Annotated in this window: 39 protein-coding genes (2 of these 39 cut by a window edge); 23 read left to right on the plus strand and 16 right to left on the minus strand. The window is 35.4% G+C overall.

The genetic code is table 11. The annotated features are described in order from the left end of the window. The 3 genes from UABHE_RS24865 to UABHE_RS24875 all read left to right on the plus strand — a co-directional run. Positions 1–27 carry the end of a hypothetical protein gene (locus tag UABHE_RS24865; RefSeq protein ID WP_372366009.1) on the plus strand. The gene continues 300 nt to the left of window position 1, outside the view, so 27 of the gene's 327 nt are visible here — the last part of the coding sequence; the start codon falls outside the window, past its left edge; its stop codon occupies positions 25–27. A 1,550-nt stretch (positions 28–1,577) separates the two neighbouring features. Continuing rightward, positions 1,578–3,839 carry a protein kinase gene (locus UABHE_RS24870; RefSeq protein WP_372366010.1) on the plus strand — a complete coding sequence of 754 codons (2,262 nt, stop codon included), beginning with the start codon at positions 1,578–1,580 and terminating at the stop codon, positions 3,837–3,839. A 4-nt stretch (positions 3,840–3,843) separates the two neighbouring features. Further along, positions 3,844–5,202, plus strand: coding sequence for a protein kinase (locus tag UABHE_RS24875; RefSeq protein ID WP_372366011.1), 1,359 nt, complete (start codon positions 3,844–3,846; stop codon positions 5,200–5,202). Between the two features lie 776 nt (positions 5,203–5,978). Here the strand turns inward: UABHE_RS24875 and UABHE_RS24880 are convergent. The 4 genes from UABHE_RS24880 to ltrA form a co-directional block, all read right to left on the minus strand. Then, positions 5,979–6,437 carry a hypothetical protein gene (locus UABHE_RS24880; protein ID WP_372366012.1) on the minus strand — a complete coding sequence of 153 codons (459 nt, stop codon included), beginning with the start codon at positions 6,435–6,437 and terminating at the stop codon, positions 5,979–5,981. A 1,104-nt stretch (positions 6,438–7,541) separates the two neighbouring features. After that, a complete protein-coding gene (locus UABHE_RS24885; RefSeq protein WP_372366013.1) occupies positions 7,542–8,078 on the minus strand; it encodes a hypothetical protein in 537 nt (178 codons plus the stop codon). 483 nt (positions 8,079–8,561) lie between these two features. Continuing rightward, a complete protein-coding gene (locus UABHE_RS24890) occupies positions 8,562–8,816 on the minus strand; it encodes a hypothetical protein (protein WP_372366014.1) in 255 nt (84 codons plus the stop codon). A 622-nt stretch (positions 8,817–9,438) separates the two neighbouring features. Further along, the gene (ltrA, locus tag UABHE_RS24895; protein WP_372366015.1) at positions 9,439–10,716 is read right to left on the minus strand and encodes a group II intron reverse transcriptase/maturase; all 1,278 of its coding nucleotides are present in this window, start codon (positions 10,714–10,716) and stop codon (positions 9,439–9,441) included. A gap of 615 nt (positions 10,717–11,331) precedes the next feature. Here ltrA and UABHE_RS24900 point away from each other — a divergent pair. The 6 genes from UABHE_RS24900 to UABHE_RS24925 all read left to right on the plus strand — a co-directional run bounded on the left by UABHE_RS24900 (position 11,332) and on the right by UABHE_RS24925 (position 16,757). Next, positions 11,332–11,502 (plus strand): hypothetical protein, encoded by a 171-nt coding sequence (locus UABHE_RS24900; RefSeq protein ID WP_372366016.1) that lies wholly within the window; start codon positions 11,332–11,334, stop codon positions 11,500–11,502. A gap of 588 nt (positions 11,503–12,090) precedes the next feature. Then, positions 12,091–13,227 (plus strand): hypothetical protein, encoded by a 1,137-nt coding sequence (locus tag UABHE_RS24905; RefSeq protein WP_372366017.1) that lies wholly within the window; start codon positions 12,091–12,093, stop codon positions 13,225–13,227. Next, entirely contained in the window at positions 13,172–14,737 is a 1,566-nt protein-coding gene (locus UABHE_RS24910; protein ID WP_372366018.1) for a hypothetical protein, read from the plus strand. The genes UABHE_RS24905 and UABHE_RS24910 overlap by 56 nt, the downstream gene beginning before the upstream one ends. A 21-nt stretch (positions 14,738–14,758) precedes the next feature. After that, positions 14,759–14,953, plus strand: a complete 195-nt coding sequence (locus UABHE_RS24915; RefSeq protein WP_372366019.1) for a hypothetical protein — start codon at positions 14,759–14,761, stop codon at positions 14,951–14,953. After that, on the plus strand, positions 14,925–15,977 hold the full coding sequence (locus tag UABHE_RS24920) for a hypothetical protein (RefSeq protein ID WP_372366020.1): 1,053 nt from the start codon (positions 14,925–14,927) through the stop codon (positions 15,975–15,977). Before UABHE_RS24915 ends, UABHE_RS24920 begins: the two co-directional genes overlap by 29 nt. A gap of 9 nt (positions 15,978–15,986) precedes the next feature. After that, complete coding sequence (locus tag UABHE_RS24925) at positions 15,987–16,757, plus strand: hypothetical protein (protein ID WP_372366021.1); 771 nt, start codon at positions 15,987–15,989, stop codon at positions 16,755–16,757. A 388-nt stretch (positions 16,758–17,145) separates the two neighbouring features. Here the strand turns inward: UABHE_RS24925 and UABHE_RS24930 are convergent, their stop codons facing one another. From UABHE_RS24930 to UABHE_RS24945, 4 genes are all read right to left on the minus strand, one after another. Further along, positions 17,146–18,219 carry an IS3 family transposase gene (locus UABHE_RS24930; protein ID WP_372371676.1) on the minus strand — a complete coding sequence of 358 codons (1,074 nt, stop codon included), beginning with the start codon at positions 18,217–18,219 and terminating at the stop codon, positions 17,146–17,148. Further along, positions 18,132–18,521, minus strand: coding sequence for a hypothetical protein (locus tag UABHE_RS24935; RefSeq protein WP_372366022.1), 390 nt, complete (start codon positions 18,519–18,521; stop codon positions 18,132–18,134). Before UABHE_RS24935 ends, UABHE_RS24930 begins: the two co-directional genes overlap by 88 nt. Positions 18,522–18,854: 333 nt before the next feature. Beyond that, on the minus strand, positions 18,855–19,478 hold the full coding sequence (locus UABHE_RS24940; RefSeq protein WP_372366023.1) for a hypothetical protein: 624 nt from the start codon (positions 19,476–19,478) through the stop codon (positions 18,855–18,857). Between the two features lie 133 nt (positions 19,479–19,611). Next, positions 19,612–20,034 (minus strand): transposase, encoded by a 423-nt coding sequence (locus UABHE_RS24945; protein ID WP_372366024.1) that lies wholly within the window; start codon positions 20,032–20,034, stop codon positions 19,612–19,614. A 126-nt stretch (positions 20,035–20,160) separates the two neighbouring features. Between UABHE_RS24945 and UABHE_RS24950 the strand changes: the two genes are divergently transcribed. Further along, the gene (locus UABHE_RS24950) at positions 20,161–20,433 is read left to right on the plus strand and encodes a helix-turn-helix domain-containing protein (RefSeq protein ID WP_372366025.1); all 273 of its coding nucleotides are present in this window, start codon (positions 20,161–20,163) and stop codon (positions 20,431–20,433) included. A gap of 125 nt (positions 20,434–20,558) precedes the next feature. Beyond that, positions 20,559–21,293: a transposase gene (locus tag UABHE_RS24955; protein ID WP_372366026.1), complete on the plus strand. Its 735-nt coding sequence runs from the start codon at positions 20,559–20,561 to the stop codon at positions 21,291–21,293. Between the two features lie 729 nt (positions 21,294–22,022). On the opposite strand, the gene UABHE_RS24960 is transcribed toward UABHE_RS24955, so the two are convergent. Beyond that, positions 22,023–22,361, minus strand: a complete 339-nt coding sequence (locus UABHE_RS24960; RefSeq protein ID WP_372366027.1) for a hypothetical protein — start codon at positions 22,359–22,361, stop codon at positions 22,023–22,025. An 897-nt stretch (positions 22,362–23,258) separates the two neighbouring features. Between UABHE_RS24960 and UABHE_RS24965 the strand changes: the two genes are divergently transcribed. After that, a complete protein-coding gene (locus UABHE_RS24965; RefSeq protein WP_372366028.1) occupies positions 23,259–23,489 on the plus strand; it encodes a transposase in 231 nt (76 codons plus the stop codon). A gap of 203 nt (positions 23,490–23,692) precedes the next feature. Here the strand turns inward: UABHE_RS24965 and UABHE_RS24970 are convergent, their stop codons facing one another. The 4 genes from UABHE_RS24970 to UABHE_RS24985 all read right to left on the minus strand — a co-directional run bounded on the left by UABHE_RS24970 (position 23,693) and on the right by UABHE_RS24985 (position 36,160). Further along, complete coding sequence (locus UABHE_RS24970; protein ID WP_372366029.1) at positions 23,693–31,453, minus strand: RHS repeat-associated core domain-containing protein; 7,761 nt, start codon at positions 31,451–31,453, stop codon at positions 23,693–23,695. Between the two features lie 729 nt (positions 31,454–32,182). Beyond that, the gene (locus tag UABHE_RS24975) at positions 32,183–34,483 is read right to left on the minus strand and encodes a glycogen-debranching protein (RefSeq protein WP_372366030.1); all 2,301 of its coding nucleotides are present in this window, start codon (positions 34,481–34,483) and stop codon (positions 32,183–32,185) included. Positions 34,484–34,485: 2 nt separating this feature from the next. Further along, the gene (locus tag UABHE_RS24980; RefSeq protein ID WP_372366031.1) at positions 34,486–35,289 is read right to left on the minus strand and encodes a cysteine peptidase family C39 domain-containing protein; all 804 of its coding nucleotides are present in this window, start codon (positions 35,287–35,289) and stop codon (positions 34,486–34,488) included. 7 nt (positions 35,290–35,296) lie between these two features. Then, entirely contained in the window at positions 35,297–36,160 is an 864-nt protein-coding gene (locus UABHE_RS24985; RefSeq protein WP_372366032.1) for a DUF4438 domain-containing protein, read from the minus strand. Between the two features lie 251 nt (positions 36,161–36,411). Between UABHE_RS24985 and UABHE_RS24990 the strand changes: the two genes are divergently transcribed. The 10 genes from UABHE_RS24990 to UABHE_RS25035 all read left to right on the plus strand — a co-directional run bounded on the left by UABHE_RS24990 (position 36,412) and on the right by UABHE_RS25035 (position 52,563). Next, entirely contained in the window at positions 36,412–38,337 is a 1,926-nt protein-coding gene (locus UABHE_RS24990; protein WP_372366033.1) for an SUMF1/EgtB/PvdO family nonheme iron enzyme, read from the plus strand. Positions 38,338–38,702: 365 nt separating this feature from the next. Continuing rightward, a complete protein-coding gene (locus tag UABHE_RS24995; RefSeq protein ID WP_372366034.1) occupies positions 38,703–39,779 on the plus strand; it encodes a hypothetical protein in 1,077 nt (358 codons plus the stop codon). Positions 39,780–39,952: 173 nt separating this feature from the next. After that, a complete protein-coding gene (hisC, locus tag UABHE_RS25000; protein ID WP_372366035.1) occupies positions 39,953–40,987 on the plus strand; it encodes a histidinol-phosphate transaminase in 1,035 nt (344 codons plus the stop codon). Then, positions 40,975–42,603 carry a thiamine pyrophosphate-dependent enzyme gene (locus UABHE_RS25005; protein WP_372366036.1) on the plus strand — a complete coding sequence of 543 codons (1,629 nt, stop codon included), beginning with the start codon at positions 40,975–40,977 and terminating at the stop codon, positions 42,601–42,603. The genes hisC and UABHE_RS25005 overlap by 13 nt, the downstream gene beginning before the upstream one ends. Before the next feature lie 7 nt (positions 42,604–42,610). Further along, a complete protein-coding gene (locus UABHE_RS25010) occupies positions 42,611–43,471 on the plus strand; it encodes a hypothetical protein (protein ID WP_372366037.1) in 861 nt (286 codons plus the stop codon). Between the two features lie 527 nt (positions 43,472–43,998). Beyond that, positions 43,999–46,209: a TAXI family TRAP transporter solute-binding subunit gene (locus UABHE_RS25015; RefSeq protein WP_372366038.1), complete on the plus strand. Its 2,211-nt coding sequence runs from the start codon at positions 43,999–44,001 to the stop codon at positions 46,207–46,209. A 152-nt stretch (positions 46,210–46,361) separates the two neighbouring features. Continuing rightward, positions 46,362–48,521: a S8 family serine peptidase gene (locus UABHE_RS25020; RefSeq protein ID WP_372366039.1), complete on the plus strand. Its 2,160-nt coding sequence runs from the start codon at positions 46,362–46,364 to the stop codon at positions 48,519–48,521. Between the two features lie 130 nt (positions 48,522–48,651). After that, positions 48,652–49,116: a hypothetical protein gene (locus UABHE_RS25025; RefSeq protein ID WP_372366040.1), complete on the plus strand. Its 465-nt coding sequence runs from the start codon at positions 48,652–48,654 to the stop codon at positions 49,114–49,116. 21 nt (positions 49,117–49,137) lie between these two features. Then, on the plus strand, positions 49,138–50,241 hold the full coding sequence (locus UABHE_RS25030; protein ID WP_372371678.1) for a hypothetical protein: 1,104 nt from the start codon (positions 49,138–49,140) through the stop codon (positions 50,239–50,241). A 75-nt stretch (positions 50,242–50,316) separates the two neighbouring features. Continuing rightward, positions 50,317–52,563, plus strand: a complete 2,247-nt coding sequence (locus UABHE_RS25035; RefSeq protein WP_372366041.1) for a tetratricopeptide repeat protein — start codon at positions 50,317–50,319, stop codon at positions 52,561–52,563. A 103-nt stretch (positions 52,564–52,666) separates the two neighbouring features. On the opposite strand, the gene UABHE_RS25040 is transcribed toward UABHE_RS25035, so the two are convergent. Then, positions 52,667–53,011 carry a recombinase family protein gene (locus tag UABHE_RS25040; protein WP_372366042.1) on the minus strand — a complete coding sequence of 115 codons (345 nt, stop codon included), beginning with the start codon at positions 53,009–53,011 and terminating at the stop codon, positions 52,667–52,669. A 62-nt stretch (positions 53,012–53,073) separates the two neighbouring features. Next, complete coding sequence (locus UABHE_RS25045) at positions 53,074–53,325, minus strand: recombinase family protein (RefSeq protein WP_372366043.1); 252 nt, start codon at positions 53,323–53,325, stop codon at positions 53,074–53,076. A gap of 269 nt (positions 53,326–53,594) precedes the next feature. Here UABHE_RS25045 and UABHE_RS25050 point away from each other — a divergent pair, with 269 nt between their 5' ends. Then, on the plus strand, positions 53,595–55,193 hold the full coding sequence (locus UABHE_RS25050) for an endonuclease/exonuclease/phosphatase family protein (RefSeq protein WP_372366044.1): 1,599 nt from the start codon (positions 53,595–53,597) through the stop codon (positions 55,191–55,193). Between the two features lie 248 nt (positions 55,194–55,441). Here the strand turns inward: UABHE_RS25050 and UABHE_RS25055 are convergent, their stop codons facing one another. Further along, positions 55,442–57,671 carry the 3' portion of a family 10 glycosylhydrolase gene (locus UABHE_RS25055; RefSeq protein ID WP_372366045.1) on the minus strand. 617 nt of this gene lie beyond the right edge of the window, so only the last 2,230 of its 2,847 coding nucleotides appear in the window; its start codon lies beyond the right edge, outside the window — the gene reads right to left on this strand; its stop codon occupies positions 55,442–55,444.

Below are 57,671 nucleotides of genomic sequence, written 5' to 3' on the forward strand. Positions count from 1 at the left end.
CTGTTATCAAAAAAGAACAAAAAGTAGTCGTTGAAAAAGCAGCGATCAAAAGAAAGCAAAGAGCAAAAAAAGAAGTAGTTGTCGAAGAAGAGCAAGCGGTTGTAGAATTTAAAAATAACAAATTTAAAGTAATAGTAAAAAATTTTCGCAGCAAGTGGGTAACAGACACAAGGTACAATAGAAAGATAATAGTAGTAGTAATGCTAAGGTACATAGAAGATAAGAAAGGGCAAAACTTATTTTCACTAGAAGAATTACAACTTTTGTCTTATCTTGGATGATTATTACGTTTTAAGTTATTACGAGTCTGGCATTGAATTAATTCGAAAAAGAAAGAAATAGTAGACGTAAAACTCTTAATAAAGTCATGGAAGTTTTTAAATATACTATAAACGAAATCAATATTTAGAGAAAAGTGAACAATTTAATACATTATTTTCTAGATGCTGAATATAGGGCGTGTCATCATTCAAAATATTGTGTGTTTTTTCGAGCCCGAGCCCGTTTGCGAGCTCGTTTCCGAAACTTTCACTAACAATTTATCAAAGAAGCAAAGTTTCTTTTTCCATCGCAAAAAACTAGTATTGAACCAATAAATCACTTTCTGTCGCTCTCAAAAAGTTTTCGGGCGCGGGCTCGCAAACGGGCGCGGGCTCAATACTACTGGCGTATCATTAAATGAATCCGTTATATTTTTATCTGTATTGAATGATGACACGCCCTAGTGAAGATGAGGATAATAGTTTTATTAAAGGATATGTAAGTTTTAGAAGTAAAAAAACACAGAAAAGTCTTAAATACTATAACAAAGTCATTACTCTTAATCTAAATGCTTACAACAACCGTGCTTTACGCAAATTTAAAAGAATATCATAAAGCTCTTGCTGGCTACAACAAAGTCATTTACTCTTAATCCTAAATCCCTGAACGCTTACAACAATCTGCTGCGATCTTGATGCTGCGCAAATTATGAAGATCCTTGATTCTCGAGAACGGAAAAACTTTATTAGTTCATTTCTATGCTTTGTAAAATGCTATAATTACTTCGACTACGATCGCAGATACGGTCAAATTTACGGACTTTCTAATCGATGACACCCTAATTTGAAATGTTAAAATATTGAATCATTTTTTTTTGATAAGGCGAGTTATTATTCGGAATTTATTACTAGGGTGTGGACACGCCCTAGATAATAGTAAAACGTTTTGAAGGTTGTAGTGTAAATATCAGAGTGAATTAGTGTCAAGAGTATCATGTCGTTGGAAAGGTGAATGACATGCCTAAGCGTGTTATCAATTAGTTTAAAAGTTATATAAAAACTAAAGTTAAGTTATTATAAAATTGGTGCTGTAATCATCGCCAGAATTTAGAGTTTTTGTAAGTATGGTGTACAAAAGATGAAATTTTTCGCTTTCTGTATTAAAAACACTTTACTTTTTTTTGCTACGACTACGGTTAGAGTTAGGCGCAGAGCTGCGGTCAGTTGCGAATTTTTCAGCATAATGTTTTAATTGATAACGCGCTCTAGTATAAAAAATATATTTGGGTATCAATCAAATGACATTTGGGGCTTGATATGGAAAATAGTGGAGAAAATTCAGTAGTTACTTCTAAATCAAAGAGAAAAATTAAGCAATACGAAATAATAGAAGTAATCGGCCAAGGAGGTATGGGAAAGGTTTATAAGGCTCTAGATACTAATATGCAACGGATAGTTGCTTTGAAGGTAATGTTAGAAAAGAAAACCGAAGTTAGTTTACAGCGTTTTAAACGTGAAGCTTTGACAATGGCTAAGTTAAATCATCCCAATATATTAGAAATATACGAATCGGGAAATGACGGAGATATCGCCTTTATTAGTATGCCTTTCATCGAAGGGGAATCGCTCAAAGCTTTGATGAAAAAAGAAAAACTGCCTTTACGACAAATTGTAAGAATGATAGCTAAAATTGCTGAAGCAGTTGACCACGCCCACAAAAATGGAGTTATCCATCGTGATTTAAAACCAGACAATATCTTACTTGACGATGGCGAACCAAAAGTGATGGATTTTGGTTTGGCAAAACTATCAAAATCTTCGCAAAAACTATCTAAAACAGAACAATTTATCGGCACATTACATTACATGTCACCGGAACAAGTTTCAGGGGAGAGACTAAACAACCAATCCGATATCTATTCACTGGGTGTTATTTTGTACGAGTTACTAACTGGGGCAGTTCCAATTCGCGGTAAGAACTTTGCTAATCTAATGGTTGAAATGATGCGCAAGGAAATTGTTCCACCATCACAACTTAATAAGAGAGTTTCAAAAGATTTAGAAAATGTATGCTTGAAAGCTTTAGAAAAAAAACCGCAAGATCGTTATGGAAATGCACGCGCTTTTTCTCGCGATTTAAAAAGATCTCTTATTGGAAAATCATCAGTAGCTATGTCGCCAAAGAATGCCCTTTTTCGCCGTAGTAAACGTATCTTATCGCAGCATAAACATTTAATTATTGCAGCATCTATCTTACTATTATCATGGGCAACAAAAAATATAATGAGTGAGACTGTTGATCGTTACCAAGTGCTAATAGACGACAGTGAATTTATAGAAGATCGAGAACAAGTAAGTGATCCAATAAAGCAAAAGAAAAAAGAGAGAGAAGAACAAAAAGCACTTGAACAAAAAGCACTTGAGCAAAAAGCACTTGAACAAAAAGCACTTGAGCAAAAAGCACTTGAACAAAAAGCACTTGAACAAAAAGAGAGAATTCTTAAGGAAAAAAAGCAAGAAGACCAAAGAAAAAAAGAGCAAGTGCTTAGAGAAAAAAATAACCAAAAGAAACTTACACAAAAACAAGAAGCGCTTAAGAAAAAACAAGAAGCACTTAAGAAGAAACAAGAAGCACTTCAAGAAGAGCAAAGACAAAAAAAATACAAATTCAAAAAAATTAAAGCGAGGAAAAGGAATAAAAAGAAATATAAAAAAAGTGATATATACAAAATTTTAAAAAAGCGAAACATCGAATATGAAAAGATTAGAGTGTTTTCTAAACACGAATACCTTGTGATGAATACAAGACAAAGTTATTTAGCAGCAAAAGAACTTTGCGCTGCTATTGGAGGCTATCCTTTAACAGTAACAACGACCAAGGAAAGTGATTTTATTACCTCTTTATTGCAAAATAAAAAAGCTTATTGGCTTGCTCTGGAAAGAAATAAAAAAAATGATTTTGAGTGGATTACTGGAGAGTCTATTTCAAATACTAATTGGAATTTTATTCATAATCCTTTTGGAAAGGGTGAAGACAAAAGTACTGCCGTGGTAACGGCGAAAATAGATGACCAAAAGACAATGTGGAGTAAGAGACAAAACAAGGATAAATACTTTGTTATTTGCGAATGGGGTTCTCGTCGAAGACCAGAATTGCCATCACAAAATCGTACAGTTCTTGCGAGTATGTATATACAAAAATCTCTAGTGAATTCTTACAATTCAGCAACATCTTATAATTTTTTTAATCAAAGATACCAGAGCCTTATGCTTAATAATCCTATCGAGCCGATGGTTTTAGACATTAATATAAAAGAACCTGTGACAAAAAAAGTATTTTTGGCTTTACAGCATTTTGCTGGTAGCTCAGAAGGAAAATCTAATACTAGAATTAATGTCCAGTTGAATAACAAACTGGTAACTCAGAACTTTCAAATTCTTAATTTAGGTCCAGTAGTCCATTTTTTTGATATTTCACAGTATGTAAAACAAGGAGCAAATAAACTTACGATTGGCTTATCCCGAACAAGTAATACTCTTTGTTTTTTTAATGGATTTTATATATATAATCTTAGGTAGAGCAATGAATAATAATGAATCGAAAAACACAACGAAATTTGATCGTTATGAAGTAGGTAAAATCATTGGAGAAGGTGGCATGGGGCGCGTATATAGTGCTGTTGATCTCCAATTAAAACGTAAAGTCGCGTTGAAAGTAATGCAACAAGATGATGAAAAAGGTAAATTACGCTTTTTGCGTGAAATAAAAACAACTGCAAAACTAAAACATCCTAATATTGTGAATATTTATGGTTCTGGCTACAAAGATAATTATCCATATTTTGCAATGGAATTTATAGATGGTGATGATTTACATGAATTTGTTCAAAATGAACATCCTTCTATGCGTAGCATTGCTGAGATTATAGCTAAAGTTGCTCAAGCAATTTCTTATGCACACAAAAATGGCGTTATTCACCGTGATCTAAAGCCAGAAAATATAATGATGAAAGGCACTGAACCGAAAGTTGTGGACTTTGGTTTAGCGCGAGTTAGTCAACACTCGCAACAGCTTTCTAAAAGCGGTGCTATGATGGGAACAGTTCAGTACATGTCGCCAGAGCAAACACAAGGTACTAGAGTAAATAAATATTCGGATATATATTCTATTGGGGTTATTTTATATGAATTATTGTGCGAACGTTTACCATTTACAGGGAGTACTTCGCCAAAAATAGTTCAACAAATTTTAAATAAAGCTCCTGTTCCTCCTTCGAGAATAAAAAAAAGAGTACCTGTTGAATTAGAACTTATTTCCCTTAAATGCTTAGAAAAAAAACCGCAAGATCGTTATCAGGATGCTAAGGAATTAGCAGCAGAATTGCAGCGGTTTATTAATGGAGAACCAATCAAAACAAAACGTAAATCACAACTGAAGAGTTTACAACAAAAAACTTCTCTTTCCACAATAATGATTTATATAATAACTTTGATTCTTTTACTTATTATTCTTTCTCCACAAAGTGACCAAAGGCTAGCAATTAGTGACGTATATAATATACTCGAAGATAAACATATTGCTTTTACTAACATAAAAAGTTTTGAAGGACATCAGTACTTAGTTAGTGAAAAGAAACTAACTTATACCAATGCATTGAAAGTTTGTAAATTACTTAAAGGTCATCTAGTAACAATTAGCAACGCGAAAGAAAAAGAATTTGTTACGTCTATTGCTAAACAAAATAACGGTTATTGGACTGGTTTAATCGAAGATCAAGAGTCAGAAGGTTTTAAGTGGTATACAGGAGAATTAATAGAAAATTTTTATCCATTAAAGAGTGAAAACATAATTCTCTCAAATAAAAACGGGAAATTATCATGGATTACACGTCAAGAAAAAGAATATGCCTTTATTTGCGAGTGGGGTCCATTGAATGAATAATTAAAAAGCTAAAATGTAGACCTGATCAAATGTCAGGGAGCGTCCAGTTCCAAGATAAGACAAATATTGTAGTGGTATAATTAAATGTCAGGATGGTATTTACGAGAATAAGGAAACAAACGCGCAAATACAAAGCAAAATTCGCGGTAAAATGGCATTTATGCCAAACTCGTAATAACTTAAAAATGGCATTCAAAATGGCATTCATGTCAGACAGAACTTATAATGTACCTCTTTGTGTAGAAAAAATTTTAGAATTTTGTCACATTTGTATATATCGGCAGGGATTACTATAAAAATTGATAGGTGTGTTATCAATTAAAGTTCGTTCAATTGACACCCGGAGTCAAACCTCAGAAACAAGAAGTTGAATTTTTTACGAAGCTGGGGCTATGATATTATGGTAAATTTCAATAGACGTAATCCCTTACAAATCTCAGAATTTAGCGCTAAAAATCCTGACTCAAAAATGAATTACACGAGTGCAAATAATGAAATTCCCTCTAAATCGTGCGCAGAAAAAATAACCCAAAGTCTTTACTAAAAGTTGTAGAAGAGTCTTGGATCATGATGTAGCAGTTAGTTTTGTGGCGTTTACTTCACTAAGTATTTAAATATGAGATTGGAGTTTTATAAAAGCATTGATATCTAAAGCACTATAAAATCTATCTTTTAGCGGGTTTAGGAAAAATATGACCCGATAAAGTTGCGTCATTCATGGAATATAAACAATTTCTTTTTCTTTTGAATGAAAACCACAGGAGCGATATTCAAGTTTAAAATGAAATAGGATGATTGTATTTATTGCTAGCCTCTATAAGCTCCAAAAGCTGCTGTAAAAAATTATCCATTCGTTCTTTGTCTTGTTCTTGAAAAGAAAGCTTTTGCAAAAATATTACTTCTTTGTGTAAATCACTTATTCTAGACACGTTCATATGAGAACCGCAATGTGTTCCAGAATATATTATTTCATTCCAGATAATGGGAATATTTTCTTGATATTTATTCACTTGGTTTCGAAGATTTGATATTAGAGTTATATTTCCAAGATAATGTTCGCATGCCACGCCATATTTATGGTTGCACATTTCATCATCAAGCCATGGTATAAAAAAAGGATTATCGCAATTCAAAGAACCATCATTTAATACTTCAATAACCCAATCCTTGGGTGGAAGAACATTCATTCGCTTCGTTTGAAAACAATTACAATAAACAGTTGCATCTAATCCCATGTTTTCACTCCTTGAAAAAATTGCGCTTTTATAAAATCACGTATAAAACGTTTTATTCTTAGTAGGTGGTTTGCCACAGTCATCCCAATAAATTTATATCAAATTTATATGATTAAAACAAAATATTTGATAACGCGCTGTAGAATTTTATGTTGATCAGAGCTTTGACAGAGTTGATGATCAAAACTTATTAATGAAAAGAGGTTTTTTGTTTTTGGGGGATAGAAAGAGTTCTTTTATTGTTGGAATTGATAATTTTCTCTTCTTACCTTTTTCGTTTTTTGGAATTTCTATTTTCCTATATTTCGTCGTTTTATATGTCTCTTCGCGCAATTCTTTTTGAATTAACAGTAGAAATTCTTTTCTCCCTGTCAACTCTATTTCTGCAAATGTTATCTTCTCAATTCCTGCACTTCCGTTGTTGCTTTTCGCTTGTATATACGATTCTTCTAACGTTTCATACTTACATACATGGGCATACAGTCCCCAAAATCTCTTTTCTTTTTCAGCTTTCGCCTTGATATATCTTTCTTCTCAGATCTTGCAAATTTATGGATGCTTTTCTCATTTCATCCTTGCCTCTCTTTTTTTTGAAAGATTTTCTAAAAGTCTGGTCGCTTCGCTCCACAGACGTTACTCTGCTTCTACACTACTATCAACCTGTCCGACTGCTTCTCATCTTTCAATCCATTTCCTGCTTTTACAGTTATAGGATCTACCTTACTCCAGAAGTTTCTTTCTGGGATGAGGAAGCTCTCTCCAGTTCCGTAATTATCTTTCTTGCATACCGCCGCTGCTTACCCCGTTAGAATACATTCTCGTTTCAACTAGTTTTCGATTTTGTATACTACCTTCATCTTGACAGAACAGACTCGGCTTCTAAATTTAATCATTTCGAGGTTACTTGTACGTTCACTTTCGTTGCGGTCTACTAATTTACTCGCCATTCCTTGAATGACTTTTTCAACAGGCTTCGAATATTTGATTTCTCGCATATTCGCTGTTAAGCTACATAGCTCTAGTTTTTACTATGGAAGGACTTTCACCTTCTAGGTAATTACAGCAGAGTTTTTCTACAACTACAACTAGCATAAGATGTATCTTTTAGTTAAATTCGCGTTCTAAAGTGTGAAAATCAATTTCAAATTCCTTTTTATGCCCTCGTTTTGTATTTACAAAAGATTTTTTCTCTTGTATTTGAAGAGTATTTAAATCTAAAATTTTTTCTCTTGAACGAAAAAGCGATACAACATGTGGTAAAAATTTTAATACCTGTTTACATTTCGGACAATAATCTATCCAACCAGAAAAACAGTGTTCATTATTGAGCCATGTATATGCTGCAGTTAAAAAGTAAAATGTATGTGATTTATCACAGGAGCACAGCTTTTTCATGTTAACTATTTCATTTAATAAAATAATATTTTTTTGGTCTTTCTTTAAATCTAAAAAAAAGTCTTTCATTTCTAATTTATAATTATATGCATTTAGTTTAACAGTATCCGATTTACTAGAGATTGTTTCGTAAATATAAACCTCACCTTGAAAATTTTTTGGATCTTCACAAAAATTAACTATTGATTTAATGTACATTTTAAAATTTTCGATTTCTTTAAAATTTGGCTTTATATTTTCAAACATTTTTTGTATTTTTTTTGACTTTTTACAAAAAACTATATAATCCAAATTTTTTTTGTTTCTTAAATCACAATAAGAAATAATTTTTTGATTAGCAAAATACAAAAAAATAAGAATAAGTAGCAATGAACAAAAGGAAAGAAATAACAAACCAAATACATTAATAAATTTTAAATAAGATATTATAACGAGAAATATGTTTAACAATAAACTTAACAATATAATCAAAGTCAACATTATGTTGTAATAATTTTTGTTTTTTTCTTCAATTATATCAATAGCTTTACACCAAATTTTTTCCGTAGACATGCTTACTCCTCTTAAAAATACCATTTCATTCGGTGAGAAACATCTCGTTTCTCACCAAATTTCTAATCACATGATAAGAGAGGTATAGCTGTACCAATTGCGGTACTTACAGTTCCCACGGCAGCTAAAGAGTATGCTGCGACATTGGCTCTCAAACCCGTATTTCTTTTAATATATTCAAATATATAGGCTTCCAAATTCTAAATCTCCAGTTTTTAACAATTTTTTTATTGCCCAAATATCAGCATAATTTTCTTTGCTTACTATTGATCTAAATCTTCTATGTAGATTTGGGTCTGCAGCATGACCAAATTCGTGAAATAAAGTCTCTTTTAATCTGGTTATGTTAGTGAGTTCTCCTGGGTCTGCTTCAAGTTTTGTTACATAATTAATATTATCAACTGAAAATGAACTTAAAGTTACTCTTTTCATTGAGAAGTATCTTTTTCGTTGAGTTTGTCATCAAGTTTTTTCTAAGTCTATCACCCATTTAACTGAGTCTGACACTAATGCCATTCAGTTAAGAGAAAAGATAATTCCATAATGTATTGATTTACTTATACTTACATTATTTTCTTGTTTCGGATTTAATGTATATTTAGAGCGAAGTATAAATTTAAAATATACATGAGAACTTTCATAAGAGTAAGAAATTCCTCTGCTGTATCAGTGTACTGAATTTAGGGTCAAGTGGAAAACGACAATAAAGATGTTCGCTGATCAACATAAGATTTTTATATTAAACGACTTATCGTTAACTGAATGACATTCGAGTCTGACACAAGAATTGAAAAATTTGGTTCGCATCCACTACATCTTGCGTAAAAAAGGTCTGACACCCTTATAAAATGAGGTAGGGTCGAAGGCTGGCGCATTACCTTTAGGTAGAAGGTTTTTCCATTATGCTCTTTCGATTGCAAAAAGGGTTCACATATTCTACCGTTGATATGTTTCCAGCAGCCGCCCGTTCAAACGCAGCGGATGGATTTCCCATACTACGCTTTCCTAATAGATTTCGTATCAAGGTTTATGGAACTTATCAACTGTACAGCTTTCAGGATATACAAACTTTGTAGTTGGAAAATAATCCAAGTTTTTGTATAAAGTCCTTACTCCACCTTTTCCAGCCGATTCCTCTTCTTTTACTTGCGCGCTGCATATGTTTTCGAACTTTGGTATTGATCCAGTCTTTTACATATGAGAAGCATTTAGTAGAGTTTCCAAAGCGAAAATAGTTTACCCATCCTTGAATAATAGGATTTATCTGATCAATAACATCCAGTATATGTCGCGAGCAGTTTATTTTGAAAACGTTCTTCATTTTCCTAATCACTTTTGTTCTTGCACTCATTTTCGGCGTTGTTAGAGGAAACCATTTTCCTTTCTTCGATTTTATTCTCTTTATATCGAAGCCTAGAAAAGTTATTTTATCACCTTTTCTCAGGTCTGTTATATTGGTTTTATCTTCGTTCACCTCTACTTCGATTTTGTGCAATTCTTCTTTTAGTCTTTTTGTTATTGCGTTGATTATCCACCTTTGACTCGGATGAGAACTGATCAATATCTTTATATCGTCGGCGAATCTCGCGTATTCGATATTCGAATATTGGCCATTTGTTGTTACCGTTTTCGCTTTTTCCAGCATTTTGTCTACTTCATTTAAGTACAGGTTTGACAATAACGGAGCCAGAGAAGAACCCTGTCCTACTCCTTTTCTTCCGCAACTTTTCAGGATTAGCTTTATTAGTCGCATTATTTGCTTATCATCAACTCTTATCGCTATTTTCTTCAGTAATATATGGTGTCTTATCGTATCGAAATAATTTTTCAAATCGACATCTAACACTATTGTTTTTCCTTTTAAAATTGCCACTTGTACTTTTCTTAATGCTTGGTGTTGAGATCTTTTTGGTCTATATCCATACGAACCTTCTTGAAAATCTGCTTCAAATATTGGTTCTAGTATTAACTTTAGAGCTCCTTGTACTACGCGATCTTTTATTGTTGGAATTGATAATTTTCTCTTCTTGCCTTTTTCAGCTTTCGGAATTTCTATTTTCCTATATTTCGTCGTTGTGTATATCTCTTCACGCAATTCTTTTTGAATTGACAGTAGAAATTCTTTTCTCCCTCTCAACTCTATTTCTGCAAATGTTACCTTATCAATTCCTTCACTTCCGTTGTTGCTTTTCGCTTGTATATACGATTCTTCTAACGTTTCATACTTACATACATGGACATACAGTCCCCAAAATCTCTTTTCTTTTTCAGCTTTCGCCTTGATATATATCTTTCTTCTCAGATCTTGCAAATTTATGGACGCTTTTTTCATTTCATCCTTGCCTCTCTTTTTGTTGAAAGATTTTCTAATAGTCTGGCCGCTTCGCTCCACAGATGTTACTCTGCTTCTACACTACTACCAACCCGTCCGACTGCTTCTCATCTTTCAATCCATTTCCTGCTTTTACAGTTATAGGATCTACCTTGCTCCAGAAGTTTCTTTCTGGGATGAGGAAGCTCTCTCCAGTTCCATAATTATCTTTCTTGCATACCGCCGCTGCTTACCCCGTTAGAATACTTTCTCGTTTCAACTAGTTTTCGATTTTGTATACTGCCTTCATCTTGACAGAACAGACTCGGCTTCTAAATTTAATCATTTCGAGGTTACGTACACGTTCACTTTCGTTGCGGTCTACTAATTTGCTCGCCATTCCTTGAATGACTTTTTCAACAGGCTTCGAATACTTGATTTCTCGTATATCCGCTGTTAAGCTACATAGCTCTAGTTTTTACTATGGAAGGACTTTCACCTTCTAGGTAATTACAGCTTGCTGGACGCTCTCTGTCACTGAATAGCTCCACGCTCCGCAAAGCATATAAATCTAATGATGAACTACTACTTCAAGAAGCTGAAAAACTAATTTCCAATGGATTAGGAGGCTCCAATATGGATCCTTGGGTAAAACCTGCTCGAGAATATAATGTAAACTTTCCTGTAGAACTTGGAGAACAAGAGAGAATGCCTTTTTATATTGACATGGGGGCAAGCGCTGTATTTCGTCAAAATTCTTCAAATACTGGGTCAGCGGATCAAAATACAACTTTGCTTGACGATTAGCTTCGAGGAAATTGATAGCTTAATATTTGCTATTTTTGATAAAAAATTTGAATTAAAAATAGCAAATATTAATAAATTACGTTCTCTGGATACTTCCATATGTAACTATAGAAAAGAGTCCCAGAGAACAACGTCTATCCATTTGAGTCTAATTACTAATAGTCCCTACGGTGCTAAAATGATTTAACAATATTATTTTGAGCTATTTGATTATTTCAAATTTTCTATTTCTGGCGGCATAATGCCGCCACCTGAGAATAAAATTACTTTTTATAAAAGAGCTTATTGTTTGTACTACCTACATTCCCGACTTTTTTTAGCAGCTTTTTTTATTTTTGAAATCCTTTTAAATAAAGACATTCATAATTTTTGAGTATTAAACCGTAAGTCGCATTTTGGAATAACAAAAGTGCCAATTCAAGGATTTTTTGTGTAAATTTCGCGAGCAAATCAAATTTTTAATATATTTTATATTTTTTTACTGCAGAATGTAGGTACTATATTGAGCATTTCAAATTAAAAATCCTGGCTATTCGTGAGACAAGTGCTCATTCGTTGGATGAACTAATAAATAATATCGGAGGTTTTATGAGTAATATAAAAGTCATCTTTATTTTTATCATGGGCTGTTGTGTTTTTGCTAATAGCGAACTTGATATTCAAATAAAAACTACCTCAAAGGCATATGTTAATGATCAAGTAGATTGTGTAATCAGCGTGTCTAATAACACCAATCATGTAATAAAAAATATTATTGTCAAACATCAAGTTCCTGCAGGATTTACATATCGAGGGCAAAAAACAGGTCAATTTGCATTAAAGTGGCGTATTACTTCTTTACAACCAAAAGCATCAAAACAATTCATTTTTTCTCTTCATACGCTTTCTGAAGGAATATTTGCGATGCTTACTCAAGTATTTGTTGTCGATAAACTTTATGAGATTCGTTCTACGATAAATGTAGTAGTTCCCAAACTAATAGTTGAAGTCACTGCTAGTTCAAAATATATTTTTGTAGGCCAACAAGTCGTACTAAAAATCAAGATAAACAATATAGGTAGTGGTTCTGCTTATAATGTTAATGTATTAGGTGTGCTAGATGAAGCTCTTAAATGCATAAATTCCAAACCTAAATCAGTAAAAAGCCAACAAGACTTGTTAGATAATCTACAGTGGAAGATACCAGAAATCGCTAGTGATCAGGAAATAGTTTTAGAGGTGATTGCTCGTGGTGTAGGTATTGACCAAAGCTTTCCATTTTCAGATAAAGTTTACAATGGACGAAACGCTTATAGAGTTGTTGTGAAAGCGTCAGATAAAGAATATAGTGATACATGTCATGTTCAAGTTGATGGGCAAAAAATGTACATGCACATTTCAACATACGATATGGCAGATCCAGTAAGATTAAACCAGGAAACAGTTTATGTTACCATGGTAAGAAACGAAGGTACGACCATAACAACCAATATTATAGTTAATAGTAATCTTCCCAAACAAATGGAATTTGTAAGTGTTAAGGGGAGTCATTATATCTATAACAAAAATATCCACCAAGTTAAGTTCGCTAAAATCGAAAGTTTACAGCCTGGAGAGAAAGTTATATACAAGATAATTTGCCGCGTTATAAAGGAAGAAGGCACTGCCAAATATTCTGCATACTTACGTCATGACCAGTTTAATCGCTATATTCTTGATGAAGAAGGAACATCGATATACAAGTAATATTACTGAGATAGTCAATGCAATTCAAAATACTACCTATTTTTATTTTGATAAACTTAATAGAAATAAAGGAATCATTGATCCTCTGGGACACGAGACATATTTCGAATTTGATGCTGTTGGAAATCGAACAACTGTTGTTGATGCTCTACAACAACCAACATATTTTTATTTCGATGATCTCAATAGAAACAAAGGTATTATTGATGCTTTAGACAACGAAGTATACTTTGAATTTGATGCTGTAGGTAATAGGACAACTTTTGTTGATCCATTAGGGCTTACAACCTATTTTGCTTACGATGATATCAATCGTCTTACAAGCACTAAAACTCCGATAGATGCTTTGAATTATTTTACTTATGATAAAGTTGGAAATGTCATTGAGACTGTCGATCCACTTAATAATCCAACTACTTATGAGTTTGACGATGTAAATCGCATAACTTCAATGACCGATGCTCTGAGTCGTAGTGAATACTACGCTTACGATGGTGTATCAAATCTAATATCATGCCAAGACAACGATCAAAATACTACTTATTATTCTTATGATAACTTAAATCGACAGATAAAGATAGATTATCCTGATTTAAAATTTAGTTATTATGAATTTGATGCAGTATCAAACATGGTGAATATAACCAGTGAAAACGGTGTTTCTTATTTTGTTCATGATGACCTTAATCGTCTCACTGAAGAAAAGCAACCTTCTGGTGATACTGTGGTGTGTAGTTTTGATGCGATAGGAAGAAAAGAACTTATCACATCTGGCTGGACAACCTACTACGAGTACGATAATGCTAATCGCATGACTCTCAGTAAAATAGATGTTGGTGGTGGCGGATGGGGAGAAGCCGCATGGGGAACTTCTCCGTATGGTGGATCTGTTGATGAAACTAAAACAAATTACTATGAGTATAATGATGTTAACAATTGTGCGAAGAAGGTTTATGCAAATGATACGTTTTGCGATTATAATTATGACAGTGCCAATAGATTAACGCAACTGCTTCATGCAAAAGAAGATGGAACGCCATTAGTGTATTTTGAGTACCAATATGATAAGGACAGTCGTATCACTCATGTATTGCGTGAAACTGGTGACCATATCTACCTAGAATACGACGATGACTCACGTTTAACCAGTGAAACCTGGAAAGACAGCTCCTTTGCAAAAATCTATGCTTTCGAGTGGGATTACGACCTTGCTGGTAATCGAGTATACGAGAATAATCGCGGAACAGAAACTTATTTTACTTTTGATGCTGACAATGCCGTTACTGTGTCGCATAATTTAAGTGATGGGCATTCATATTTTACTTATGATAGTCGTGGCAATTGTACAATTATCGAGGAACCTTCGGGGAGTACTTATTTTGAATTCAACAATGCCAACCTCGTGACCTCGATAAAATACCCCTCTGGAGTAAGTAATTACTTCCACTACGACAGTTTACTCCGCCGCTACGCCATGGAAGATTCTGATGGTTTAAGATATTTTTCTTAGGACTACAGTGGGCTCAAACTCTTGACCGAAAGAGACGATCAAGGCGAAGTAACGGCTCTTTACTCTCACGGATACTCTGCTGTACCTGGAATTGGAAGCGTTACCAACGTTCAGAAGTTTGAAAACGATACTGTTTTTGATCAGACTACCGCTTGTGACCATCGTGGATCTGTGTATCGATTGACCAATGATGATGGTGATGTGGTTCTCTGCTGAGTACAATGCTTTTGGGGAAGTACTTGATGAAAGTAACACAGGTGCTACAAACCGCTTAGGTTATCAATCGAATTGGTTGACTCTCAAAGACTCTGGTAATGAGTTAGTTATTTCTCCTGCGAGAGTTTATTCTGCTAAACTTGGAAGATTCTTGCAAAAAGATTTCTTGTTTCAAATGACTTTGCTCCGTCAGCAAGGCAGCTATAGGAATAGCATTTTTCGAGGAAGACAACGCAGTCTTTTTAGTGTTGATAATTTTGGACTTTATGAGGCTTTTAGTGGGAATTCTTATAGTTATTCAGACGCAATGGGGCTAACAACATGGATTCTTAATGGAATTAAAGTTGAATTAGAAAACCCATCAGAACAATTTGTAAATCAAGTAAAAATTAACTCTTCGCTTCATCCAGATCTGCATAACTTTGCTGTAAGAGCTCGCATTATATGGGCTACAAAAAAAGCGTTTGAGGCTATAGAAGGTATGTCTGACTTTTTAGATAACCAATTACCCAACTTATCTGTATCAGGAATATCTAGCGCAATGAAAGAACCAACCATAAGGAATCAATTTAAACAAAGATACCAAGATTTATGGCAAAAAATTAAAAAAAGCGAAATAAAAATAAAATTTGGAGGAATTGTATGTGATGACGACCCGGACTGCAACTTTTATACTCTAGGAGAACCAAACAAACCTTTGGATCGTACAATTGGAATTTGCTCTAGAGCTGTAAATAATGAGATAGATAAATTGGCTGCTGCTATAGTTCATGAGCTACTCCACATATTTTTTGGTTTAGAAGATCCTAGAGAGTATGCCTCAGATGGAAGTAATGGTCAGTCTGTGATTTTTGAACCATCTAAAAATACTATTTATGGAATTGATGCAGATGGAAACAGGTTTTTATTAGAACAAGCAGGTAGTTATCGCTTCGATCAAAATGGTGTGCCGTTTGCAAGTCCGCTAGATGATCCTGAAGCTTATGAAATATATACGTATCAATATTTACACAATAATAAGTAAGGAATACTAATGTATTGCAAATTTTTTTGCATTTTTTTTATTTTTATTTCAGGTTGTAACTGTTTAAATGATAAAAAAGCAAATTGTAAGTATATATTTGAAATCGGCTACGTAAGTAAAATAATTACCGAGCTGAAACATACTTCAGACCATAAAAAGATAGCAAGCATATTAGCTATTTTGGAACTTGTACCAGGTGAAAAAAAAATATACTCTTTAATTCGCTCGAAAGTGAATTTTGATGCTAAAGATATTAATCTAAGTTTACTATTTTCTTTTATTTCATGTCTTGCTTTCGAAAAAGATAATGCTTCATTTAACTTTTTGAAAAAGTTATCGAAAAACCATAATTATTATGGTTATTCAGTGAGGTCTAATGTTCATAGAGTCATCTATTTAAGAGAATATCAAAAAGGTGTGTATCAAAAAAACCTATATGGTCTTGGCCAAATAAAATTAAATGTGAATCCTCCTGTTATAGGTATAAAAAAATTAATTTTAGAAGAATTGTTATCTTCTCGTTACCCATATATAAGCTCTTCTAAAAAATTCTACATTAAAGAAAAAAATAAAATTTATATTTTAGCTTCGAATATTTGGACAAAAAAAAATGAAATGAGAGGCTCTTTTAATTTTATTGATTTTGATAGCTGTTGTTTTTCAAAAGACAAAAAATATGTTTACATTCGAGGATTGCAAACAGGAGGGATTATACGGAAAATGACATATGTTCTACAAGATTTTCAAAAAACTTGGAAAGTTATTCAAATAATTAAATAAAATAGTACTTTTTATGTTTCCCTTTGCTATAACAAAGGGAAGCATAACTTTTTGGGGCAACATATGTTTTATAAAACAGAGCTATATTTTTTTAAAGTAGCTCTGGTATTTTCTACTCTTTCCTGTGGAAATTTTTTAGTAATACGGAATGTGTCAAGAAAAATGAGACACTAAAAAACAAATTCGTTAAAAAATTCTCCATCATAAGTGATAAGTATTGCGGCCATAAAGCATCTCCGCAACTTTTCGCTGAGTCAAAAATCTCGCCAGAAAATCTGTCAAGATTTTTGCTTTCATCGAAAAGCAGCTACGAACCTTTATTCTCAAAACAAGTAAATAATATTCGTTATTTTTTTCCTTCCCAATAAAAGCAAGGGAAGAAAAAAAACTATATAGAGTTTTGTTTGGGAGGATTAATCCAAACAGCATCAGGTACTAATTTAGGTATAGATATACCTTTTCTAAAACGTCCAGGATTTTGTAAGTATGCCTGAGAGAGAGTATCTTTTCTGATGTTATAAAAATGCTGAACTTGTCCATAGTGCACCATTTCAGGAGTAAAAAGAGCTATTCCAGTATGCCGATGTTCTTTGTTATACCACAGAAAAAATGTCCGACAAAAACTTCGCGCATCTTGTATAGAACCAAATCTCTCAGGAAAATCTGGTCGATACTTCAAAGTCTTAAATTGACTTTCACTAAAGGGGTTATCATTTGAAACGTAAGGTCTCGAATGTGTTTTTGTTATTCCTAAATCAGAGAGTAAAAGTGCAACATTTTTCGACCTCATTGAGGCTCCGCGATCAGCATGTATTGTAAGTTGTCCTTTAGGGATTTTTTGCTTTACCGTCGTTTCTTCAATTAAATCACTAGCTATTTTTTTACATTCTTTTTCGGCAATTGTCCAACCGACAACACAGCGACTATATACATCCAAAATTACATATAAATAAAAGTAGTTCCACTTTCTTGGACCTTTTAATTTACTGATGTCCCATGACCATAAGCAATTCGGAGCCGTAGCCAGTAGTTCTGGTTTTTCGTAATTACGATGCTGCCTTTGTTTTCTCCTTTCTTGCGAGCTCTCTTGATCGTGCAATAAACGATACATTGTTCTGTAAGAACATAGATATTTTCCTTCATCTAGCAATATCGCATAAACCTCTCGCGGCGACATGTCAACAAAACGCTCTGAGTTTAAAATTTCTAAAACATTTTCCTTTTCTTTTTTTGTTAGCGCATGGGGATAGCAACCCTTTTTCCTTATCTTTTTTCCTCCGTTTTTCCAACGATACCAACTTGCTCTTGCTATGCCAAAACTTTTACAAGCTTCTACTACTCCTATATCGTTCGCTAAAATAGCTACTGCTTTCATTATTTCGTATCGTTCTCTTCCTCTGACAGCTCTAGTATTTGGGATATTTTTTTTTGAGCTTCTATTATTAGCTCTGCTCGTTTTAATTTTCTTTCTAAAGCTTCTTTTTCTTTTTTCAATTTGGTTATTTCTGCTGAAGTGTCTATTTTTCTATCTGTTTTTTTCAACTTTGTTTGCTCCCATTTCCCCGATTCGTAATTGCCTCTCCACTTTTTTACTGCGGCATAATACAAGCCTTCTTTTCTCAAGAATGCTCCTATTTTACCTGTTCCGGCTAATGCATCCACTTTTTTTATTATCTCTTTTTTGTACTCTATTGTTCGCTTTCGTCTTGTAAGCTTTTTTTCTTGGAATTCGGGGTTTGGGATTTCTTCATTTTTTTGCGACACCTGTATTTTCCTTTTTCACCCTACTATTCTAAATTGATATTTTAAGGTGTCTCACTTATTATGGCACAGAGGGTATCTTGCCGTGTGAATTTGGTGACAGGCTCGCGCAAACCGAGAAAATATAAAAATACATCCATTGTTGTTTTTGGTAATGGAATAAAAAACTGCCAGACTCATTGTGATCTAAAACGCAATGATGTTTCGATATAGGTGAAATTTTGCAATTGTGGAATAAAAAACTGCCAGACTCCTGCCAGACCAATAGCAGAAAGTCATACTCTTTGTCTTCTACAAAAGTACAAAGAGTAAATTTCTCGAAAAAAAGACATATATTTATGGGAAAGCCATAACTTCAAGGCGAAACAAAAATTCATCTAAATCTGTTTTGATAGAGTGAACAATAGATTTTTTTTGACGTTGAAACAAAGAGTGCTTGAGTTTAGTAAGTTCAGAATAGGAAGAAACATAAAAAGAAGAAGAAGGCAAAGTAGCATGGTCAAAAGAAAGAGCAAAAGCAAGAGGTACGCCTGCTGAAAGTAAAAACAAATGCGAATTCTTTCGTCCTGTAGTTTTGCGATACAACTTCTTAAGTTTGAGATTAAAAGACTCTAAATCATTGTTAGTATTAGGTAAAAAAGAGTGCGACACATATGTAAAAAGTTTGGGTAACCATCTGTGGATATTTCTTTTAACATAAGAAATCCAAGTAACAACTAACTCGCGCTTATCAGTCAAAGAGAAAACATAGTCAGAAAGAGTTTTTTGAGCATTTTGCTCATTAAAATATTTTCGATTGAGAAGAGATGCTATTTTTCGAATAATAGAAAAAATTGTTTCGAGGCTTTCAACTTCTTCATTAAAAACAATTAGTTGAGATAAAGATTTCCAAAAGAAAGTAAGATTTTCCGAGCTATGAACCTGTAGAGTATTATGTAATGATTGCGATATTTTTTCCAACTTGCGATAGATATTAACACCAGCTGTTTTAAGTGGATAGCGAGCCTTTGATCTGAGAATAGTTGAAATTGCTAAAAAATATTGCTTCTCCAGTAAAGTATTATTTTTATTTGTACTCTCTAGTTTAAAATCGTTAGCTCTTTTTCTTAACTCTACTAGTGTTGATAGAATTTTTTTTTAACTTACCATCTTCTTTTTTTATTTTTTTCCCGAGCTGCTTTAAAAAATGAAATTGGCAAAGTTGATGAGGAACTTCTGGTAATGATTCTTCTATTGCTCTTCTCAAACAAGAATCATTGTCACTCACAACTCCTAGAATACGGAAGTTTTCATTTTTAACTTCTTCTATTAACTTTTTTATTTCTTCTACGTTTATGTAGTCTAACATTTTAGAAGCTAGAACATACCCTGTTTGAACTTCTCGAATAATAAAAAGTATATCACTGCCTATATCTGGTTTTATACCGTCTATCGCAAGTACTAAACCTTTTAGCTTCTTTAGCGACCGCCATTCTTTACTTTGTAAGTCTATCACCCATTTAACTGAGTCTGACACTAATGCAATTTCAAGTTTTTTCTAAGTCTATCACCCATTTAACTGAGTCTGACACAAGAATTGAAAAATTTGGTTCGCATCCACTACATCTTGCGTAAAAAAGGTCTGACACCCTTATAAAAAAAAATGGAAAAAGTAGATATAGGAAAAATAATCAGACAAGGTCGAGTAAGTAAAGGGATTTCGCAACGAGAATTAGCAGAGGAATTTAATATTACTGTTGCTGCGATATCCTCATGGGAAAGAAATATAACAACACCACAGGCACAGATGTTGATTTATTTGGCAGAAAAACTTGAAATTGTAGATGAATTATTTGGAAGAACTTCGAAAAAAGAGGATAAGATACAACAAATTTTAGATATTGTTTCTAAAATTGATAAGAAAATAGATGTCTAATCTCTAAACATAAAAATCCAAAAGCATACAACTTTACATGTGATTTTTTATGTTATTTCCTAAGTTGTCGAACAAGGCGATACAATAAGAAATAAAACTTTCGATAACTAAAAAAAGGAGAAAAGATGCGTGCTCCGAGATTAATTTATGTTGGTGGAGTGTATCATATTGTCGCACGATGCAATAATCGCCAATATTTTTTCAATGACAACGAGGACTTTGATCTCTATCTAACAATGCTAAATAAAGCGCGAGATAAGTACGGTGTAAGTATTCATGGATTTTGTATGACAAATAACCATATCCATTTGATTTTAGGCACGCCAGACAATAAAAACCTATCTCTTTTTATGCAGTACAGCCAAGGTCATTTTGCAAAAGCATACAACAAAAAGTACAAAAAAACGGGACACTTTTGGACAGGAAGATACCATTCAACTATCATAGAATCAGAAGAGTATTACATGAATTGCCTTTTTTACGTCGAACTAAATATGACGCGCAATGGTGTAACTAAACATCCTAAAGAGTGGCGATACTCTAGCTACGGACAGCATGCTTATGGAAAAGGTATTTTCAAAATAGATTACCACGATCAATATTTACAGTTAGGTTCTTCACCAAAGCAAAGGCAAAAAAAATACCGCCAAATAATGCAATCAGCAATGAAAGAAAAAGGCTTACTGAAAAAACAACAGCCACTCACTTATGGCATTATATACGGTTCAAAGCAATTTGTACAAAATATTATTCAGAAGCATGCCAATCATAAGTACTATGAAAAACGCAAAAATTACAAAACGCAAGAAAAAGAAATATACACTCTGAGAAAAGCCAAAGCCAATATCGATAGTAGTTAGGGAGTCATTCTACTGCAACCTAAAGTAAAATAGCTATGAAAATTTATAATGCTCAAAGTCTGTTTACAACTCTTCAATGTGCCATTTTGTGCACACAATTCTCTTTATAATTGAATTTTTATTCAATTACTATTTTCTCTGTTATTCTCTTTTTCTTGAATTCCATAAATTATCAAACAACAAAACCTTCATTTTTTTTGTATAAGTTTATCTCTGCGATAAAGGTCTGTCCCTCTTTTCAATTTTTTAATTTTTTCAATTTAAGGTCTGTCCCTCTTTTCAATTTTTCAATTTGAAGGTCTGTCCCTCTTTTCAATTTGTTTTGGACCTTCAGAAGCCAACAAGAATTTCAAAGAAACTATTGTGTAAGTCCTCCTATATCTCAAGGTCTGTCCCTCTTTTCAATACAATTATTCTTTATCTCAAGGTCTGTCCCTCTTTTCAATACAATTATTCTTTATTTGTTTTTTTATATAACATTTTCTATTTTGACTTTTACTCTTTTTGAGTGCAAATTTTCTGATTCTATATCCCAATTTTTATCCCACTGAAGTCTGTTTTTATAATAATCAGCAACTGCATCTATATAGACAATTATGGGTTTGCCTTCTATATCGTTTCTAGAAAACGAATTCGTAATTTTGAATTTACTTATTCCGTTTTATTGTGAATTATACAAAAAACTTAAAATGAATGGAGAATTTATTTTTTGCAACAGCATCCCCCAATTTACGGATAAAAAATATATCTATTTTCTAAATGAAAAGGATAGTAAGCAATAAACCTTATAACCCTTTTTTTTCTTATTGTGTAGCGATACTCATACACAAAAACAAAGTAATACGTTTTCCAAGGTTCTTCAATATGACGGTGAGTCTCATAAATGCTGAAATGAGAAAATGCAAAATCAAAGTTAATGTTGCCAAAATTTTTCTCATAAGCACGTGCCCATTTAGATAATCTGGTATAAGTAGACTTGTATCCTAAATAAGAAAACATAAAAAAAAACAATACTAAAGTCACAATGATAAAAATGAATGGAATATATCTATATTTATTTTTCTTCATTTGTGTATTTTCTCCAGATAAAACCTATGAAAAATTGACTTTACTTACTCTAGTCGAACTTCTATGTTGGTAGATCTGAGCAACAAGATCGAAAATGAATCTTTGATAATAGAAGTTACGCAGTTCTTTGACAACTAGAAAAATAAAGAGATTGAAAAACAAAATTTAAGCAAAGGTCAGCTTTGCCTAAGCCAGAAGAGATCAAAGATGCGCTAGATTTAGAGAAATCAAAGAGCCAAAATCGCTTTTTCTCAATATCAGAGAAAATAGAAAGCCTTGAGAGAAGTAATTTCTTTTCACCAATAGAAGAAGCGACTTTTTCTTGAAATTGTAACTCAGGTAATAACTCAAGAGAAACAAAAGTAAAAAGAGATATTATCTATCTAACAGCATTTTACGAAATTAATTATTTCAACTACTTTTGGTAATAGCAATTCAATTGTCTACTACTTTGGCAATTGAATCCTCTACAATATAAAAAAAATTTTCAACCACTCCTTCGGGAACCAATAAGATACGAAATGGTATGTAGAGATATCTACATACCATTTACGGTAAGAAGTTGTGAAATTTTGAACTGCCGTTTCCAACTTTGCAGAAGATCGAAATCGCCAGATGACACTATATTGCAATGTTGTTTTCGGTATTTTTAGAGAAATATCCACTTTATTAAAGATTGAAAAACCAGGTCCTGTGGGCCTGGTAATAAACAGAAGGCTATGCCTTTAAACTGCTCAAATGCTAAACTCTAAATCAAGTTGTCCCCACAACGATGATAAAGGAGTAACAGATGAGTAGATTTAGGATGTTATCACAAGTGATTTGGCATTGCCAATATCACATAGTATTTACGCCCAAATACCGATACAGTATGTTGACAGGTAAATAGCAAATGAAGTGAATCAATGCATTAGACTGTATTCAAAAAAATTGGACTGTGGAATAGTAGAACTAAATATTCAAAAAGATCACGTACGCTTTCTAGTAATGATACCTCCAAAAGTATCTATATCTCAATATATGGGAACAATAAAAGTGAAAGCTACAATACGAGTGTTTAATGAATTTCCTAAGTTAAAACAAAAACCGTATTGGGAATCATTTTTGGGCAAAAGGATATTGTGTTGATACGATAGGATTCCAGAAAAAATACGAAAATATGTAAAGTACCAAGGCCAACAAGAAAAACAATCCCAATAGAATTAACCTAATATTTGGAGATAATAGCCCCTAAAAGGGGCGACTAAAATTTTTGGTTTTTGAGTACTACACTTTTTTATCGTTACATTAGTCAAATATAAAACTAAAAATCTACATTAGTCGGATGAACCTTACTTAGTTTGTTCATGTGTCCATAGTAGTGGGAAAAGTGTTTTTGTAATTTCACGAGTAATAGGGTCATATAAGCAGAATGGATCCGTTTGCCAAGGATATAGAAAATATGGTTGATACCCCGCTTTCCATCCATATTCGTTGTAAACATCGAGGTCCATGTCAGGGCAAGGCTGTTTTTTGTCTGAAATGTGAAATATCTCAATTTCTTTAAATTGTTTAGTTGGTGTGATTTTTCCACGCATTCCTGACCACTCAACACTAGTTACAGCAAGATAAGCTATATAATCTACTTCTAATTCCTCATTTTTAGATTTACCAGTTATTTCAAGGTGCAATGATTCATGAATGAATGTATACACAATTTTCCACCTAGTTGTGAAATATCTTAAATTTCGTTCCGTCCATATTCTTTGCTTTTGTACCAAAGTCATAGAATCTTTCTCAGGCTTGTTCTTAGGTCCAATCATTCCTCCATTTCGAAGCGCGTTGGTTGGAAAAGTTCCATCATTTAAATTCAACATTACTTCATCTGAATCTCTATGCCCGTACGTCTTATCATCTCTATGACCAAATAGTTTAAAATCAGTTTCTCCAGTAACTATATCAAATAATACCTTTTTTGCTATTCCTAATACCACTTGCCCTTGCATTGATTGTCCCCAAGAAGTTTGACTTATCCGGGTAATTGATTGCATTAAGTGATTTATTACCATTGATTTAGTAACTACATCTGTAATTTCCACATCATCAGTTCCTAATGGATCTGAAAACTTATATGGATTATTAGCAAAAGCTTCATAAAGCCCATAAGAATCGATATACCCCAAAGGATCACGTTGGATAAATCGACCAAGTTTCTGATTATAATACCTATTACGGTAGTACATCAACGAAGTTTCTTCGTCAAATCGTCGTCCTTGGAAGCCATAAACGATCTCTTCAAAATCAGCAAACTCTTCCAAATCATTATCGGAATTCACCACAAAGATCTCGCCGTAGGTTGTCAACTCAAAACGAAATACAACATTACCACCAATATCGGTAATCGCAGTAGTATCACCGCGATGGTTTTGATGAAAATATCTTTCTTCGGAAATATCGCTACCAGTCTCATCGTATATCGCCATCTGCAAATGTTCGTCGATCCCAAGACCGTCTACAAACTGCCGTGTTACAACTTCGTCTCCAAACGCTTGCCCAGTTTCACGCTGTTGTTCGCGTTCTTCAACCACACGCCAACCACTATAGAAAAATGAGCGACGCACATCTTTGTTAATTATACCACCTGGAGCGCATCCGACGCGGGCAATATTTGAAATTCTTGTTTCTTCTAAGTTGCCTACGAAGTTACCTCTTCCAAGAAAGGTTCTTACTGTCGGATCGATTACGACGTTTCCAGTGAGAGGTTTTTCGGCTAAGAGATTGCCGTTTACAAAGATTTTTACACTTTGTCCGTCATAAACTCCAGCAATATGAATCCATGTAGATAGCGGTATGGCAACATTTCCTCTTACCCTCGTAGTGACAGGCTGGTTTGCGCCGTCCAAGGTATGGATAACAAACACAGGCTTTAGCCTACTGCCGTTTATTTTAAGGTTAAAACTGCCTTTGCGTCTTACTAAAGGACTACCTAAGTTTTCAATGTCATTTGCGTCTACAAATACAAACGTTTCCACGGTCAACTGATCTTGAATGTTATCAAGAGAAGCTGATAATGGCATCCGTAAACGCTCTCCGTTGAAACTCAGAGAGCGAGTGTTAAATAGTCCGTCTTCTCTCGTGGTGTTTCTTGGATTCGTAATATCATTACCGTTGCCTGAGCTGTCTATTATCGGGCCATTTTCATTATTGTAGCGGTAAAGTGCTAAGGTATTTGCATCTGCTACGGCTTCACCTTGTGAGGTGTCGCAGGTTGTTAACTCTTGACTTGTAAACTCCTTTGTTGTGCGGCGGTTGGCGAAGTCATATTTATAAGTTGCGATAACTTCGTTGTTCGCTTTGTTGTTGATTTGTGTGATGCGGTTTAGCGCGTCATAAGTGAAAAGTCTTTGACCGTCGTCGGTCATGTTTCCGTTGTCATCGTGAACAAAGGCTACACCGCCAAATGCGTCGTATTCGTTGACTTCATTTACAGTTTGGGTTTTTTCTTCTCCATCAATGGTTGTTTTCGCCCAGTTGCCTACACCGTCTAATTGCCAACTTTGACTTTGCGAGGTGTTCCCCAGGGTTTCATCTTCTTTTATTCGAGCACGTTTGAAATCTACTACGCGATACAGCGAATCTAATTCATATGTTTCACTAAATCTATTGCGGCGTAGGTTCTTCTTTTGGGTTTTGAAATTAACTCTATTATACTGATATTCGTACTCTTGGATGCGTTTTCCGTTTGGGCGGAGGTGACGCATTTGTGTTAAGCGCGGTAAATTGTCATATCCAACGTTACTATCGCCTTCGTCATTTAGAGTAGTGAATTTAGTACCGTTTTTATAGAGTCTTTCGATAACGCGCGCTCCGATGTAGTCGTAGCTTGCGATCGCGGTTGTTGATGCGGCATCTTTGATTTCGCCTACGCGATTTATTTTGTCGTAGGTGTATTCGATTACGCGCTCGTTTGGATAGGTGCAATTTGCTAGATCTGCGCTTTCACGCCAGTTCATTGAAATTACTTTACCGTTTTGTTGTTCTTCTACTAAGCGGCTTAACGAATCGTAATTTCTTGTTACTGTAGTGTTATCTTGCGCGTCGTTTGGATCGTTGTTGTCAACCGCCAAAGTTAAGCGCGACAGTCCATCGTACTCGTAGGTTTGTTGAGTTGTACCTTCGATGTTTGTGGCACGGGTTATGTTTTTTGTTGTGGTGCGGTGAATACCGTCAAATATGTAGTCGCAGACACTGCCGTTATTGTCGGTGGTGCGAATTATATTACTGTCTTTGTCATATTCTACAGTGGTTTCACGGGTATCGGCGTAGACTGTTTTTGTAAGACGATTCAGGTTATCGAATTCGTACGTTGTGGTATTTCCGTTATCATCAGAAACGTTTATTACCCTTGAATTTTGATCATAGGTGGTGAATTCGGTTATCTTGCCGTCGATATTGGACGGGTTTGATAAATCTAATGGGTTGCCCCCTTCGCCGTCTACACGTAGTTCACGAGTACTTTCGAAAGACCTCGAAAGACCATCGTATTTCGTTTCGGAAGTATTGCCTTCGCTGTTGATGTTACCTGCAAATAATCCTAGTGGATCAGCTATTTCTGCTCCTTGAGCATCGGCGGTGCGGATTAAGAGATCTCGACTGGAGTAAGTAAAGTAGCTGGTTTGTCCGATGTTATCAGTGGTTCTCTGTACGCGGTTTAGCGCATCGAAAACGTTGATTGTCTCGAAGGTTTCGCTGGCTATTCTTCCTGCGGGGTTAACATCGGTTCTTGTTATGCGAATTGGATTATTGTTATTGTCATATACTATATTTTGTTCGTTGTTTTCAGCGTCAATCACTCGGATTCGTCTTTGAGCTCCATCATATTCAAACGAACTTGTTTCTCTGGCACCTTGCGGACTTGGACTTGTGGTAAATGTCACTCTTGAGTTGCGATCATAATCCACGAAAGCAGTTACTTTGCCATCATTTGGATTGGCATCGTTGTCGTTTAGAACTACTGGTCTTACGGTGCTTACTCCGTTTGCTACAAATAAATGAGTGTCGGTTTGGAACACACGCGCGATTTCGTCGTACAGCATTTCACTTTTGGCGATTAGAACATTACCAGCGGTGCTGTTCGTAGTACGACTTGCTCCACCTATCGGGCCAAATGTTTCAGCTAAAATTGCGTTGCTATCTGGATCATAAGTTACGATCGATTCATTCCCAACAGCATCAATGGTGCGTTTTACACGGTCAAACCCATCAAAAATTATCGTAGTTACTTCTCCTGAACCATCACCGTTATTATCTTCAGCATCGATCGTTGTTGTTATGTTTCCGTTGTTATCGACGTTGAAAGTAAAAGTACGCTCGTCAGCTGATCCAGCACCAGAAGTTTTTGTAAATACGAGGTCTCTTTCATCTAAAACACAGGAAACTGTGTTGTTTTCCTGATTACCATTTACTGATTCAGGAGATTTGGTGAGTATTATATTCTCGTTGGCGTCCCGAAAGATTTGAGTTGTAATTACCTCTGAATTACTTACGGTTTGTTGTATTTCAATTGGATTATTTAAAATATCATATTTTACTATCGACGGAAGAAAATTTGGCAAATCGGGGTTGTTGTCATCGCGAATTTCTACTTGCGTTTCTATCACGTTGTTGTTGGCGTCGTAAAGAATTCTTGACTTGTACGCAAAATTTACTAAATTTTGTTCTGTTGATCCCGAAACATCGGCAGCCCTTGTGGCTTCTACTAATTGATTTAACTGGTTGAAGACCATAGTGTGCTTAATACCGCGACCGTCAATTATCGAGGTGCGATTTCCTACACGGTCGTAGCCAAACTGCGTTTTTATCTGCGTCGGAGCTGAGTTTCCGCGATAGCGCGTGCTGTGTGAATCGTCGGTTATCATTTCCTTTAGATATCCACCGGTTTGGGTGTCGAAAGGCTTGTTATCGTTGTTGTTTCCGGTTAGGATATTTGCTCCATCACCATCGGGGTCTCCTTCGGTAAAATAACTAAACGTCGTTACTTCACCTTCAGGTGTTTCCGTGAATACATATTGACCGAATTTATTGTAGGCCATACGCGATTCGATTATTTGAATTGTGCTGCCTTCTACTCCAGATTGCAGTGATCCACTTAAAAGATTTACATTTGGTTGGCGTACAACTATAGTGTTACCACATATGTTATCTACGCGACCATCGCCATTTAAATCGCCAGAATTGATTCGATCTTGTACCGAACTAATATCTACTCCGAATTTATCTATAAGGTCTTGTAGAGTGAATCCACATGCACAGCCCGTAGTATCAAGGTCTGCTTCAAAGTAATCTGGAATTGATTCTGTTGTGTATCTTCCTTCAGCGTTTGCTCCACCATTTTGTGGTTGGTACTGCGGATCTAATTCTCTTGGAGATCTTACGCGTAAGATTTTGTTGTAAACTGGCTCGTATTCGTAGTCTACACGAATAAATTGTTGGTCACCACCTCTTGCTGCGTCGGGTGTTTTTATTACTGTTAATAGATTTCCTTTTTGGAATTGATCTTGCGAGCCATCATTGTACACAAATTGAACGGAGTTACCTTCTGGCATTGTTATTTTTGTATTTAGCTGTATGTCATTGTATTCGTAAAGAGTGATAAAAGACGCAGGATCTCCAGGACGAATTCCTCTCGTTTTTTCTTCTTTCTTTAAAAGTAACCCTTCGTTGTTGTATGAAAACACAGTTTCATTCCCATTACGATCAATTACTGTTGTTTGTTCTTTGATCTCAGTATTGTCTTGTGGGTTTGGGTTTATTATTTGTTTTGCGTAGGTAATTGTTCCACCGACTGCCACACCACTATCGTTTGTTCCGCCCCACTGCTGTGTTAGAATTTCATCGTTTGCGTTGAAAGTATTGATAACTCTTGCAGGACCGTTGTTTGCTACTTCGTTTGGAAAAGTTGCTGTTAACATGTTGTTGTTTAACTTCTCGTCATTAAAACCTTCAGAGTAAGTAAATTCACATGTTTTGCCATTCGGAAAATCATTAAAACCTATTCCTGTGACCGCTGGAGTTGTAATACTAATTAAATTATTGTTGTCATCGTATACAAAATTGACTTCTCTTTGAATAAAGTCTTTGATCTGAGTTATGTGACCTCTGTCATCTGTTGTGTAATCAATTCTACGTGAGAGACTGTCTAACGAAAACTCAATTACTCCTTCGTTGGTGTAAGAGTGAGTAATTTTGTTACCACAAGGTGTTGTTATTGATTCGAGTAAACCTTCTTTCGCTGATCCGTCTATTGGGAAGAAGCGATAAATCATACCGTCTCTTTCGCGCAACAATACAAAACTGTCGTCGTCCTCTATCATTCTCTTAAAATGGAAATCAGGAGATACAAACTCGCTGTTTACAACTTCATATTGATCTCCGCGCAACCGACCACTGTAGAGTACAACCGAGCCATCTTGTTGTGGTACTATTCTTCGCGAGTGATTATCAGACCAGTTGTTTCCAAAACGTCCTTCAAATTGAACGCGTGAACGATATGTTAATTGAAATTCAAAGTCTAAACCTCTACCTGCTATATCCAGTACACTTGTACCCATAATGTAATCAAGTGAGTTCAGAATAATTGGATCTCCAGCGTTGGCATCTGTACCTGTAAGATTTACAGTTGCTGATGTTCCAGCCGTAAAACATTTACAAGTACTACATCCACAATTTGCTGAATTTCCTGTTTTATTCATTGCGTTTGTTACACAACTTGGGTTATTCACTGCTGGATTGTGGTATGGATGTTCTGTTGTCACAACACTACCATCATTTTCTTTTACTTCGCGGTCAAGTCCACCGCCTTGATTTTGATTTTCTCTATAGCAATTAAAAGTTGGGTTTGTTGTTGTTTGACCAAACATCGCAATAATGTTACCAATATCATTGATATCTATTGCTATTCCACCTGTTGTTGCTTCTTGCGGATTTGCAATTGTTTCTACTGGTAAGAATGCATCGTTTTCAAAGTTTCTGGCGTTAATCACTTCTACACCGTTATTAACCGCCACTGAGACCGCGACACCTTCATTTTGTTCGTTTACTGTGAAACTTTCGATAAACTCATTATTTCCACCAGGAACTAATATTTCTTCCGAAACTCTTTGTCCGCTTTGGATAGTAATTGCGTTAAAATCTCCTGTCGCAATATCAAAGTTTATTGCAAGATATCTTTCTGTTCCTATGTTTTGTAATTCAGCACCTACAGTACTTGATCCATTGTTGGCATCTACGATAATTGGTGTCGTGAAAATAGTAAGTTTTGAGCTAAAGAATGTATGAAAAAGTCCATCTGTTCCTTGTTGACCAAAAATAATCGCTTGCCCATCTTGTGATAAACGGTAAGTTAGTACTGATCCGACTCCTGTATCAATAGGAAAACCAACCCACGTTGCTCCACCATCAAAAGATACTTGCGCTTGTAAACGATCATTACCACTTGCGTCCTTTTGCTTGAACACAGCTGATATTGATCCATCACCACTATCCTCAAAGTTGACATTAAAGGAAGAAAGCAGGTCAAGATTCACATCTCCAATCGGAGACGACTCTTGCCAATTTGCAGGATCGCCAATTGGACCAAATGCTGCAAACAATTGATCTTTACCTGAATTGCTGTCAAACTTTTTATATATCGCAACACCGTTGCCAGCGTCAGTTACCAAGAAATTCTTTACTTCTATGTCACCACTCATTGTTGGAATGTCACCTTGAGGGACAAAGCTGCCATTTTGAAATTGGAATAACGAAGCAATATTTGAACCTTGAACGACAGCGGTTATTTCTCCTGAGCTGCTTTTATTTGAGAATACACTAGCATTTGTTATTGGTGACAAAAGGTTAAAATTACCAAAGTTTGTTCCGTCAAAAATAACAAAGCCAGCACTACCACTTTGCTCGACTGTCGCAACTGCGGTAGTGTCTCCAGTAAACAAGACTTGTTTTTTCTGGATATCTGGTGTTGCAAAGGCTTGGGTTTCGCCTTTCCACTCTTTTTGTGCAAATGCTGGTGCCGTAAACAGCAACATTACCCAAAACAATGCTAAATATTTATTCACTATTGTTCCTCTCTAATTGCGTTTTTATTATCTCTGTCTGCTTTTTCTTTAAACCTACAGAACAATGTTGGGGATTTTCTTTTATAAATTTGGTTAGGTTTTGTAAATTTTTCGTGAGTTGCGATTGATTTCTTTTATAGCGCTTTTTCAAAGTAATAAGCTACTTTTATTATTTGGATCTACTTCAAAGTAGCCAATGGCTTTTTTTCACTACCTTTGCACATATTAATAATAAAAGTATCGCTAGTGCTATTTTTCTCAAACGATATTTTCGTTAAATGAGTATCTATAGATAGATACTCCCTAGAGTGAAAAAACGGCAATAAATAATATTTTTGCAACAAAATCAAATTGAAAAATTTATCCACTATATTTTATCATAAGCTTCGCCAAAACAGGTTTTGGCAAGGTATCCCTTACAATTACATAAGTTAAATTCTTCAGAATATTTCGAAAGCAAAACGACATTTTAGCGTTTTAAATCATAATCTTTAGCGTTATCAAAATATTTTATTTTTAGAAAATCAAATATTATAAGAGATATAGCCCGATCGGTTTTGTTACTGGAAACACTAATTTTCTTAGTCGAATGAGATTGGCTTTGTAGTGGGATGTCTAAATGGAGGAGTTGAGTTTTTCTCAACGAGTGGCATGTGGTCAGACCTAAGAGAAGAAACACTTGTTCTTATCGAAGAAGTTAAATCCACAATAAGAACAAGGTATGTGTTTCTATTTCAACTGTAGTACAGTAACAGACCACGGTTTTACAGTGTAATTTCCTGCAACAGTTGTTTCTCCTTGTGGCCAGATATTGGAATGTACTTCAGCCCAGTGAGCTGTATCAATGATGCGTTGCCATTTACGCTCTTTTATTTGTGGAATTGTAAAATCAACTTTTTCGCGCCACATATTGATAAGCAGTAAAAAATGGGTGTCATTTTCGCCATCGATATGTATGCGTATCGCACGATCATATCCTTGTAAATCACCACCAGTGGCTTTCGTAAAACGATAAGGCACTAGATAATTTTCTTGGCGTAAAATATGGTGTTTTTTTCTTAAATGAACGAGTTCTTTTACAAAAAGAAAAATATTATTCTTATTGTCTTTGAGACTATCAGTGCCAAAATTATCAGTATAAACTATTTGCGATTGAACGTGCGGCGTGTCACTATTTATCATACGATAGTTATTCCAGGTCGCGATAGAATCAATATTATAAGGATTGTTATTGCCGTTTTGGGTCCGAGCAAACTCATCTCCCCATACCGACATTGGAACTCCACGCGAAAACATTTGGATTGTCCACAAATTGCGCAGCTGTTGGCGGCGAATATTTTTATCTCCTCCGCAATCCCAAGCATCATTGCTATCATTTCCACCGTCGGAAGGTCCAAACGGCCAAGGATTTTTGTTATTTTTTTGATTATAGGAAACAAGATCCATTAAAGTAAATCCATCATGAGCAACAATAAAGTTGACACTTTTGTGTGGGCCACCTTGGTCAGCATATAGCGAGTAACTACCGTTCACGTAATCAGCAAAGCCTGTACTTGCACCATCGCCTTTTATAAAACGGCGTACAGCATCTCGATATTGGCCATTCCATTCGCACCAACCGTGAGGGAATTGTCCTACTTGGTAACCTCCTGGCCAAGAAACATCCCAAGCTTCAGCAACCATCTTTGCGCCTGTTTGCTGCTGTAACTTGATAATTTCTTTTAGAAATGGTGCGTCGCGATTAAAATCAAAATTTGGTAGAATGTCTCTTCCTAAAACTGTTGCAAGATCGAACCGAAAACCATCGACTCCTATTTCTTCGATCCAATAACGCAGAGAATCAAGAATTAATTTCTTAACAACTGGTTGTGCGCAATTGAGATTATTACCACATCCAGTAGAATCCCAGTATTTGTTAGGAACACCCGAAGGAATAGCATAATAACTGGCATTATCTATCCCTCGAAAAAACAAAATATCAGCAGTATCACCGCTGGCATCCCAAGTACCGCCTTCTCCAGAGTGGTTATATACAACATCGAGATACACTTCAATGCCTTCGCGATGAAAAGCAGCGACCATTTCTTTGAACTCTCGCGTTGGCCCTCCTGGTGATTTATCGTAAGCATAACGGCGGTCAGGAGCAAAATAGCCATAAGTGGCATATCCCCAATAGTTACCGCCAGGATTGTCGTCAGGATTGCCATCATTGTCTGTTTCGTGAACCGGAAGAAGTTCAATGGTGTTAAAGCCAAGTGCTTTTAGGTATTTTGCAAAATAGCCTGCTCCCTTGTATGTTCCAAGGTAGTCTTTTGGCACATTTACCACATTTTCAAAGCCGTTTATTCCAGCAACAATATCTTTTAAATACATTGCAGAACTATGTTTTGTTATACCGCGAACGTGAGCTTCATAAATAATAGCGTCTTTTTGAGCGAGATTCGGCTTGTTATGGGTATTGTTGTTTTCTTTAAAAAGTATACTTTTTGGGGCCCATTTTCCCGTGTCTATATTTCTACGTGGTTGCCCTTTAAAACTGCCTGAGCCAGAAGCAAATATCTCCGTTTTTATTTTCAAACTTGATTTATCATGAGATAGTTCGCGCGCATAAGGATCAAAAACAACTTTGTTAGGGTTGAAGCGGTTTGCATTTTTATCCACATCACTAATAAAACCTTGTGAACTGTCACCACGCCGCCACTCTTTGCTATATTTCCAATTAGGTCCCCACAAACGAAACCCATAAAAAATGACTCTATCAACATCCTTAAGCCGTATTTGCCATACGTTTTCTGTATTTTTGTGTAACCAATAATCATATTTTATGTTTTCTTTGTCGTAAATCTCTAAAAGAACGCGCGATGCATTTTTTGAGTACAACGAAAAAGTAGCGTCATTTCCCAAGAAATGACTCCCTAATTCTGCAGATGTAATCACTTGTGAAGAATAAGGACCGCTTTGTGGGTGTTGAAAACCTACTTCGCTTACAGTCCAAGATACCAAAACGCAGAATAAAAATATAATTCGCATTGTTACTCCTTTTCATCAACGACAATACAACGTTTTAACCATATATCGGCATAGTCTTTCTTTTTTCTTTTGACAACTCCACATAATGGATCGGCAACTGTTATGTCTTCCCCAGACACTTCTTTGATCACAATCCAGTGAGCAATCATTCCGTTAAGACGAATAATTGCAAGAAAAGGCTTCAACTCATTGTCAATAATATTAAAATCGATTTTCTTCATTTTAAATCTTACATCTTTATTATTCACCATAGCAAGATGATTCATTACACTAGACAACACAAACTCGTTTGTGCCAGTAAGTGGATGAGAACCGCATAGTTTTGCTACTTGCTTTTCAAACGTGGGAATTTTATGTTCTAATAACAAAGTCACTGCTGCAGCAGGTCCACAAGTATGGCCTGTTGATTGCATACAACATCCACCTACACCAATCCGTCCTTGCAAACGTTCATAATCAAAGGTCACTATTTGATATTGAATATAGAAATAAGTGACAATTAAAAAACCTGCAATAGACGAATATAAAACGCGTCGCAATGCATTTGAACGAAATTGAGCAGCTATCCCCAAAAGAAAAATCAAGGGCACCAAGGGAATAAAAAAGCGTAGTCTTCCATAGATATGAAATGGAAAAACAAGATAATCTATTGCAGGGAACTCTGACAATAAGTAAAGCACTAATATAAATAACAGCGGTGGTAAAGTCCACAAAATCCGGTGTTTATTACGTCCGCAAAGTGAACCGAGATAAAAACAGTAAACGCAGATAACAGGCATACATACAAAAATATAAATATTTTCCATAAAATGACTACTCGTTTATACCTAGGTAATTAGCAATGTTGGCATCAGAGGTAATCACTCCTTCGATGAGATCTGTTGCTGCAGTCATGATAACTTCAATACCTGGTCCATGCCCCATCTTGATAGAGTCACCATGAATCACAACACCAATAGTGACAGCTCCTTTTTGATAAGCACGGCCATAGTTGTTGCTCCAATCTTTTATGAGAACAATGTCTCCTAGGCGTAATGTTTGTAAGTTGTGCTTGGCAATTTCTTCCTTGTCGGTAGTCATTATATCATAATCACCTTTGGCTGCCGTTGCCGTACCAATACCTGAGCCCATCATATATGGTGGAACAACATGAGTAACTGGCACTTTAATTTTTTCGTCGTGCTCTTCTATTCTCAATTTTGCAAAGAGGTCGGGATCGATATTCATGACGTGAATTTTAGGGTATTTTGTAAGTTTAAGCCCTTGCCCACAAGCTTTGATTCTAATCTTATCGCCAAGAGTCATATCTTCTAACACTTCTTCAGGAAAATATACCATAATGTGATCAACACCTCCATGACCACCAACAGCAATACCTTTTTTCCCTTTAGCATCTCCCGACATTATTTTGGCTTCATTTCCAATGCAAGTATAAACATTGAGAGCTGTATTACAAATCTTATCGGGATTTTTTATGGTAACACCTGGCTCTACATGGTCGGCCTCCCAACCCATTGCAGGGTCTCCAGTTTTTACATTAAAAACAATTCCTCCAGTTGCTGTAAGTATATGAGCTTGACCTTCTTTATCAATACGATAAGGAGATCCAATATATGGGTGCTGTGCTTCGCCCTGTACAGATATTTTTACGAGATTTTTGGCATTGTTTTCAAGCATAAAACTTTCCTTTTCTTTCTTTTTTATATAAGAGATTTGGCTTAGTAATTAAGGGATTGAGGCACGCCTTAAATATTATTACTTGCGTTTTAAGAACCGACAAAAAGAGTAGGTAAAACAGTGAAATTTTTATATCAAAAAAAATAATACTACAATCCGCGCGTATATTTTTTTATAATTTTAGCTTGTGATTAGATAACTTTCACAATAAAATCAGCACTGGCTAATTTGTGTTTACAGGAATCCATAACATGACCAATGATAATTTTGCTAAAAAACAGCTAAAAAAAGAATCCTTTCCTACAATCCCCAATTACAAGATAGAGGCTGAAATAGGACGCGGAGGAATGGGTATTGTTTATCTAGGTTACCATGAATTTCTCAAACGCAAAGCCGCTATTAAGATCATCAATGATACTTCAAGCCAAAATGAAAATCAAGTACAACGTTTTTTACAAGAAGCAAGTATTGTTGCTCAGTGGAAACACGAAAATATTGCCCTTGTATACGACATGGGCAAAAATCAAAAAGGTGATTACTACTTTGCTATGGAGTATCTCTCAGGCCAAACACTTGAAGATTTCATTTCGCAAAAAACACTTACCACTAAAAAATCCGTTGGAATTATCTGCGATGTACTAAAAGCTCTTGATTATGTACACAACTACGATCCCGTAATCATTCACCGCGACATAAAACCAGCAAATATTATGATCGACGAAAATAATTGTGTAAAGCTTATGGATTTTGGGCTAGCTAAAATTGAAGATGTTGGTTCTTTTACTAGTGATAGCGTTACTTTAGGCTCTCCTTACTATATGTCTCTAGAGCAAGCTCTATCATCAAAAACAGTGGATGCACGAACAGATATTTATTCTGCAGGAGTTGTTTTATACGAGATGCTTACCGGAAGTGTGCCCTTTAAAGGAGACTCGCTTACCTCGACACTGCTGCTCATTGCGCGAGGGGAATTTCAAAAACCGCGCGAAATAGATCCTCAAATCCCTGTTGAATTAGAAAGAATATGTTTGAAGGCTATTAGTCTTGATATCGAAGGACGCTACCAAACAACAAAAGAAATGCTTGAAGATTTACAAAAATTTACCATACCACCATTAGAAACAGCTATCGTTCGTAAATCTCGCGTTCCTATAGATGAAGAATCTGTAATAGAGATGAAGAGTATTCCGCAAACGCAAATAAAAGAGCGCCCAGACCCAGAAGTTATAAAATATATCACCAAAAGAGCCGTTGATTTATCTTTACCACCTGTTGATTTATCTTTACCACCTATTGATAAAAATATTTGGGACATTTGTTGGCGAAAAACATATTTCAATTTTACTGCAGATATATGGACGCGTTTGCCTTATCAAAAACAAATAGAATACGCACAGAAATACCAAGAATGGTATGCCAAAAAATATAATATTGCTGTTGTAAAAAAAGAAAATGAACATTCTGTCCCCATTGTTTTTAGGTTAATTCCACCAGGTAAATTTTGGATGGGATCTTCAAAACGCGAATACCGCCACTGCGATGATGAGATACTTCACAAAGTACTCATTAGTGAGTACTTCTGGATAGGAGAAATTCCAGTAACCCAAGAACAGTGGAAATCTATTATGATTTACAATCCTTCGCAATTTAAAAACGAGAAGGCTGCTGTTGAAAAAATATCATGGAACGATTGTAAAAAATATTTTAAAGCACTGGACAATAAGTTCAGACTTCCAACCGAAGCACAATGGGAATATGCTTGTCGCGGAGGAACAACAACTCCTTTTAACCTTGGAAACGATATTAAAAGTAGCAAAATTAATTACAATGGTCACTACCCCTACAAGCACAGTGAAACGCAAGAATATCGTGAACAAACGATAGTCGTAAAATCACTACAAAACAAGAACAGTTGGGGGTGCTACGATTTTCATGGTAGCGTATGGGAATGGTGTAGTAGCTGGTACGGAGAATACCCTCAAAAAGAAATTATTAATCCAGAAGGACCTGCTAGTGGTTCAAAGCGAGTTCTTCGCGGAGGTTGTTGGGATAGCGTTGCCGAAAGTTGCCGCTCTGCCAAAAGAATCAGTAGTCACCCAGATTCAGCAAGTAGTATAGATGGCTTTCGCATCGTTTTAAACCGCGAAATGAACTATAGTATCATTGGTGATGATTAGGTTTACACTTTACAACATATCTTTACAAAACAAACCATAAATTTTGAGATACAGAATTTTTCACTCATAATTAATAACGTACCCACTAACTTAGCTTGCTAATCCATTTAACGTTTCTGTTGGACACAATTATAGGATTGTGTCTTTCTTGTTTTGATTAAAGATTTAAAAGTTTATCGGTGGACCGATATGTCGTTTTTCAAAATGCTAGTGTATTTTGGAAATAAATCCGAACATCCTAGAATAATCATGATTACACCAATAGAAGAGCTATGATTTTGAAAGTAATATGACGCGCCCTAAACAAACAGATAAGATATTTTATACCAACTCATACTTTACAATAAATTTATTCGAGGTAAAAAATGTATAAAGTTATAATAATATGCTTGATGGCGACTAGCTATATTTGTGCACAAAAAGCGCAACTTGACATAATACCAAATAATTTCCAATTTGAAGCACCGCTTGCTGGAGAAGACTTCATTACACCACGATCTATGAACCGCTATGTATCAATCCTTCATATTTGGTCTGCATCTCCAAATCTCGCAGAAGTAGATCCTATAGAAGTTACTTACGCTTCTTTAGCAACTGGTCATTTAAAATTTCTCAACAAAGAATACCGAAAATATAAAGACAAAGGATTACGAGTTGTTGCAGCGCATGTAAATTTAGGAAGCCAAAAAATGCCTGATTTATCTGCTTATCAAGCAGTTCCTCGCTCGATAAAAATGCCAGTATACCACCAATTTAGATCAACAAAGCGAATACCTGGTTTAGATGTGCCTTATATTTTCGTCTTTGATGTTGGGGGAAAGCTCGCTTATCACGGAAAAAATATCCGCGAAGGAGTAAACAAGGCGAAACAATTACTACGCAGTTACACTAGTAACCGTCAAAAAAGCTTTAATAGCGATATTCTAAAATCAGAGGTGCGTGATATAGTACGTGGCCGTTCTTTAGGTAGAATATACAATAAATTAGAAAAAAAAGCCGAATCAAGTGATGAAGCAACAAAAAAAGAGGCAAAAAAACTACTAAATAACCTAGAACAGATTTATAGGTCTGACATTGGTGAATTAGATATAACAAAGAAAGAAAACCCTCCTTTGTATATCAAAAAAATAAAGAAAGTGTTACAAAATTGGAAAGGCTACAAAAAAGCAGATACTTTAGCCAAAGATATTTCTAAAACGCAAAAAACAAAACTGTTTCGTAAAAAGATCAAAGCTTATTCACTTTATAGTAAAGCACGGAAAATATATTTTGGAATGAAAGTTTCTGCTTTAGGAAGCACAAGCTTTAAAGATGAAAAATTCCAGAAACGCAATAGACGTTCGTTAGGACAGCTAAGAGGTTATTGTACATTTATTGTAAAAAAATATAGTGATACACTTTTTGTAGTATGGGCAAAAGATATTTTACGAAGATTCGAGTAGAGTTGTTCTCTTGCGCAATCCTAATTTTGTGAGGATTGCGCTTATCATGGTGTGCCTCTAGGGCAATGCTATGTACCTTAAAATGCCTCGTTATTACCTAGAAGTTACTCAGATTCTCTGGAAACCTAAATGTCGACACGCCTTAATTTACACGACTAGAAAAAAATACATAAATGGCAAGCACAATAATCAAATTAAATGCAAATGAAAATCCGCTGGGAGCATCACCTCAAGTTATAAACAGCCTAAATGAAATAACTCAACAGCTCCATCGATATCCTACTCGCAACGATCGTGAGCTTTGCAAAGTGTTAGCAGAACACTATTCAAATGATTTAACACACGATTATTTTTGCGTCGGCAATAGCGCCTGCGAAATGATCGAACTTATCACACGTGTATTTTTAGACAAAGAATCACAAGTTATTGTTTGTCCTCCTACTTTTCATATATATGAGAAAATGGCGAAAAACGAGAAAGCGCAAGTGATAAAAGTTCCCTTAGAACAAGAGAATTTTAATTATAATATAAAAAACATTCTCGATGCTATTACCTCAAAAACGCGCTTACTTTTTATTTGCAGTCCAAATAACCCAACAGGATCTGTTCTATCAGTGGCTCAGTTGGACAATTTATTGCAAAAAATACCGCAACACGTGATGGTCGTTGCTGATGAAGTTTATAAACATTACACAACAGATAATGATTTAATGGATACTCTCTTGCGCACAAAATTAAAACGTAACCTCTTTGTCGTTCATAGTTTTTCAAAAGCATATGGACTTGCAGGTCTCCGGTTAGGATATGTTGTCGCTCATCCCTCTCTTATTCAAAAAATTCGTGCGTTTTATCGAACTTTCCACTTGAGCTCTTTAGCTATTGTAGCGGGTATCACCGCATTAAAAGATCAACAACATTTACGCAAATCTATTGATCTTGCAAAAGAACAGCGCACTATTTTATATAGAGAGCTACAAAATCTAGGTGTCGATTGTTGGCCCAGCAAAGGCAATTTTATTCTAATAAAACCTAAAAATTGCGATGAGATGTACGAGTATTTTCAACAGCACAATATTTTAGTAAATCCTACCTTTAAAAGTGGACTCCCTGGAGGACTACGTATTAGTCTAGGACTTCCTGAACACAATCGCATTTTTATTCATACTCTAAAACAATACTTGCAAAGGAGTAGCAAGTGCAAAAGCTAACGGGAGGGCAAATTGCTGTCCGCAGTTTACAGGAAAATGGCGTTGATACCCTATTTGGATTACCGGGAATTCAGAACGATTGGTTGTACAATGCATTGTATGATGCACCGGATATTCGCGTTATTCATACTAGACACGAACAAGGAGCTGCGTACATGGCTTTAGGATACGCTTTGGCGACAGGCAATGTTGGTGTTTATAATGTAGTTCCTGGTCCTGGTTTTTTGAATAGCACTGCTGCATTATCAACAGCATATGCCTTAAATGCGAAAGTGTTGTGTTTATGCGGTCAAATACCATCTAAAACTATTGGTAAAAAAACCGGTGTTCTTCATGAAATTCCAGATCAATTAGGAATTATGGAATCTTTAACAAAGTGGTCAAAACGCGCCACAAATGCATCGCAAGTTGCACAGTGTATATCCGAAGCATTTCAACAATTACACTCCAACAGACCGCGGCCAGTCGGCGTTGAAATCCCCATGGATATTCTCGCCTCACAAACAGAAACAACCGACAGTGATTTCAAGCATTTACCAGTGAGTTATCCCTTGGCGCAAATTTCACAAGTAGATGATGTTGCAAAATATTTAACGCACTCAAAAAATCCGCTTATCTTTGTAGGAAGTGGAGCTCAAGGTTGCGCACAAGAAATTCAAAAAATTGCCGAAGTGCTCCAAGCACCTGTTGTTGGGTATCGTACAGGTCGCGGCATTCTTGATAGCCGTCATTACTTAAGTCTAACCTTGCCAGCGGCTCACGAATTGTGGAAATCGGCTGATGTTGTTTTAGGGGTAGGAACAAATATGCGAATCCCTATACAAAAGTGGGGTACAGACGAGAAATTAAAAATTATTCGCATTGATGTAGACGAAGAGTCTCACAACATAATACATACACCTGACATTGCAATTACTGCGCGCGGAGAAGACATTTTACCACAACTATTTGCAAAAATATCGACCCACAAAGCAGAGTCTCGTAAGCCGCAAATGTTAAATCTTCACAAAGCGTGGCAAGAAAAAATCTCCTATCTCGAGCCTCAGCTTTCTTACCTAAAGGTAATTCGCAATATTTTAGGTGAAGAAGGAATATTTGTAGATGAATTGACGCAAATAGGATTTACTAGTCGTATCGTAATGCCAGTATATAAGCCGCGTACTTTTATTAGTACTGGTTACCAAGGTACACTAGGTTATGGTTTCCCTACGGCAATGGGTGTTAAAGTCGCTAAACCAGATATACCAGTCATTTCAGTAACCGGAGATGGCGGTTTTATGTTTGCTGTCCAAGAACTTGCTACCGCAGTTCAGCATCGTATTGGTGTAATCGTACTTTTATTTAACAATAATCAATATGGAAATGTTCAACAAATGCAAAGAAATCTATACGGAAATAAAATTATTGCTTCCGATCTTCACAATCCCGATTTCGTTGCTATGGCAAAGTCATTTGGTGCAAATGCATTTCGCATAAATTCTCCTGAAGAATTAGAAGAAATTTGTACTAAAATTTGCTCAGACCTTCCAACCGTAATTGAAATACCTGTTGGCGATATGCCAAGTATTGATTATTTTCGAAAATTACCTCGTACTCGTGGAGCTAAGAATAGTTAGGATGTCTATGTTACCTAAAATAATCATTCCTGGTGAACATCATATATATCATATAATAAGTGATGCGATATCTACTAAACGCATTGTTTGTTTTGCTGGTTTACCGGGTGTTGGAAAAACGCTACTTTTACAACAAACGGCTCTTTTAGCACAACGCGAAGGTCGCAAGGTGCACTTACTACAATGGGATGTTGCGCGGAATGCATTTGAAACAGAAAAAAATCTAGAGCTATATCCTGAAGTATGCGGAGTTACTCACCCAATGATTCGCAAGGCAACAGGTCTTTGGTCGCGTCTTGCTATTCTCGATTGGTACCGCAATTACGACAAACCACATTTACTACTAATAGAAATGCCTTTAGTTGGAAACCGTTTTATAGAACTCGTTCAAAATCAAAACGACGACAGTGAAACTATACTACAAGGTGAGGACACTCTTTTTATTTTACCTGTTCCCACAAAAGAAGTAAGGAAAAAAATTGAGGATATTCGTGCCAAAACTACCTCAGAACCGCGGCATGAACGCGAAGCACACGATGCAAATCCGGATGTTCTTCGTAGTTTGTGGCACGAGCTTTTTTCTTTAGCCTGCGATCTCGATTTCGCCCCTACGCTACAACAAAAGAATACACCTTACATGCCAGACGTTTACCGAAAAACCTACGAATATTTACTAAAACATCGTAGGGTTCAAGTCATGAGTATTGATACTGTTTTCTCACAAAAACATTCTGCTTATGATTTGAATGAAATTACAAGCGAACCAACGGCGTCATCCGAAGAAGTATCTAAAATCATTGCAAAAATAGACAGTAAATACGACTGCGAAAAATTAACTGCAGAAGTAAATAAGTGGTATATTATATAATATTACGTCTTGTGTGAGTTGAAATAAAAATATGATCCTCAACCTGATCCCAAAGCTCAACTAACTAAATAATCATAAGTACAAACTTACACCAAAATAATTGAAAATTACTCAAAATTGAAAATTCATCTTGAATGATTACTCTTTCAAAGATATTGTTTCTGAAGATCTTAATGTCTCTATCTTACCTCAGAGAAAGAAAAATTCTAAAAGGGCTTTTTCCCGAGTTACTGAGTTTATTCAAAAGGTTACCCGTAAAAGGATTGAAACTACTTTTAGTCAGATCACTTCTTTTTTTCCAAAGAAAATTCATGCTGTTACCTCTTATGGATTTGAGTTAAAAGTTGTCCTTTTTGTTCTCGCTTTCACTTTTTCTTGTTATTTTTAGGTCGCAGCTTAAGTTATTATTTAGTGTAATTAAATTACGCTGTAATCTCACGAGAGCGTAAAATAACAAAATCTTAACTCTCACAAGGCATATAATGTTAGATTCCTAACGCCACAAACTAAAGAGAGGCTTTCGTTAGATGCAAAAATACGTAAAGTACTTCGCAATATTTCTAGTTGTAAGCATTATTATTTTTTATATGCGGCATACTTTTACAACACCGAAAACATATTCTTCACAGTTTTCAGTTTCAGGAGCTTTCAGCAACGGAACGTATAGCGGTGTTTCTCAAAAGTTGTGCGACTATCTTAATTCTACTTTTGCGAACACATATCTTTTTACTGCACAAGAGAGCTCTGGTTCTGTAGAAAATATTATACGTTTACAAGAGGGCGAAACAGACATTGCTCTTATCCAGGAAGACGTAGCATACTACTATTATCGTGGAGGACATACTTTGTTAAAAGTAGAACACACTGCTGAAAACTATATCAAGTCAGTGTGCTTTTTCTTTAACGAGTACTTTGTTGTTCTTGCCCGCCCACATAAAAAAAATTTACACGACTTGCGCAAAGTTAATGTTGGTTCTCTACATGGTGGAACCGGCATCACTGCGATTAACGTTCGCGACCAATTACAATATCACTGGGAATTAAACACCGATTCTCCTATTGATGCTATGCGAGAAAATAAAGTGGATGCGGTTATTGTCACCACTGCAAATGCTGCGTTTTTAACCAAACAACTACGCGAAGAAAATATAGAGTATCATCCCATTGGTCTGAGTAATAAAGAAATGTCAGGAATTGCCGCATCTTTTCCTTTCTATCACAAAGCTCACATTACAATTGAGAGCTACCAAGGAAAGAAAGTAACAATTCCGACAATAACAACGCGCTCTCTCTTGGTCGTCAACGACACCGTTGCACCGGAAATTGTCAGTGCGATACTTGAAATATTTATCGATAAAAAAACATACGACAATTTCGGGAAAAAATTTTCGGCGGTTACCAATTTTGATAAAACTCAAATGGATAACGAACGCGAACGTTTTGGAAATTTTCCGCTGCCCATACATCCAGTAGTATTTGAATTGCAGCGTGGTCGTTTTTCATTTATAAGACCCGCTTTTTTTGTGCTACCACTAGCTTTCATATGCTGTTTTCTCATATACTTACGCAGTAAAGAACGTTACAAAATTTTCTGTGGCCAGAGAATGTTTTATGGTGTACTTTACCGTGAATTATTTCGCGATCTTTGGATTTATATTTTTCTCATTTCTTTAGTTCTTATTTACCTAATTGCTGCTGTATACTTTATAAAATACCTGGAAATACAGGCATATATCCAAAGCGAATTCATGCAACCTTCAAAATTTATCGATATGAAATTTAGAAAATTAATTACTTGGATTTTTGTATTCACTGTCGCTGGTTATGAAGATGAAACATTTCCGTATACTGAACTAGGAAAAGTCATAGCAAGTAGTATTCGCATAGTATCCATTTCGTGTATGATGTTTATATTTGGTCGACTATCTATTGATTATTTGAAAAACTTAGTAAAGGATCGTCATATGTATAAAGGTTACAGTATGAGTAACCATATTGTTATTTGTAATTGGAATTCCAAAGGCGAAAAAATCGTAGAGGAAATACACAGTCCGTCTTTAAAAGCCCAAGGAATTGCCAAGCCAATTATTATTATTTGCAACCATGAAATTACTCTACCCGACAGTGACGCCTTTCAAGATACTTTTTTCTTACCCGGAGATCCTGGAGCGGAGTGGAAGCTACGCAATGCAAGTCTTCACAATGCCTTTTCAACCATTATTTTAGCTGACGAAACAATGGGAGATCGCGCCGATAGTCACACAGTTATGGTGGTTATGGAGATGACAGATTTATTTGATCGTCTAGAAGAAGAGGGAAAACTAGAACAACGGCCTCATATTTCTGCTGAGCTCATAGACGGTAAAAATATCAAATATTTAAAACGCGCAGGAGTAAATGAAGTTATTTCTGGAAATGATTTGGGGGTTAGATTACTGGCACAGTCAACAGTCACTCCTGGTATCACGGAGTTTATGGACAATATATTACAATACTGCAATCAAACAAATGAGATTTACATCATTGATGCTCCGAAATTATTAGTAGAGCGAAAAGCGAATTTCATTACCATTAGTCAATTCTTACTAGAAAATCGCAAAAGCTATCACAATACATTGTTATTAGCTATCCAGCGCAATAAAAAAATGATGGTAAACCCTTCCTCGGAAGAATTCATTCATCTTTTGCCAGGCGACCGCTTAGTTGTCCTTGCTAAAGAACGACCGGTTATTGTTTAGATTTAATGTTCCAAAGTACTTGCAGGAACTACTAATTTTTAACTAGCGTAATATACATATATTATATAAAATATATAAGTTAAAAAACTTTTATTCAAATAAGTAAATCGGTACTTGTTGTACTAAATAAAACTTGTTTGAGGGAGGATTAGATGTTCAAAAAGCTATCCTTACTTTTCCTTTGCGCCGCTCTTGTTGTTTCAGTATGTGCGGATGAAGTAGAAGTAGTCAAAAACAGAGGCGTACAAGAGCTAAAAATTAACGGAGAAACCATTTGTACTACAAATGCTGACATCGTTAATGAAAAGCTTATCAGTGTAAACCGCGCTACGCGTGTTGTTACTTGGACAGAAAAACAAGAGAAAGAAGAAACACCATTTTATGCTATTAATCTTAAAGGCAATAAATGGACTTCTGCTAAGAAAACTTCTTATGAGTTGTTGTTAAAAAACTATAAGTTTGATCCAATGCAACCTACACGTCAAGAGATTCCATTTGAAATGCAAAGTCGTGGTAATTGTAAATTATTTTTAGTGCAGTTCGCTACACAAAGTTTACAAGTATACCGCGAAGAGTTGACAAAAATGGGCGTTGAAATTCATCATTTTGTGCCAAATCATTCTTACATTGTAAGAATGGACGATGCAAAAGCAGAGTCAGTGAAAGAACTTGAGTTCGTTCGCTGGGTAGGTCCTATGCACGCTGCTTACAAAATGAACCCAAGTCAAATGCAAAATGCTCGCGGTGTTGAAGACTACGTAATTGTAGTTGTATCTAAAAAAGATAAGAAGAAGCTTATCGAGCAAATTGCTGGTGTTGGTGGCCAAGTAGTAAATCCTACCGAAGGTAGTTTACTAATCGTTGCAAAACTAAACTCTCACCAACTAGTAGAAGTTTCGCATCTTGATACTGTTCTTTGGATCAACAAAGACACACCTATCGAAGAAGATATGGACAAAGCTCGTATCCAAGGTGGAGCTAACTACATTGAGAGTAAGTTCGGTGGTTACACAGGTAAAGGACTTCGTGGACACGTTCTAGAAGGAATTTACGCTGAGCACCAAGACTTCGAAGCTACAGAACACCGCAAGGCACCAATTGCAATTGACAATGGTACTGGCGCATCTCATGGTCATAGTACTTTTGGACAAGTTTTTGGTAGTGGAAAAGGTAACAAAGCTGCAAAAGGAATGCTTCCTGATGCACAAGGTTACTATACTAACTACAATGCAGTGTACAGTGGTACACCTGGTAGTAAAGATCCAGGAAGTCGTTACGAATTAACAGAACGTTTGATTCGCGATCACAAAATAATGTTCCAAACAGCGTCTTGGGGATATTCTCGTGTTTATGAGTATGATGCAAGATCTGCTGAGATGGATGACATTATTTTCAATCTAGACTTTCCTGTATGTCAAAGCCAAAGTAACGCTGGTAGCCGTCACTCACGTCCACAAGCTTGGGCAAAAAACATCATTTCTGGTGGAGCTCTTCGTCACTATGACAACATCGATCCAGAAGACGATGCTTGGGCGCGCGGTGCAAGTATTGGCCCATCTACCGATGGTAGAATTAAGCCAGACCTTTGTGCATTCTACGACCACATTCTAACTACTTCTAGAAATGGTTATACTTCTAGTTTTGGCGGTACTTCTGGTGCTACACCTATTATCGCTGGACATGTTGGTCTAACTCTACAATTGTGGACAGATGGTGTCTTTGGAAACGAACTAAAAGCTCCAAAAGAAGATCGTTTCGCTAATAGACCTCATTATACTACAACCAAAGCTATTCTTATCAATACTGCAAGACAATATAGCTTCGAAGGTGAAAACCACGATCGTACTCGCGTACACCAAGGTTGGGGATTTCCTAACGTTCAAAATATGTTAGATCTTCGTAAGAAAATGCTTATCGTGAATGAAGATGACTTACTGACAAATCTTGATTCTAAAGCATACAAAGTAAACGTAGCTGCAGGTGAAAAACAAATTAAGATCACTTTGATTTGGAACGAACCAGCACCTTCTCTTACTGCTGCGAAGCAACTTATCAACAACCTAGATCTTAAAGTAACATCTCCAAATGGTACAGTATACTACGGTAACAATGGTTTACTTGAAGGTATGTACTCAAAAGCTGGTGGAGAGCCTAACACTGTTGACTGTGTTGAAAACGTTTTTGTAGCAAGCCCTGCTGCAGGAACTTGGACTGTAGAAGTAATCGCAGACGAAATCAATGCTGACAATCACTTGGAAACTCCAGAAGTAGATGTTGACTACGCTCTAGTAGTTAGCGGTATTACTAAGTAATAACCTCTCTAATGATAGATCTGGCTGGAATTCTAGTCAGATCTATTTTTTTGCCTCAATTTAACACTCCTTTAAAACACCTAAACAAAACCTGAGTTTGAAAATCGCAAATACTAAAAGAGAGAAAATTATGGCGAAATACATCATTTTGTTTACTGTCTTTGTTTCTATTTTTCTTGGCGCACAAACAAATAACATCGATCCAAACCCAGAAATTGAAATAAAGGTTAGAGCAAGTACTCTGATTCCATTTTTAAATAGACTAGTTACTTTTACAGTAACAATACATAACCACTCATCTAAGACTTTACCAATAAAAATTTTCTACAAAATCCCAAGACACTTAGCATACGAATCTTCAAATCCACAAGGCAAGTATCACAAATACTCTCAACCATCAATCCGCGATCACCATTTTCGCTTAAAACGTCGAAATTCAATGACTTGGAAGGCAATCATTCTTAAAAAGAGTATTTACAAAATGACGGTAGTTCTACGAGCTATCCATGGTACTCCACGTGTAGAAAACACTTTTCATTTTTCCTCAGTTCACTTCCAAAAACAAGTTATTTCTGCCATTAGAATATTTGGATGAATTAGTCGCGCTCATCTAAGTATCGATGATACAGATGACCCTTGTACCGTTGGTACAAATACAGACTATGTTATTACAGCACGAAATGAAGGAACCGCTGCAAATACCAATGTGGCAATAATAAATGATCTACCTGTACAAATGAAATTGATTAATGTTAAAGCGCAAAATTCAAAGTATCAATATGATAGAAAAAATCATCGAATTTATTTCGAACCAGTTGCTATTCTTCAACCAGGAGATAAAATCGTTCACAGGATAAAATGCAAAGTTGTGTTAGAAGGTCGTTGTAAAAATATTGTGCGATTGAAATACGATCAGTTAAAAAGAGAAATCTTTGCCGAAGAACAAACGCTATCTTTTAACAAAAATATAGATTTTATGGTTCATCCAAATTCCACTTCATCGTCAGTCAAACAAACGACTTCTTTTCTTTTAACAATAAAAAATAAATCCGCAAAACCCATTGTTAATGCACAACTTCTATACAGGATACCAAAAGAACTCCAATATGTATTTTCAGAGCCGCAAGGTACCTATGTTATATCGAAATTTAGTAATACTGTTACCTGGAAATTCGATATCCCAAGGAAAGCAACTCGCCAGATAAAAGTGCAAGTATTAGCTTTGTCAGACACTTCTAGAAAAATAAATTCTACAACTAATAATCGCTTTCATCTTTCAGGTTTGGAAATAGACAGAGAAGTTATAACGTCACTAAAAATAAAGCCTGAAGTTTCCAAAAACGTTGTTGTCACAACATATGATCTAAGCGAACGTTGCGCAGTAGGTGAAAAAACAACCTATATCACTAGCGTCTACAATAAATCGAGATCTGCTATAACAAATATCAAACTACAAAATGACATTCCATCGCGCATGCAGTACATTCATTCAAATTTTTATGATGCGAGTGGTGATAAAATAAAATATCAATACAACGAAAAAAAACGCCGCATCTACTTTGATGCGATTGATAGTTTGCAAGTAGGAGAAGAAGTCATTTTTCATGTTACATGTCAAGCAACCGGCGCAGGGATAACCACAAATACAGTTCATTTGACCTACGATGGAATAAATAAAGAAATAATTTCCCAACAAGAAACTATTGTACACGACGATTAAAATTTAACAGATGTTTACGAAGGATATATGCAGCTCGACATTCCTAATTCAAAACTATTTAAAGCAGAGTGTTAAATGAATCTATTAAAAAATCGCTATAAATTTGAAAAAATTTTGGGGCAAGGTGGAATGGGAAAAGTATATCTATGTTTAGATATACAAACAAACCAACTTGTTGCAGTGAAGCAGTGCATTCCTCCAAAAGAAAATACGTCTGAGTCAGTGGAGCGTATCCGTCGCGAGTATTATTTTCTAACAAAAATTCGTCACCCTAACCTCGTTTACGGAATAGATTTCTTTGAATCACAAAATCATTATTTTATTGTAATGGAATACGTTGAAGGAATAACATTACAACAATTGATACTTGAGCGTAAAAATACGATTAATTTTGAAAAGCAACTAGAGATAGCAAAACAAATATGTGGTGCTATAAGCGTTCTAAATGAAAATGGAGTTATTCACCGCGATTTAAAACCTGCAAATATAATGCTAAAAGGTAAAAAGTTAGTTCCAAAAATATTAGACCTCGGAATAGCAAAATCGATAAATAGAGAATTGGTAACAATTACTAATTCAGAGATGATCATAGGAACACCAGAATACATGGCTCCTGAACAAATGGAGGACGAATTAGAAATTGGAAAAAATACCGATGTTTTTGCACTTGGAGTAATATTTCATCAGTTTTTTTCTTGGTCAGAGTCTTCTCCTTTTTACGCTGGGCATTCCATCTCAACTATGGATAAAATTGTTCATTTTTCTCCTCCAATTTTGGACCTAACAGGCAAGTGGGATTACATTTCGCAGATTATAAACAGAGCTCTCGAAAAAGATCCGAGCAAAAGAATTACTTCTGTAACAAAAATGCTACGTGCTATGGAAAATTCTTCTAAATCTACCAAAAAAAGATCTACTGCAGTACCTAAAAAATTTCATAAAAACAACAAAAATGCGATAAAAAAACTTCGAATTATTATCTTAGGTTTTACATTTTTAGTGGTTTTAATCCTTCTATTAATTCGCGCAAGTCGAGCCAATGAACAACATAATCAAAATCAAGTTTTTACCATAAAAGAAACGAAGCAACAAATAAATTTGCTTTTCAAACAAGGACAACAATATTCAAAACAGAATAAATTTGAGCTAGCAATTGAAAAGTTCTCTTCTATAATAAAAAAAGACCCTAAATATATAAATGCTTATATGCTAAGAGCTATAGCTTACGATGCGTTGCAAAAAAACGACTTGGCTCTAAACGACTATGAAAAAGTTATAGAACTTAATCCACAGTTTCCAAAAGTTTACAATAATCGCGGGAATATTTATCATCATTTAGGTAAATATCGCGAAGCCTTAGCTGATTATAACAAAGCTATAGAACTGAATCCGCAATACTCACGAGCATACGCAAATCGCGGTATTCTTTATAGTTATTTAAAAAAACACAGCAAAGTTTTTACTAATTTAGACAAAGCTATAAAATTCGCTCCTCAAAACCCAAAGCTGTATAATACCAGAGCAAAATTGTATCAAAACGTAAGAAAATATAAAGAAGCTCTAATGGATGTTAATAAAGCGCTAGAACTTAACCCTAAAAATGCAGATTTTTATAGTACACGTGGGGTTGTTTATGCTGATATGCGAAATATAAGTAAATCTTTAGAAAATTACAACAAAGCCATAGAGCTCAATCCTTACAATTCTAGTTATTACTTTAATAGAGGAGGAATTTTTTATTATGATTTACGAAAATACAGCCAAGCATTAAAAGATTATAATAAAGCCATTGAACTCAAATCTAATAACTTCGACTACTATTACAATAGAGGAAATTTGCTTTACAGCAATTTGCAAAAACCTCAAGAGGCTTTAGCTGATTTTAATAAGGTAATAGAGCTTAGTCCTGCAAATGCAAATGCTTATAGTGCCCGTGGGATTGTATATTATAATCTCAAAAAACACAATTTTGCTTTGGCAGATTACAATAAGGCCATTGATCTTGATCCTAAAGATCCAAACTTTTTTTATAATCGTGGTGTTTTCTATAAAGACTTTAAAAAATACCAAGAGGCTCTAGTAGACATGAACAAAGTTATTGACCTTGATCCTAAATATTTAAGAGGTTATCTAACGCGTGGAACCATTTATGCTAAGCAAAAAAAATATGATAAAGCAATTAGCAATTACAATAAAATATTGATTATTGCTCCCAACACACCAGAAGCGCATCAAGGTTTGTTCATAACTTACAAAAATACAGGAAAGAATAAAAAAGCAGAATATCACCTGCAAAAATATCGAGATCTTAAAAAACCATGACCTGCAAAGCCAAAATATAATAAACCCAACGAAAGTCAGGGTGTGCCATCCACTAATATTTTCAATTTAAAAACACGTGACCTTCACCATAGCCAATAAACTTCTAAGTAAACAAATCAAGCAAATTCTTGACACTCATTGGATAAAATTTACCACCACGACTTGTAAGTACACCATATTCGTTTAACTTATTTGCTATATATCTGTATGACTTACCATCTTTTCTCATATCACTCGCCTGCTTATATGCATTCAGATTTGCAACTTGGGCTTTTTGTTTTCTAACTTGGCATCCTTTCATCTTTGCAGCGTGAGTAAGATTTTCGGGATTGCCTAATTTAAAGCCTTGTTTTTTCTTTATATCGAGGGCTTTTTTTGTCCGCTCACTTATCCGTTTTGTATCTCTTTGAATCATCTCTACATAGAAAAAAAATTCTAGTTTAGACATAGTCGGGCTTTCAATTACTAGTAGATCTTTTCGTTTGTTATTGACTAACTTTTCTCTTATATCTACGAGATGCTTTTTTTTCGTCCGAGTCGATCAAGTTTTGCAATTACTAACGTATACCCATATTGTGCGCATAAGCAAATTGCTTTTTCTAATAACGGTCTTTTTTTGTTTTTTGCACTTTCTCGCTCCACAAATGATTCAATAATATTGCCAATACCAACGTAATGCTCCACATGATCTTTCTGCTCTTTTAGTTCCAAGTCATTTTTATTTTTTATTGATACTCTGTAATACGCAATATATTTTGTCACTTGGTTTCTCCCTATTTTTAAAACGCTTGTATAAAAACAAAGCCTATCGTTTTTATTGTTATATATTTTTTCAAAGCAGATTATAATAACGATTAAATCCATTCCGTATAGCTCTTAAACTACTATCATTACTAATTTAAACTACATCCTTCTTTATTCTATAAGTGTATAATTACTTAAAACTATCGCTTTGTTATTATACAAATCGGTATTTTTTGGTATGATTGAATGAAAAGAATAAGCACTTATCAACGAAAGGAGAGCTAAACGTGAAAAAAATAGCTATTATTTTTATAATATTTTTTTCTTTAGTTATAGCCGAAGAGATTGAGGTTACTACATGGAACTTAGGTAACTTTGGCGCAACTAAGTTAGAAAATCAAGATGTGATGGATAAAGTAGTCACTGTTCTCGAAGACAGCGATGTTATTTGCCTCCAAGAAATTAATCAAATTGTCGATGTGAGAGGTGATAATCGAAATTCCGCTGAAATTTTAAAAGATCAGTTATCCCAAAAAACAGGAGTTGAGTGGAAACTTACTCTTAGCGGTGTAACTGGTGAAGGTGGAAAAAAAGAGCGCTATGCTTTTCTTTGGAAAGACGGTCTAGGTAAACTTGTCAATTCTGAAATCGTTCGTTTTAATAGCGAAGCTCTACAAACAGAAAGAGGTTACTTTTCTGTTAACTTTGATTTTCGTGGTGTGCCCATTCGCATGGTAAGTCTTCATGCTAAAGCCTCTGGAAGAGTTGCAGAACGAAAACTGCAATGGGAAGAAATGGCAAATGATTTTATTAATTTGCCACAAGCAACAAAGCTTTTAGTAATGGGTGATTTGAATATGGAACACAACAATAATTTTGAAAGAAATTTTAGTCCATTTTTCGATCTACAACTAGAAACAGCTCTAAGAAAAGGTGATTTAACAACATTAAAAAAAGACACGGTTGTTGACGGTGTTTTTCTTGCAAAGCAAGTGGACTATGTTTTCTCAAAAAACGTAGCCATTAATAGTGCAAATACCGAAGATTTTGTCGATAAATTTTTTCGATTTGGAGACGATGTTGATATCGCCGAAGCAAATAAAGTAAGCGACCACCTCCCTGTTTCTGTAAAATTTGACATTCCTGACGATTTCCCCGAAACCTTTAAGCTCGCTACATGGCGCGTTAGAAGTTTTAGTAGTTCGAGTAGAGACGACCGCGAAATGCTCTTTATAAAAAGAGTTGCACAAAAATATGACTTCCTCGTTATGCAAGACATTAAAGACGAAGAAGCCGTAGAAAGACTTGTTGAAAAGCTAAATCAAGCAGGTAAAGAGTATAAATTTGAAGTAAAGCTGCCGTACTGCTTTTTATGGAATAGTAAATTTATAAAACAACTGCAACCTGCTCGTTTTATTCAATCGTCTTCTTTTCAAAGAAGACCACTTTTTTCGAGCTTTAAAGCTGGGAATTTTGATTTTGTAGTATTAACACACCATACAACAACAAGGTCACTGACAGAAAGAAAAGCAGAAGTACGACTTTTATCAGACGCCTTCAAAGAGGTCCAACGGAATTTTCCAAACGAACAAGACATACTTCTCGCAGGTTGTTTCAATAGACCACCACGATTTTCTGAGTGGGATGAACTATTTGAAATACCTGGTATGTCTGCTGCATTTAGAAAGCCCGTAAAAACGACAATATCTGATACTGATGTATCAGATAATTTCTTTTTCTTGGAAGACAATCTTGGCGAGCTAGGTATCCTCGAAGTTGATAAATTCGATGAAGAAATCTTTCGCAACGATGATAGAGAAGCAAGTCGAGTTGTTTCAGGAAATCGTCCGTGTTTTCTTGAACTAGACACCACAGATGATGATTAAGTATTTCACTGTGTAGAATAAAAGGCGAGAGTTTGACAAGCTCTCGCTGCCTTATATCATATCATAACCTCTGACAAAACAGAGATTACTTTACAAAAAAAAGACAGAATTATGACTAAGAAATTACTCGCTGATGACACTACTGTGATATGGAAATGCTATAATTGTAACACATTCGTAAAAGGCTTGGAATTTGCAGTAGCAAATTGACGGTGGCTATCAAAAGATAGCCACTTATTTTTTTGCCATTATTTATTTAGAAAACTAACCACACCACGAATAATTGCTTGCGCTTGCTTTTGTTGAAATGTTTTATCAAGAAGTTGCGCTTCATCGTATGGATTACTCATGAAACCTTGTTCAACTAAAACCGCTGGTATATGAGTATTACGCAGTGGGTAATAATTAAAATTACCTACGACACCGAACTCTTCCCATCCAAGACCTAAAAGTTGATCGTAGATCGATTTTGCCAATGCAAAGTTATGCGCGCCTTTATAAAATGTGCACACTCCTGAAATGCGTAAAAATCCTTTTTTTGTTGCTGTAGCATTAGCATGCATAGAAATTAACAGTTGCGCTTTTTCCGCAATCGCTTTTTCTACACGCTCTTTATGAGATGGATTTGTATCTCTATATCTTAAAAGAACGACATTTACACCGCGTTTTTCTAACTCTTGTTGCAATATATCTACAGCTTTGATATTTACATTTTTTTCTTTGGCATTAGAAACACCAACGGCTCCGGTGTTAGAACCTCCATGACCAGCTTCTAAAGCGATAGTTAATCCCTTTAGGGGATTTGTGCTGTCTAGTTTTGGAGCGCGTTTTATAAAAATAGATATTCCATTTTCATCGCGTTTGTGCCAAAAACCCCAAATATTTTTGCTCTTAATTGGTATAGAGAGTTGATACCAACCTTGCTGAATTTGTTTACCAGTTATTTCTCCCACAACTTTAGTAGTGTTGCGATGTGAGAACCAAGTGGTTGCGTTGTGTGTTGCGTAGAAATTTACGACAATCGCATTGTTTGGTGAAGTTTTTGACTCAAGAGCATAAACGACTTTAGTTGGCATAGGAATGCGCACAACATCGTAGTTTCGTTCGCCATATGCGTTGCAATAAGTAAAAAAACCTTGTGGAGCAGACATTTCACTGTTGAAAAGAGCAACGTCTGTTTTTTTTACCCAGCCATTCAAACTGTGTGCTAGCTTCACTTCGTAAAAATTACCTTCTTCACCTGTAAGTTCCAATACTGTATCTTTGGATACTTCGGCGATAAATGGTCCTCCTAGTCTTACATAATGTGTTCCATGGGTAATCCCTACTTTATCCCCCACAGTACGAGCCATGCGACTTTCTGACCATTTTTGGCGCTTAATGATTTTTATTTTTTTAGCGATTTTTGCTATTGCAGCTGCTGGCTCAATTTCCAAAGTACGTTGGTATTTTTTTCCTGATGGAGTTGTTGTCTCAATAACAATTTCATTTGTACCTTTTTTAAGAGCAATGTTATCATATGCAAACATACCATTGATATTTACTTGAACTTTATCACCATTTACAGTAACGACATTTTGCGGTGAGGTTCTTGCAAGAATATGGCAATGATCTCCATTGTTGTGAATTTTCCATATGTGGATAGCAGGAATCTCTACTTTCGAAGTATTCACAGTGAAATCCAAAGTACGCACTTCACCTTTTTTCAAGGCAATTTCCAACTTTTGAGTTTTATCATTGTGATAAGTAACGACAAATTCAACTTTTCCGCTAGGAACATTAAGGAAAGCAAAACGACCGTCTGTTCCAGAAGTCCATGTTCTTAATTTTTTTCCATCACTGTACAGTGAAATCCAAGCATCGGTGATTGCTTGACCTTTACTGTTAGTAACTTTTCCTAAAACCATAGCGTTTTTGTGCGTTGGATTTTTCAATTGTGGAACAGAAACTTTTTCTTGGTATACCTTTTCTTTTAGAAGCGCAAAAGCACCTTTTTGATCCGCTGATTCGTAAGAAAAGATAACTGTACCCGATAGTTTTTGCTTACGGCTTTCAATAACTTGAGCGACATTTTCACTTGGAGGCCAGCCTTCTCCATATAAACGTTGCCCGCCAGCAAAACGTTTTTCTCCAACACCTCGTGCAAAATCTTTTGTTAATTCTTGGTAATTTGGCTTAGGATCTGCCATGTTCCAATAGATCATTGGCACTAGAATATCCATCATTCCACCTTTAATCCATGACCAAGAGTCTTGGAAATAATCGTGATAACCACTACTAAAAGTGTCATAACCTTCGACATGATAGCGACTGTATATTCCCCAAGCAGCACATGAGATAATCACTTTTGGTTTAATAGCTGTGACTTCTGCATATACATCGTTGATAAATTTATTTAATTGCTCGCATTGCCAATTTTGCCAGTCATGTTGATTTGGGTTACCATGCCCACGAAAGCGACTAGTACTTGCCTTATCA

The sequence above is a fragment of the Candidatus Uabimicrobium helgolandensis genome (assembly GCF_041508025.1).
GTDB classification, from domain to species: Bacteria; Planctomycetota; Uabimicrobiia; order Uabimicrobiales; family Uabimicrobiaceae; genus Uabimicrobium; species Uabimicrobium helgolandensis.

Coding starts and splice junctions, on each gene's coding strand:
- UABHE_RS24870 (WP_372366010.1), top strand. CDS start 1,578: ATGGAAAATAGTGGAGAAAATTCAGTAGTTACTTCTAAATCAAAGAGA.
- UABHE_RS24875 (WP_372366011.1), top strand. CDS start 3,844: ATGAATAATAATGAATCGAAAAACACAACGAAATTTGATCGTTATGAA.
- UABHE_RS24880 (WP_372366012.1), bottom strand. CDS start 6,437: ATGGGATTAGATGCAACTGTTTATTGTAATTGTTTTCAAACGAAGCGA.
- UABHE_RS24885 (WP_372366013.1), bottom strand. CDS start 8,078: ATGTTTGAAAATATAAAGCCAAATTTTAAAGAAATCGAAAATTTTAAA.
- UABHE_RS24890 (WP_372366014.1), bottom strand. CDS start 8,816: ATGAAAAGAGTAACTTTAAGTTCATTTTCAGTTGATAATATTAATTAT.
- ltrA (WP_372366015.1), bottom strand. CDS start 10,716: ATGAAAAAAGCGTCCATAAATTTGCAAGATCTGAGAAGAAAGATATAT.
- UABHE_RS24900 (WP_372366016.1), top strand. CDS start 11,332: ATGGATCCTTGGGTAAAACCTGCTCGAGAATATAATGTAAACTTTCCT.
- UABHE_RS24905 (WP_372366017.1), top strand. CDS start 12,091: ATGAGTAATATAAAAGTCATCTTTATTTTTATCATGGGCTGTTGTGTT.
- UABHE_RS24910 (WP_372366018.1), top strand. CDS start 13,172: ATGACCAGTTTAATCGCTATATTCTTGATGAAGAAGGAACATCGATAT.
- UABHE_RS24920 (WP_372366020.1), top strand. CDS start 14,925: ATGATGATGGTGATGTGGTTCTCTGCTGAGTACAATGCTTTTGGGGAA.
- UABHE_RS24925 (WP_372366021.1), top strand. CDS start 15,987: ATGTATTGCAAATTTTTTTGCATTTTTTTTATTTTTATTTCAGGTTGT.
- UABHE_RS24950 (WP_372366025.1), top strand. CDS start 20,161: ATGGAAAAAGTAGATATAGGAAAAATAATCAGACAAGGTCGAGTAAGT.
- UABHE_RS24955 (WP_372366026.1), top strand. CDS start 20,559: ATGCGTGCTCCGAGATTAATTTATGTTGGTGGAGTGTATCATATTGTC.
- UABHE_RS24960 (WP_372366027.1), bottom strand. CDS start 22,361: ATGAAGAAAAATAAATATAGATATATTCCATTCATTTTTATCATTGTG.
- UABHE_RS24975 (WP_372366030.1), bottom strand. CDS start 34,483: ATGCGAATTATATTTTTATTCTGCGTTTTGGTATCTTGGACTGTAAGC.
- UABHE_RS24980 (WP_372366031.1), bottom strand. CDS start 35,289: ATGGAAAATATTTATATTTTTGTATGTATGCCTGTTATCTGCGTTTAC.
- UABHE_RS24985 (WP_372366032.1), bottom strand. CDS start 36,160: ATGCTTGAAAACAATGCCAAAAATCTCGTAAAAATATCTGTACAGGGC.
- UABHE_RS24990 (WP_372366033.1), top strand. CDS start 36,412: ATGACCAATGATAATTTTGCTAAAAAACAGCTAAAAAAAGAATCCTTT.
- UABHE_RS24995 (WP_372366034.1), top strand. CDS start 38,703: ATGTATAAAGTTATAATAATATGCTTGATGGCGACTAGCTATATTTGT.
- hisC (WP_372366035.1), top strand. CDS start 39,953: ATGGCAAGCACAATAATCAAATTAAATGCAAATGAAAATCCGCTGGGA.
- UABHE_RS25010 (WP_372366037.1), top strand. CDS start 42,611: ATGTTACCTAAAATAATCATTCCTGGTGAACATCATATATATCATATA.
- UABHE_RS25015 (WP_372366038.1), top strand. CDS start 43,999: ATGCAAAAATACGTAAAGTACTTCGCAATATTTCTAGTTGTAAGCATT.
- UABHE_RS25020 (WP_372366039.1), top strand. CDS start 46,362: ATGTTCAAAAAGCTATCCTTACTTTTCCTTTGCGCCGCTCTTGTTGTT.
- UABHE_RS25025 (WP_372366040.1), top strand. CDS start 48,652: ATGGCGAAATACATCATTTTGTTTACTGTCTTTGTTTCTATTTTTCTT.
- UABHE_RS25035 (WP_372366041.1), top strand. CDS start 50,317: ATGAATCTATTAAAAAATCGCTATAAATTTGAAAAAATTTTGGGGCAA.
- UABHE_RS25040 (WP_372366042.1), bottom strand. CDS start 53,011: ATGTCTAAACTAGAATTTTTTTTCTATGTAGAGATGATTCAAAGAGAT.